The organism is Mesorhizobium sp. 2RAF45, assembly GCF_052115225.1.
GTDB lineage: Bacteria > Pseudomonadota > Alphaproteobacteria > Rhizobiales > Rhizobiaceae > Mesorhizobium > Mesorhizobium jarvisii.
Window position 1 is genome coordinate 57,158 of record NZ_JBFRGG010000006.1, and the last position, 53,623, is coordinate 110,780.

Consider the following 53,623-nt stretch of genomic DNA (forward strand, 5'->3'; position numbering starts at 1 on the left):
CTCGATCATCTTGATCTGCTCTTCCTCGGTTACGCGCGTACGCCAGCCGATCACCCAGGTGCGTCGCGTGACGCCGCTGAAGGCGTTGATGATCAACGAAAACACCGGGTTGTGAGAGGCCCGCGCGATCGCCTCATGGAATGCGATGTCGTGTTCCATGACGATCTCGGGCGCACGGTAATTCTCGCGCATCAGCCGCGCGCATTTCTGTATTTCAGCCGCCTCCGCGTCGGTCCGCCGGAGTGCGGCGAGCGCTACCGTGCGCATTTCGATGGTGCGGCGCACATCATAAACCTGCTGGACGCTGATCTGTTCGGTCGTGACGCCGTGCTCGATCACCATCGACATGGCACCAATGTCGAGCTTGGCAACGCTGGCGCGCCGGCCGGCGCTCATGTCGATGAGGCGCATCGCCGACAGCGACCGAAACGCCTCCCGCACCACCGTCCGCGAGACACTGAGCCTGCGGGTCATGTCAGCTTCACTGGGCAAGAGGTCGCCAGGGCCAAGGCCTTCAACGCGGATGTGCTGGGTGATGGCCTGAATTGCGGCACTCACCAGCCCGGGATTTGTCTCGTCAGGCCCTATGCCGCGATCGCTTACCATTTGCCCAAAACCTGTATGACATGTTTTCTTGAAATGGGTATATCTTTGTGAAATCTTGTCTGTCAATAGCGGTTGACTACGCGACAGTTGGGAAGGGAAAAGGGTAGTGGATAGCGGAGAGAAACAGCCAGGCTTCGTGTTCGATGCCCAGGATATCGTCGGCGAGAGCCTGCTCTGGGACGAGAACAGGAAGACACTGATCTGGGTGGATATCATCGGGCGACGCATTCACCAGCTCGATCCGGGTACTCGCGATCATCGGAGTTGGCCGACGCCGGACCTCGCAACCTCGATTGGCCTGCGTAAGGACGGTGGCGCGATCGTCGGGCTGCGAAAGGATGTGGCTCTGTGGGATTTTGGAAAAGCCTTCAGGACGATCGCGACGATCGAACCGGACAGTCCTGACACACGGTTGAATGAGGGCATTGTCGCCCCGGATGGCTCATTCTGGGTCGGCACCATGGAAAACAACATCGATGCCGACGATCGTCCACGCGATATTTGGCGAGATGCGGGGCGGATCTATCGCGTCGACACGGCCGGCATCGTCGAGGCGCTCAGCGCCGATCGCTTCGGCATCACCAACACGATGGTCTGGACAGCGAATGATACCTTCATCACGGCGGACACGACCAAGAACCAGATCTTTCGCTATCACTGGGACAGGGTGCGGTCGCGAATAACCGACAGGCGCCCTTTCTTCTCGGACTTTCCACGCGGCCTGCCGGATGGGTCGTGCATGGATGCGGAGGGCTATGTCTGGAATTGTCGCGTTGCGGGGGGCGGCTGCCTGGTTCGCATTTCACCTGACGGGGTTCTGGACAAGGTGGTGGACCTGCCCTGCAGCTGGCCCACAAGCTGTACCTTCGGCGGCGAGAATTTCGATATCCTCTTCGTCACTTCGGCACGGTTTACCATGAGCGAGAGGCATTTGCAGGCAAACCCGCAGGAGGGCGGGTTGTTCGCTGTGCGCGCAGGCGTTCGAGGCACACCAGCCAAACGGTTCGGTGAGATTACCTACTGACGCGGCCGAGAACGGCAGGCTTACCAGGTCGGCTACGGCTTTTCGACCAATCCGGGCAAAGCGCAGCGTTCCGGCAGTCGCCGGAGCGTTGATGACGACCAATTCAGGAAAGCCGGATTCTGCTTGACAGTTTCACGAATATGAAAAATTGTTAGCCAATTTCAAATTTGGTGAGCTGGTCGATGTCGGCCTTAGTTGCAGCACAAGCGCCAAAGGCCCGGTCTTCATCGGGCTTCCGGCTCGCCATGCTGTTGCCAGGGGCGCTGGTCACTTTCCTGCTGATCCTGTTCGCGCTTGGCCTGGTGCTGTTCCTTGCCTTTCGCGGCAATGACGGCTCGCTCCTCGGCGTTGGGCTGACCGTCGATAATTTCGTCACCGTGGCCACCGATCCGCTCTACTGGACGGTGACGCTGCGCTCGTTGGTCATCGCCGGCCTGGTGACGCTGGCAACCGTCGCCACCGCCTATCCCGTCGCCTACTATCTTGCCTTCCATGCCGGGCGCCGGCGCGGCCTGCTGTTGTTCCTGGTGACGCTGCCGTTCTGGACCAGCTATCTCCTGCGCGTCTTCGCCTGGAAGATCGTACTCGCCTACAATGGCGTCCTGAACTCGGCGCTGATCGAAAGCGGCATCTGGTCGGAGCCGACACTGGCATTTCTCAACACGCCAGCCGCTGTGGTCGTCACGCTGGCTCACGCCTATGCGCCCTTCGCCATCCTGCCGATCTACGTGGCGCTGGACACCATCCCGAAATCGCTGCTCGAGGCTGCCTCCGACCTCGGCGCGCGGCCGTTCACCGCTTTCCGCCGCGTCGTGCTGCCGAATTCGATGCCGGGCGTGCTGGCGGCCGCGCTCGTCGTCTTCGTGCCGACAGTCGGCGACTATGTCACGCCGGCCATGGTCGGCGGCCCGGCCAGCACCATGATCGGCACGCTGATCCAGTCGCAGTTCGGCAAGGCCAATGACTGGCCGTTCGGCGCCGCCCTTTCGGTCTGCGTCATGCTGGTCATCCTCGTCGTGGTGCTGGTCGCGCGCAACGCCGACCGCAGATTTGGCAGCCGCACATGAGAGTGGACCGGGCCGGGACGAATCGGGATGGCCGCTGGCTCGGCCTCTACGTGCTTGCCTATCTGGTGTTCCTATATCTGCCGGTCCTGCTGATCCCGCTGTTTTCCTTCAACGATTCCATCCAGGCGGCGTTTCCGCTCCAGGGGTTCACGCTGCAATGGTACGAGACGCTCTACGGCAATCCGGCGCTGTCGGGCGCGCTCGTGAACAGCCTCGTCATCGCCACTGTCGCCGCTTCCGGTGCAACACTGTGCGGCATCACCGTTTCCTATATGGACCTTTACGGCCGCTCGCCGCTTGCCGCCACCATAAGCGCCATAGCCCGCCTGCCGATCCTGATCCCCGGCGTCATCGTTGGCATATCGTTGCTGATCCTGATCAACCTCATCGGCCTTGGGCCGTCGCGCATCGCCATCGTGCTCGGCCACATACTGGTGGCTTTGCCCACGACCGTCGTCGTCATGCGCAGCCGTTTCGCCGCCATCCCCAGGACGGTTCGCGAGGCGGCGCTCGACCTCGGCGCCTCCGACTGGACGACGTTCCGGCGGGTCATGCTGCCGCTCAGCCTGCCCGCCGTGCTGTCGGCCTTCATGCTGGCCTTCCTGATCTCCTTCGACGAATTCATCGTCGTCTTCTTCCTTGCCGGCACCGAGCCGACCCTGCCGCTCTATATCTGGAGCCAGCTGCGCTTCCCCCGCTCGTTGCCGACCGTCATGGCGCTGGGGACGGTGATCCTGGCCACATCCTTCATTATCGCCGGCACCGCCGAGATCTTGCGCCATCGCGGGCTCGGTGCCACGCGCCGCAATCCAGCCTGACCATAACAATGAGAGGAGAACGAAAATGACATTCCACCTGACATCGATAACCGGACACAAGGCGCGCGCCGGCCTCGCCGCGCTGGCGCTGGCACTGTCTTCGACCGTGGCGCTGGCCGCCGAAAAGCTGCAATATTTCACCTGGTCGGGTTACGAATTGCCCGATTTCAACAAGAGCTTCCTCGCCGCGCATCCCGATGGCGTCGAGGCCTCGATCTTTGGCGATGACGACGATGCCTTCACCAAGGTCAAGGCCGGCTTCCGGCCCGACATCGCGCACCCCTGCTACGACAAGGTGGCGCGCTGGAACAAGGAAGGCCTGCTGCAGCCGATCGACACCAAGCGCATCAAGAACTGGGATTCGATCTTCCCGGTGTTCAAGAACCTGCCCGACCTGCAGGCCGGCGATGGCAAGGTGTGGATGGTGCCGTGGGACTGGGGCAACACTTCCATCCTCTACCGCACCGATTTGGTGAAGAACCCCGAGGCAAGCTGGAACCTGCTCTGGGACAAACAATATGCCGGCCGCATGGCGACCATCGACGCCGTGCACGACACGCCGATCGTCGCCGCGCTTCTGGCCGGCGTCAATCCGTTCGACATGACGCCCGAGCAGATGGACAAGGTTGCGGCAAAGCTGCGCGAACAGCGGCCGCTGCTGTCGAGTTACACCACCGACATGACGTCGGTCGAGCAGGCGCTTGCCAGCGGCCAACTGGTCGCCGCAATGACCTGGAACGCCTCGGCCACCTCGCTCAAGAAGCAGGGCGTGCCGGTCGAATTCATGAATCCGAAGGAAGGCATGCTGACCTGGGCCTGCGGCTTCGTGATGCTGAAGGACGCCAAGAATGTCGATCTCGCCTATGATTTCATCAACAGCCGGCTGGATGCCGATTCGGGCAAATATCTCATTCAGTCCTATGGCTATGGCAGTTCGCTGAGCACCGCCTTCGCCGGCGTCACGAAGGAGGAACTGGAGAAACTGCAGCTGCCGTCCGATCCCGAGGTGACGCTGAAGAGCACCATCTTCACAGGGCCGATGAAGCAGAACGACGATGTGGCCAAGATGTTCGAGAAGGTGAAGGCTGGCGGGTGATCGGTGGTTAATTTCGGAAGCTGGCGCTGCCCCTCATCGCCCTGCCGGGCACTTCTCCCCGTATAGTGACGGGGAGAAGGAGCCGGGCGCAATGCTGGCGAGTCCCTTGCGACGCTGGTGATTGGCGAAACCGGCGATAAGAGTGTCCCTCTCCCCGTCACTATACGGGCAGGTGAGGGGCGGCGCCAACGCCCGGTAAAGTACGAATTCAATCCCGAGGCCGGCCGTCGTCTGGTGCTGGCCTTAGACGCAACAAGGATCGACGCATGGACATAGTCGACGAGGCCGCCGAGAAACCCAAGGACGATGCCGATGTTCGCGTCGGGCGCCGTGTGCGGGCGCTGCGGCTGGAGCGGCGCCTGTCGCTGGCCGAACTGGCGGCAAAAGCCGGCGTGTCGATCGGCGCGCTGAGCCAGATCGAGCGCGGCATGTCCTCGCTGCGCGTCAAGGTGATCTGGCCGCTCGCCGCCGCCCTCGACATCGAGCCTTCGGCGCTGATCGCCGATGGCGACGAGGCCGTCAACGATCTCTATTGCGTGCGCGCCGACAAGCGGCGCTCCATTCCCGTCAAGTCGGAAGGCATCGCCAAGGCGCTGCTATCGCCGCCGGGTGCGACGCTCACCGGCATGCTGGTGACGGTGGAGGCCGGAGGCGGCACGGCGGAAGCCTATGCCCATGCCGGCCATGAATTCGGCTATGTGCTTTCGGGCGAGGTCGAACTGGTGGTGGACTCGACAAAATACGGGCTGAAGACCGGCGACAGCTTTGCCTTCAAGAGCACGCTGTTGCATGCCTTCCGCAATCCCGGCGCCGAGCAATGCCAGATCCTGTGGGTCAACACCACGAAGCCTTCCGAGGTTCGCGATGGCGCCTGATCCACTCGTCCGGCTGCAGGCGGTCTCCAAGGTTTTCCCGGGCGGCATCGTCGGGCTCGATGCCGTCGATCTCGACATTATCAGCGGCGAGTTCATCACGCTGCTCGGGCCGTCCGGCTGCGGCAAGACCACCAGCCTGCGCGTCATCGCCGGCTTCGAAAGCCCGTCGAGCGGAAAGGTCTTACTCGACGGCCGCGACATCACGGCGCTTCGGCCCTTCGACCGGCCTGTCAACACCGTGTTCCAGGACTACGCGCTGTTTCCGCATATGGATGTCGCCGAGAATGTCGGCTTTGGCCTGTCATTGCGCAAGTTGTCGGGAATCGAGCAGGCAAAGCGGGTCGGCGAAGCGCTGGACATGGTCGGTCTCGCCGACAAGCTTCGCGCCCGTGTCTCCGAATTGTCGGGCGGCCAGCGCCAGCGCGTGGCACTTGCTCGCGCCATCGTCTGCGAGCCGCGCGTGCTCTTGCTCGACGAGCCGCTGTCGGCGCTCGATGCGCATCTGCGCGAACAGATGCAGGTCGAGTTGAAGCGGCTGCAATCGCGGCTCGGCACGACCTTTGTCATGGTCACCCATGACCAGACCGAGGCGCTGTCGATCTCAGATCGCATCGTCGTCATGAACAAGGGCCGCATCGAGCAGATCGCGCCGCCGGCGACGCTCTATGACCGGCCTGCGACGAAGTTCGTAGCGAGCTTCATCGGCACCATGAACCTGCTGCAGTCGCGCTTTGTCGGCCGCGATGGCGAGCGCCTCCGTTTCACCGCCGGCACCTTGCCGCTGGAGGCAATTTCTGAAACCGGCCAGTCACCCGGCGAAGGCGAAATGCGCACCATCGGCGTGCGTCCGGAGGATTTGCTGGCGGCCACCGAGGCCATGCCCGGCACCGCGCCGGCCCGCGTCAACAGCATCGTTTTCCACGGCCGTACCTTGCGGCTGCATGCTGAACTGGGGCAGGGGTTGCCGGTGGTGATCGATGCGCCGCGCCAGGCAGAGGGTTTTCAATTCAGCGTCGGCGACGTGGCGCATGTCAGCCTGCGCCGTGGCGCCAACTGCCCCATGCTGCCGAGTTAGTTGCACCCACATTCGCAAGGTCGCCGCACAGTTACGGGCGGGGCAGGTCTGATCGACATGTGAACAAACGACCATGGAATTAAGTAGGAATTGACTAAGCTAGGAAGACATTCCTAATTATATACTTGAGAAAGTATGGGAAAATGTCCTATGATTCATGCCGACAGGCCGGCACTGAAAAGATTGAGGAAATCGAGATCACCCCTCAGATGATTTCGGCTGGGCTTTCCGCCTTTTTTCCTGACGTGGAATTTCATCCGGCGGCGGTCGAGGAGGAAGTGTTGGCGCGAGCCTTTCGAGCCATGGCGATTCTGTCGCCGGCCTTCCTGTCATCAAAAGGCCTATGTGAGCCACAAGGCAGGAGAGACGCGCAGCCTGATCCCTGACCGCGGGCAGATCCGAGACAGGGCGCGGTTTGTCAGACTTGACCCGGCGCGCGCCTCAAGAACGGCTTTGTCGCCCCAAACACCGTCACGCCAAACACCTTCTTTCCATACGCCATCAGCCCACGCACCAGCGCGTCTGGTGACCTGAAACCAAGCATGAATGAAGTCATTTCTGGCAGCAGAAACGTCGTTGATTTCTGTAAGGGCATGGGTGACGAGCCACAGGATATCTAGATCGGTCGTTTTGGCGCGGATTAGCTCTGACCAGATCCCCGCATTGTCGGAAACCCTGGTCGAGCCCATAATCCGGTTAGCTGCGGTTCGCTTGATATCCAAGAGGGTCGCGACAGTGCGGATCAGAATTTCGTCCACTTGACCGAGTATGGCTGTAAGCTCGCCAAGCTGGGCGTGTTGCTCGTTACTCAGCAGGAGCATAAAGGCCGGTTCCATGGATGCCTCGAAAACTGAAGACGAAAAGAAATTCAATGAGACGCTGAAGCGGATGCTGAAGACGGCGCCCGACCACAAGGTGTCCAAAAAGACCAAAGAAAAAGGCGGCGGCCATAAGCCGCCGCCCAAGGCAACTCCGAAGAATGATGGTTAGTCATTCATAAACCGGAGCGCTGTAAGATCCTTTCACGAGATCGATGGCGTGCTGCGCATCAGCCTTGTTCCAGTAGCTTTCGCCACTATCAGCAAGAGTCTTGCCATTCGCGGCAATGAGGCGCCAGCGCCATTGATTGATGCGATCTTTGTAGAGGCGGTAATGCATGCGGTCAGTTCCTTCTGTTCAAGAGTTTAAGCCGTTCCTGTTCAGCTATCGCTTCGAAGGCGCTGAATGGAACATCGAAATACCGGCGCGGTCGTGGGAGGATGCTAGACGGCGCGCGTCGGCCCTTGCCCTTGGCAAATGCGAGGGCGAGGTAGTCGCCCGAATTCCCGCGAGGTTTGGTCTGGTCGCCCGCCTTGCCGCGTTTATTCGGAACGCAAGCGCGTAGAATTAGCTGATTCGCATATTGCAACCGAGTCAAATTGTCGCATCACTCGCGGTTGCGACGGCGTATCCACAAAAGCTTTCGAGCCTTCTGCTTAGGCGAGACCGGCTTCACCAATCCGCCGGTAGGTCAGGCGCTTGCCTTCGATCATGGCAAGCAACTGGTCATGGCGCTCGGTGTCGGTGACACCAAGAGCGGTGCGGCGATTGTAGCGGAAATCGAATTCCGACAAGTAGCGGTGAAGATGGGCTTCGCCGCAATGCTGGTAGACGCCAACCATGCCGCGCTTGAAAACTGAGAACACGTTCTCAATCGTGTTCGAATGGATCGACGCGCCATCTTCGTAGCGGACGTATTCGCCAGCGGAATGATTGGTCGTCTTGTGTGAGGCGTATTCCTCGCCGGTGACGGTGTAGAGCTTGGACTGGTCGGTGTAGAGCGTCGATTTGCGGTCGGCATTGCGGACCAGGATATCGCGCACAACGGCCTTGGTGGCGTGCTGGACGTGAACCATGCGGGCTTTGCCGCCGCGCTCGACAAGGCCAATAACGGTGCGCTTCGGCTTCATCTTGCGCTTCAAGCGCGGCTGGCCTTTGCGCTGAGGCGAAAGGTAATCGCGGTCGACGCGTCCAATGTAGGTTTCGTCGGCCTCAACGGTTTTGCCCTCGCCACCAAGCGGGCCAGCCGACTTAACGTCTTCTGCCATGGCTTCGCGGATACGGTGCGCCATGAACCAAGCGGTCTTGTAGGTGACGCCAAGCATGCGATGGAGTTGGTGAGCGCTCATGCCTTTCTTGGACGAAGCCATGAGGAACGTAGCCAGAAGCCACTTGTTCAAGGCGATCTTGGAACGCTCGAATACGGTGCCGACAGTGACGGTGAACTGCTCACGGCATTCCATGCAGTTGTACAGGCCGGGACGGTGCGCCTTGCCTACCATCTTGGTAATACGGTCGGGATTGGCATTGCCGCAATGCGGGCAGTTAGGGCCATACGGCCAGCGATGCGCTTCCAAATGGATGCGGGCTGCGTCGGCGTCTTGGAAGATTGGGCTGTCGAGTTTCATGGCTAGGTGCTCCCTGCCATGTTTGTAGCAAATGCCTCGTACTTTGTCACGTATATAATTAGGAAGACATTCCTAAATTAGTTGATGCCGGAATTGAGCACCCGACCGCGCCGAAATGTGCAAACCCTATGCCTCGCGCACGAAGTGGGGCAACTCATTCGTGTCCGATGCCGGCACTGCAACATCACCCGGCACTATCTGCCCGGCGACCTTGCAAAGCTTGTTGGTGACATTCCCTTTTGGGATGTCGAAGGGCATATGCGGTGCGAGCGCTGCAAGCTTCGCGAGCTTGATGCCGACATAATTTTGCCGAGTGCTGCTGAGCGCTTGAAAATTCGTGTGAGACGCCTTGTCGAAATCCGCATGGTTCGCCGTGTGATATGGCGAGACGAGGAATGAGGAGCGCGGCCATCCCTTCAGCCTAGAACAGAGACCCTTGGGCTGGTGCCTGCTGCGGAAACTTGATTTGTGTGGCTGGCTTCTCAACGATGACCAACGCGTTGTCTGGCGCTGTTCGCTGCAAATGCCGTGCTTCTGCCCAGGGTGCTGTCAGCCAGGCCTCGGTCTCTTCCGAAGTGGTCAGTATTACGGGCATAGCCTTCTCATGGATCGGCGCGATGAGGGCGTTAGGCTTGGTTGTCATGAAGGCAAATAACTCGAAGTCGCCGGGTCCGTCCTTGACCTTTCGAACACCCTGCCAACGGGTCCAGAAGCCGGCGAAGAAGAACAGAGGCCGGCTTTCGTCACGGGCAAACCAGTAATTGCGTTGGATGCCTGTTTCCGGGTCCTTGTCGCTCGGTGTCGGGCTGGGTTCGGCAAAACTGGTGACCGGTACGACGCATCTATGCTCGACCCCGACAAACTGTTGCCAGTGCGAATATTGTGGATTGCGAACGTTGGTCGTGCCGTAGTCGGCCTTACCCTTCATACGCTCTTGAGGCGTCGGCAACCCCCAAAGCAGGTTCGCCAGCTCACGCTTCCCGTCTGCCGTGTTGCGGACGACCGGGCCGGGTTGATTGGGATAGATGTCAACGGAAGGTTCAAGGTTGCCGCTGATATCGCGTAATGCGCGCGTCCATTGGCGGATCGCCTCTTGCGTTGTGGTGATGTTGTAGAGGTTGCACACGCACCTAGCATTGCGGAATTGGCTTGTGTCTGCAACCGAGGCCGCTGCCCGCGCTCCTGCAATTCGTGTCACAGAGCCGCGTTATATCGATCGTCCTGACACGCCTTGTCAGCTGTCATGTGGGCACAGGTGGCAGACGGGCTGGCTCTTCCCTAATTGCAGTGCGTCTGAACAGGAGGAATACACATGACCATCGCGGAAATTGCCAAGGATTTCACCGGGCTCCTCAAGCAGGGCGATCACAATGGCGCTGCTGAAAAATACAATGCCGACGATATCGCCAGTTACGAAGCCACGGACGGGCCGATGGCCGTCAGCCACGGCAAGGAGGCCCTCGGGCAGAAAAGCCAATGGTGGCAGGAAAACCACGAAGTCCACGGTGGTTCGGTCGAAGGCCCTTATGTCAACGGCGACCAGTTCGCGGTGCGCTTCACGTTCGACATTACGCCCAAGGCCACCGGCCAGCGCGTCACGATGGATGAGGTTGGCCTCTACACGGTCAAGAACGGCAAGATCACCGAAGAGCGCTTTTACTACTGAGGCCGGAAGTCAGGCTTTCCGACCTTTGCTCTCTTCGTTGCAAGTTTGAAAAATGAGCATGGCGTCCGGGGCAATCCCCTGGCCGCCATGCAAATTCAAATGGTCTTCACATACTTGGCAAACTGGTCGGCCACCGTACCCCAGCCGTTGAAGAAACCCATTTCCTCATGGTTTTTGCGGGTCGCGTCGTCGCGGTGGAAGAAAATCCTTAGTACTGGCAAGTCCAAAAATTCCGACGATGCGGGCCTGGGCGCTGGCAAAGCGGGAAGGGCGGTTTTAGGCTGTGGGACGGATTCGACTGTCAGCTTGAGGGACGCGCCTTGACGACTGCGATTTACGGCATCACCACCTGCGACACGGTCAAGAAGGCGCGCGTCTGGCTGGAGAGCCATGACGTGGCCTATCGCTTTCACGATTTTCGTGCGGAGGGGCTGGACGCGAAGCGGCTGGATGGCTGGGTCGGCAAGGTTGGCTGGGAAAAGCTGCTCAACAAGGCCAGCACCACATTTCGTGAATTGGCGGATAAGGACAAGCAAGGTCTCGACGAAAAGAAGGCGAAGGCGCTGATGCTGGCCAAGCCGACGATGGTCAAGCGGCCGGTGCTCGAGGTCGGCGACCGGGTTCTGGTCGGCTTCAAGCCGGAAGTTTATGAGCAGGCGGTCGGGAAGTAGGCGAAAGCATTGCGACGTCCGATCTCCCCCCTCGTGGGGGAGATGTCAGGCAGGACAGAGGGGGGCGCGCTGTCCCGCCGGCCTCAGAAAGGTCCGGCCGCCTCAGCCCATACCGCGTAGATACTCCGCCAGCGCGACCGCATTGTTGTGCGCCTCATCATGCGCGCCGTAGAGCAGCGTCACCTTGCCCTCGCGAAGCAGGTCGCGCAGCGTCGCCACCGCCTCACCATTCCCGTCCAGCTCAGCCCCGTACCGCTTCCGAAATTCCGCCCAACGCTCCGGCTCGTGCCCGAACCACTTCCGCAACGCTTCGCTCGGCGCGATCTGCTTCAGCCACAGCGCCAGCGCGGCATGCTCCTTGCTGACGCCTCGCGGCCAGATGCGATCGACCAGCACCCGCTGCCCGTCATCGGCAGCGGGCGGCTCGTAAATCCGCTTGACCATCAGGTCGAAAGCCATTCGACCTCCCTACGCCGAACCCTCAGGCCCACTCGCCCTTGCGCATCACCGGCACGCGGCTGCCGTCCTTGTGGACGCCGTCAATGTCGATCTTGTCCGAGCCGATCATCCAGTCGATGTGGATAAAGCTCTTGTTGCCGCCGCGCGCGGTGATCTCGTCTTGGCTGAGCGAGGCGCCGTCGACGAAGCATTTGGAATAACACTGGCCGAGCGCGATGTGGCAGGCGGCATTTTCGTCGAACAGCGTGTTGAAGAACAACAGGCCGCTGGCCGAGATCGGCGAGGAATGCGGCACCAGCGCGACCTCGCCGAGACGGCGGGCGCCCTCGTCGGTGTCGAGCACTTTCTTCAAGACATCTTCGCCTTTCGACGCCTTGGCCTCGACGATCCCGCCTTCTTCGAAACGCACGGAGATATCGTCGATCAGCGTGCCTTGGTAGGACAGCGGCTTGGTCGAGGAGACATGGCCCTCGACGCGCCTGGCATGCGGCGTGGTGAAGACCTCCTCGGTCGGGATGTTGGGATTGCAGGTGATGCCGTTCTTGGCGGTCGAGGCACCGCCCATCCATTCATGGCCGTCCGCCAGCCCGACCGTCAGGTCGGTGCCCGGTCCGGTGAAATGCAGCGCATGGAAATTATGGCCGTTGAGCCACTCGGTGCGGCCGCGCAGCGCGGCATTGTGCGCCTTCCAATCGCCGATCGGGTCTTCCACGTCGACCCGCGACGCCGCGAAGATCGCGTCGGCGAGTTTCGCCACCGCGACATCGTCGGCATCTCCGGGAAACACCTGCTTGGCCCAGGCGAGATCCGGGTATGCGACGATGTTCCAGTTGATGTCGAAGCCGGTGATCTTTTCCAGCGCCGGCTGGTAGGCCATGGAATTGGCCTTGTTGGCGCGCGCCACTTTTGCCGGGTCCTGCGCCGACAGGAGCGACGGATCCTCGCCGCGCACGGCAAGCCTGGCGGCATTGTTGGAAAAAGCCTTCGCCATGCCTTCATACAGCCAGCCGGCCGCGCGGTCGAAGCTGGCATCGGCGCCGAAGCGGTAGCGCGCCAGCGTCATCTCGTCGTCATTGAAGATCGGCGTCACCAAACCGGCACCGGCCTTGTAGGCATGCTCGACGATGCGCCTGGTCAGCGGCAGGGCCGCGATCGACGAGGTCAGTACGAGATCCTGGCCGGGCTGCAATTGCAGGCCGACCTTGATGGCGACTTCCGCCAGCCTGTCGAGCTTCACCGGGTCGATCGTTGCGGAAACGCCGCGCGAATGTGTGGTCATGATGCTGCCTGCCGTGATGTGGGAATCTGACCCATACATAGACCGCTGCCATGATCCTTTCCACCAGGTTTGCGGTGGGCCAAGCTTAAGCAGCGCTTTCGAGTGATCCGAACTGCGCCATCGTCGCCTCGATCTCTTCCTTGATCCAGGCCTTGAAATCCCGGACCTTGCGGCTCTCCGTCTTGGCCGACGCGGTCACCATCCAGTAGCCGAGCCCGCTCTGGGCGCGGATGCCGAACGGCGCCACCAGCCGCCCGTCGGCCAGCGCATCCGCTGTCAGCAATTGCCAGCCCAGCATCACGCCATGGCCGGCAATCGCCGATTCCAGGCACAGCATCGGGTCTGTGAAGCGCGCGCCTTTCTGGAAGGTGACGGGCGCGACACCGGCTGCCGCGAACCAGCTCTCCCAGTTGATCATCGCCCGCTCGTCTGTAATGGCGCAGGTCTGGGCAAGGTCCTCGATCGACTTCAGTTTCCGGGCGATGTCAGGTGCGCAGACCGGGAACACTTCCTGCGCCAGGAGCAGTTCGGCTTGGCCGCCGGACCATTTGCCGTCGCCAAGCCGGATGGCGATGTCGACGTCGGAATGGTCGAGATTGGCCAGCCGCACCGACGCGTCGATGCGCAACAGCACATTGGGATGGCGGTCGAAGTGACGCGACAGCCTGGGCAGCAGCCATTTCGAAGCGAAGGCCGGTGCCGCCGAGACGACCAATGTGCATTGGCTCGCTTCGTCGGCCAGCGCCACGGCCTGAGCAAGCTCGCGAAATCCAGCCCCGAGGCGGGTCGCGAAGACGGCGCCGAACTCGGTCAGCACCAGACCACTTGCCGTGCGCTCGAACAGCGCCTGGCCGAGCTGCTTTTCGGTGCGGCTTATCTGCTGGCTGACGGCGCTGACGGAAACGTTGAGCTCGCCGGCGGCCGCAGCAAGCGAGCCGAGACGGGCTACGGTTTCTACGGCGCGAAGGCCGTTGAGATGAACGCGGTTGAGCATGGCCATTTGAGATTTTCTAAACCGTTCCGGCTGAAATCTCAATTGAATGACGAGAGGGAACGGCAGACTTTATCAATGGGAGCCAGATCCGAGGAGCCGGAAATGTCAAGGCTGTTGTCGTCGCTGAAGGTTCTGTTCGCCATGGGCACGCCGTCCGGGTCGCGCGCGCAGAACGACACGCAGACATGGCTGACCGATCCGCTGTCGCATCCCGTGCTGAACACCATGTCGGAGCGTGAATTGGGCGACGTGCCGTTCAGGCTGACGGCCCGGCGAACGGTGCACGAGACCGCTTCGTTGCATGCCGGTTTGGGTGGGCGCAGCTAAGCCGATGACGCGCCTTCAGCTCAATTAGGAGTCGAACCCGTCGCGCCTCTCTGCGCGCGCACTGGCCCAACGGATGGTGGATTGTTTCAGCGATCCCTGCATTTATTGTGCGCTGCAATGAGATCGGCCACCTCAACAGCGCTGCGTTTCACCGTCGCCGGCATGATCGCGATGGCGGTGGCCATGGGCATCGGCCGCTTCGTCTATACACCGATCCTGCCCGGCATGATGGATGAGCTGCATCTGTCGCCGGCCAATGCCGGGTGGATCGCCTCGGCCAATTATCTCGGCTACCTCATCGGCGCGTTTGTGGCGGCGGGCGGCTGGGCGCATGGCCGCGAGCGTCTGCTGATGCTGGGCAGTCTTGGCGCCAGCACCGTCCTGGCGGCGCTGATGGGGCTGACCGACGCCATGGTCGCCTTTCTCCTCATCCGCTTTCTGGCCGGTCTGGCCAGCGCCTTCGTCATGGTGTTCATGGCCAGCATCGTTTTCAGCCACATCAATGCCGCCGGTCGTGGCGACCTGCAGGCCTGGCATTTCGGCGGTGTCGGCCTCGGCATCGCGATCTCCGCGGTGATGATGGCGGTGCTGGTCACCGAGCATGCCGGCTGGGCTGCGGGCTGGTTGTGGTCGGCGGCAATTTCAGCTTGCGGCTTCGTGGTCGTGACGCTGCTGGCGAACGAAGGCCCGCTGGCCAACGGCCAAGCCGTCCGTGAGCCGGCCCTGCCGAAAGACCGGTCGCTGATGAAGATGATCGTCGCCTACGGCCTGTTTGGGTTTGGCTATGTGGTGACGGCGACGTTCCTGGTGGCTATCGTCCGCCAGGGCGGCGGCAGCCGCGTCTTCGAGGCCATGGTCTGGCTGGTCGCCGGCCTCGCCGGTTTTCCCTCGACCTGGTTGTGGCAGATGATAGCCGGACGGGTCGGGCTCAATGCAGCCTATGCGTTGGCATGTTTCATAGAAGTGATCGGCGTCACCGCCAGCGTGGCGCTTGGCGGATATTCCGGGCCGCTGCTTGGCGGTCTGCTGCTCGGCGGCACCTTCATCGCCATCACCGCGCTTGGCCTGCAGGCCGCCCGCCAGCAGGCGCCACAGGCGCCCCGGCGCATCTTTGCCTTGATGACGGCGTCGTTCGGCCTTGGCCAGATCGTCGGCCCGATCGCCGCCGGCCTTTTGGCGCAGATGTCAGGCAATTTCTTCCTCGCTTCGATTGTCGCTGCGGCCATGCTGGTGGTCTCCGGCGTCATCACGTGGTCGGCCGTGCCAAAATCGCCATGATTTGTGGTCTTGCTCTGCGCCGGGCATCGGGCAGGCATTTTCTTTCCCCCTAATGTGTGACTTTATGCCCGCCGAAGTCAGCTGATTTGCCCATCAAGCAAGGAATTCGCCACAGTGTTCGTATCCTTCTTCCCGCAGCCGAAGCTCTTCTTCTCTTCGGCCGCCATCTGGAGCCTTGCGGCGATCCTGTTCTGGTTTTTCGGCGGTGAGCAATTGGGCGCGATTTTTGGCCTGCCGGCAGCCGCCGCCGACGCGCCGCCCATCATCGGTATCGCCGTTCTCGTGTCGAAGCCGTTCCTCTGGTTCTACATCTACTTCGTGGCCTGCGTCGCCATCTTCTACGCATTCTGGAGTTGGTATTCGCCGCATCCGTGGCAGCGCTGGTCGATCCTGATGACGGCGGTCATCCTGTTCTTCATCTATTTCAATGTGCAGGTCAGCGTCGCCGTCAACGCCTGGTACGGACCTTTCTTCGACTATGTGCAGGGGCTGATGTCAGGGACCGGAAAATCGACCAACGGTGAATTTTATACCGGGCTGGCCGACTTTTCCTGGCTGGCGCTGGTCGGCATGAATGTGCAGGTGGTCAATGCCTTTATCGTCAGCCACTGGATCTTCCGCTGGCGCACGGCGATGAACAACTACTTCATCGAGAACTGGGCTAGGCTGCGCCATATCGAGGGTGCTTCGCAGCGCATCCAGGAAGACACGATGCGGTTTTCGCAGATCATGGAAGATCTCGGCTCCAGCTTCGTCCAGTCGATCATGACCTTGATCGCCTTCCTGCCGGTGATGATCCAGCTGCAGGCCCATATCAGCGAATTGCCGATCATCGGCGCGATCCCGCAGCCCCTGGTGGTCGCGGCGCTTGCCTGGTGTCTGTTCGGAACGATCTCGGTGATGATTGCCGGCCTGAAACTTCCGGGGTTGCAGTTCCGCAACCAGCGCGTCGAAGCCGCCTACCGCAAGGAACTGGTTTACGGCGAGGATCATGTGGATCGTGCACAGCCTGCCACCACCGCCGAGCTGTTCGCCAATGTCCGCCACAATTATTTCAGGCTCTATTTCCACTACATCTATTTCAACGTCGTCCGGTACACCTACCTGCAGGCCGACAACATCTTCTCGCTGCTGATCCTGGGTCCGTCACTGGTCGCGCACAAGATAACGTTCGGTGCGCTGAACCAGATCTCAAACGCCTTCGGCAAGGTGACGGGTTCGCTGCAGTTCCTCCTCACCTCGTGGTCGACCATTGTCGAGCTGCAATCGGTCCATAAGCGCCTGCGCGCCTTCGAGGCGACTCTGCTGGGCGAGCCGCTGCCCGATATCGATCAGCGCTATCTGGCAAGGCAGGGCGCCGAAGATCCGGCATAGTAAGGGTTTGACGTAAACCGGGTTGGCGGCTCAGCCGCCAACCGAGGCTTGCTTCTGGCCGGCAGCCTGCCGCGCGATATAGTCGTGAAAACTGATGCATTCGACGTCGGCCTTGACGCAGACCTCGCCGGCGAAGCGCTCCAGCGCGTTCCAGTAGGCTCCGTCATTCATCAGCGTGAAGTGGAAGCCAAGTTCCAGCGGAATGCGCTTGCCCTGATATTGCGCGTCGAAGGCGGCGCGAAACGCCTGATAGGTCCGCTCGGCGAACTCGTCCGCCTTGCTCGGCTTTTCGAAGCCGCCGGAATGCCTGACATAGAGATTGTAATCCATGGCGATCACCGGCCTTAATTTCGGTCCTTCCGGGATCTGCGGCAGTGAAAAGCGGGTGATGCCGCCGATGGTCGGCGGCTGGACAGGCCCTTGCGAGACGCCGCTGGCGTCAAACTCGTAGCCGGCGGCGGGCAGCGCCTCGTAAAGCGCCTTGCTGGCCGACAGATAGGGCGCGCGGAAACCGACCACGGAATGCCGGGCGAAATCGCGCCAGCCGGCGGGTTCAGGTGCGATGCCGTTGATTGCATAGGCGTTCTCGAGAATGTGTGCGAACGAGGCGAATTCCTTCAGCCAGTCGGCCTTGCTCCAGTCCTTGCCGTCGAAATGGCCGCAGGCGTGGCTGGCGATATCGTGGCCTTCATGCGCGGCGAGGCCGATCTGTTCCAGCCGCTCGGCCACCTCCCGTTTGGAAGCGGCAAAGCCGATATTGGATTTACCTGCTGTTTTGCCCGGTGCGGTGTATTCGTTGCGTGTCTCCGGCGACAGCAGGAAGACGCAGGAGAGAAAATAGGTGAAATGCGCGCCGGTGCGCTCCGCCAGAGCGCGGCTGCGCTTCCACTGCGAGATGTCGCGGGCGCTGTCGAACGAGATGATGACCACCTGCTTCGGCTTTGCCGGCATTGGCGGTGCGGGCGGATCGGCTAGAGCGGCGCCGGCAGAGGCGAGGGAGGCAAGCGCGAACGCGGCAACGCGAGACAAACTGGGCATCGGCAAACTTACTGGCTCCAGGCGATCACAAAGCCGGCTATCCCCGAAATGTGGCGTGGGTGCGATTGGGCTTTTGCCGGTTTGCCCTGGGCAAACATCCGTTTCTCCCGGGCAAACATCCGTTTACCCCCGGGGAATAGGCGATTTTCCGGCCGAACCCCTTCCATGCCGACAAAATTTCGCTAAAACGCGGGCTCATGAACCGCCCCGGCCCGGGGCAAAAGTGGTTTTGATTGATGTCCGACGACAGTTTTATCCGTGAAGTCAACGACGAGATGCGTCGCGAGCAGGCGCAGAAGCTGTGGGACCGTTTCGGCCCGGCTTTGCTCGTCATCGCGATCCTCGTGGTGCTCGGCACCGCTGCCTTCGTCGGCTATCGCTATTGGGACGAGACGCGCGCCAACCGCTCCGGCGATGCCTTCTCGCAAGCGCTGAAGCTCGCCAATGACGGCAAGAACGACGAGGCGCTGGCCGCGCTCGACCAGCTGGAGAAGGATGGCTACGGCGCCTATCCGCTGCTTGCCCGCATGCGTGCCGCCACCGTCAAGGCGAGCAAGGGTGACACTGCTGCCGCCGTCAAGGATTTCGACGATGTCGCCGCCGACACCGCCATTCCCCAGGGCATTCGCGACATGGCGCGGCTCAGGGCAGCGCTGCTGCTCGTCGACCACGGTTCCTTCGCCGACGTCTCCAGCCGCGTCGAGGCGCTGACATCGGACACCAACACGCTGCGCCACACGGCGCGCGAGGCGCTCGGCCTTGCCGCCTGGAAGGAAGGCAAGACCCAGGATGCGCTGAAACTGTTCGACCAGATCGCGGCCGATGACGGAGCCCCGCGCAACACCCGCGAGCGGGCAACGCTGATGTCCGAGCTGATCCGCGGCTCGGGCAATGCCTCGTAAGTGCATGTCGCCCAAAAGTGTGCAGCGGTTTTGGGACAACGACATGCATGATTGTAGGACCGTATGACCTTCAAAGTCGCCATCATCGGCAGACCTAACGTCGGCAAATCGACCCTTTTCAATCGGCTGGTGGGAAGGAAGCTGGCGCTTGTCGACGACACGCCGGGCGTCACCCGCGACCGTCGCGTCCATGCCGCCAAGCTTTACGATCTGCATTTCGATGTCATCGACACAGCTGGTTTCGAGGACGCCGGCGCATCGACCTTGCCCGGCCGCATGCGCGCGCAGACCGAGATCGCTATCCACGAAGCCGACCTGATCTTCTTCACCATCGACGCCAAGTCCGGCCTGCTGCCCGACGACAGGACCTTCGCCGAGATCGTGCGCAAGTCCGGCAAACCGGTGGTTCTGGTCGCCAACAAGGCCGAGGCCAAAGGCGCGCAGGGCGGCATGCTGGAGGCCTGGGAACTCGGGCTGGGCGAGCCGATCCCGGTTTCGGCCGAACATGGCCAGGGCATGCCCGATCTGCGCGATGCTGTGATCGCGGCGATCGGCGAGGCGCGCGCCTTCGGCGAAGAGGAAGAGGGCGAAGACGACGAGATCGCCGCCACCGAGGTGCTGATCGGCGAGGACATTGCCGACCCTGACGCCGAGGATGTGCACACCTACGACGACACCAAGCCGATGCGCATCGCTGTCGTCGGCCGCCCGAATGCCGGCAAGTCGACGCTGATCAATGCGCTGATCGGCGAGGAGCGGCTTTTGACCGGACCGGAAGCCGGCATCACCCGCGATTCGATCTCCGTCGACTGGGATTGGCATGGCCGTCGGCTGAAGCTGTTCGACACGGCCGGCATGCGCCGCAAGGCCAGGATCCACGAAAAGCTGGAAGTGATGTCGGTGCAGGACGGCTTGCGCGCCATTCGTTTCGCCGAGATCGTTATCATCGTGCTCGATGCCACCATTCCCTTCGAGAAGCAGGATCTGCAGATCGCCGATTTGATCATCCGCGAGGGCAGGGCGCCGGTGATCGCCTTCAACAAATGGGACCTGATCGATCATCCGCAGGAGCTTCTGGCGGAACTGCGCGAGAAGACCGAGCGGCTGCTGCCGCAGGTGCGCGGCATCCAGGCGGTGCCGGTCTCGGCCGAGACCGGGCGCGGCCTCGACAAGCTGATGGATGCGGTATTGCGGACCCACAAGGTCTGGAACAGCCGCGTCTCAACCGGCAAGCTCAACCGCTGGCTGGAAGCCATACTGGCGCATCACCCGCCGCCCGCCGTTGCCGGGCGCCGGCTGAAGGTCAAGTACGTCACCCAGGCCAAGACGCGGCCGCCGGGCTTTGTGGTCCAGTGCTCGCGGCCGGATGCGATGCCGCAATCCTATGTGCGCTATCTCTCCAACAGCCTGCGCGAAGCCTTCGACATGCCGGGCGTGCCGATCCGCATCGCGCTGCGCACCTCGGACAATCCGTTCGCCGGCCGGGCCAAGAAACGCGGCTGAGCGTCAGTACTCGTCCGATCAGGCGACCGCACGCAAGCCCACAATCCGCGCATTGCCCGGCAATGCCTGCCGCGCTGCCTCCAGCAATATGTCTCCGAGGCGGGCCGCCACCGGCTCGGGTTCGGCATCCCGGCGGTGCAGGAACAACGCCATCTTGGGCAGCGCCGGCAGACCGGCAATCTCTGGCGTCATCGCACTGACGCTGGCCGGCAGGCCGATATCGGTACGGATCGTCAGCCCCAGCCCCGCCGCGACAGCCGCCCATATGCCGCCAAGGCTCGGGCTGGAGAAGGCCATGCGCCAGGGCAGCCCGGCGCGGTCGAGCGTTTCCGTCGCCACCGTGCGCAACAGGCATGGCGCCTCGAGCGCCACCAGCGGCAGCGGTTCTCCGTCGCGCAAACTGGTCTCGATGCGCTTTGCTGGGCCGATCCAGCGCATTGGAACATCGGCGACATGCTCGCTGTAGGGCAGCGTCTGGCCGCTGTGCCAGGCGAGAGCGATGTCGAGGTTGCCTGACATCACCCTTTCGGCAAGCTCGTGGCTGCGCGCGATCCTTGCCTCGATCTTGACCTTGGGGTGGGCGCGGGCGAAGCGGCCGAGCACGTCCGGCAGCACCGCCTCGCCGAAATCCTCCTGCAGGCCGAGCCGCACCCAGCCCTCCAGTTCGACATCGTGGATGGCCGCCGCCGCCTCGTCATTTAGTTCGAGCAGCCGCCGCGCATAGCCGAGCATAGTCTCACCGGCCTCGGTCAAGGCCAGCCCACGCCCCGATTTGCGGAAGATCGGCGTCGCTGCCTGCTCTTCCAGTTTCTTCAATTGCGCGCTGACCGCCGAGGTCGACCGGCCAAGCCGGTCGGCGGCCTTGGCAAAGCTGCCCAGCTCCATGCCGGTGACAAAACTGCGGAGAACGTCGAGGTCGAAGGTCACGCGTTGCATGGAAACGTCCTGCTTTTCAGGATTGATAGTCAAAAACTTCCTGATTTTAAGGATAAACCTATGGCGTTAGAGAAATGCCGTCAAGGTCCAGGCGACTGGGCCGTCACGGGAATGAAACCATGTCCGCCATCCTCGACTGCACCGACAAAGACACGCAGAAATTGCTGGGAGGCAGTGCTGCCGGCCCTGCCGGAAGGGTGTTCAGCCCCGGCCACCGCTGGAAGGTCCTGGGCATCGGTGTCGCCGCCAACGCCAGTTTCTCGGCCACCTTCTCCGGCATACCGGCAACGGCGGTCGTGCTGCGTCAGGGCTACCACCTAAGCAATGCCGAACTTGGCCTCGCACTCGGCCTTCTCGGCTTGGGCGTTGCGCTCAGCGAATTGCCCTGGGGCTTGCTCACGGATCGCTGGGGCGATCGCCGCGTGCTCCTGATCGGGCTTGGCGCGACGGCGGCCTGGCTCCTTGCCATGGCCATGCTCGTCGTGCCGAAGAGGTCGGGCGTTCCCGATGTCATGCTCCTGGCGGCAAGCCTGCTCCTCACCGGACTGCTCGGCGGCAGCGTCAACGGCTCGAGCGGCCGCGCCATCATGGGCTGGTTCCGGGAAAACGAGCGCGGTTTCGCCATGAGCATAAGGCAGACGGCGGTGCCACTCGGCGGCGGTCTCGGCGCGCTTGTCCTGCCGTCCCTTGCGCTCGCTTTTGGCTTTTCCGCGGTGTTCGCGCTGCTGGCGGGCGCATCCGCTCTCTCCGCGCTGTTTGCCTGGCGTTGGCTGCACGAGCCGCCGACGGCGGCTCACGTCGCTGCGTCCGCCGTGGCCGGACCGGCGCCGCTGCGCAACATCGAGGTCTGGCGCATCGCCACCGCCATCGGCCTGCTCTGCTTCCCGCAGGTCGCGGTGCTCACCTTCGCATCGGTGTTCCTGCACGACTTCGTCGGGTTGGGGACGGCGGCGATCAGCGCGAGCCTCGCAACCGTGCAGATCGGCGCCATGGTCATCCGCGTCTGGAGCGGCCGCTTCACCGACCACAATGGCAACCGTCGCCAGTTTCTGCGCTCGTGCGGTGCGCTCAGCGGGTTGGCCTTCTCTGTGCTTTGGCTGATGGTCCTGGCCAGCCCCGCATTGCCGGGCGGCCAGTCCTTTCTGATCGCCGTCCTTCCCTTGGTGTTGATTGTCGCGGGCATCTCGGTCTCCGCCTGGCATGGTGTCGCCTATACCGAGCTTGCCACGCTTGCCGGCGCCGGCCATGTCGGAACCGCGCTCAGCCTGGCTAACACCTTTGTCTTCGTTGGCTTCTTCCTTGTGCCGGTGGCCATTCCGGGGTTGCTGCACCTCTGGTCCTGGTCCGGTGTCTGGCTGTCGGCTGCCGTCTGCGCGCTGATCGCCTGGCCGGTCTTCCTGCGACCCGCCTGAACGCTCCGGCCGTAAAACCGCCCGACTTCGAAACCACGACCTTGAGCCGACTGAGAAAACCCGATCGATCCCGTTAACGTCCCATCAAGGTTAATGCATCATTTTGCTCTCCAGTGGGGTCAGTAGCGTTCCTGGAGAGAGTTCCGTGCATCGACGCGTCTTGAAGCGGCTTGTCGCCGCCGCCGGTGAGAAGAAACGCAATTTTGTGTCTCCTTTCATCATCGGCCTCGGCATCTGGATCGGCTTCCCGACCGTTGCCGCCTATCAGGACATGACCAGTCTCGTCTCCGGCCTCGAATCGCCGACCGCGCGCTGGAATTCCTATGTCGAGAGATCCGTCGCCGGTTCGACCCATGCCGCCGAGATGCCCTTTGTCGATTCCGACGTCACCGGCTCGATCTCCGGATCGGGCATTCATCTGGCTGGCGTCGGCAACGTGTCGTTTCGCGGCAAGGGCGGCAAGGTCAGTGGCTCGCCCGACGAGGACCGCGTGGTGCGCGCCGACAAGAAAGGCCGCATCGTCCAGGTGTCTCCCGTTGCGCCGCCGAAAAACTTCAACGCCGGTTCGATCTTCCAGCGGACCTCTTCCTTGATGCGGCCGAGCATGGACGGCGGCCTGAAGATGGCTTTCGCCAAGCCGCAGATCAAAGGCAAGGAAATCCAGATCGCCGCGGAATTCCACGCGCGTGAGGACAAGAAGCCGGATCCCGGCGTGCCGGCCATGCTTGCCGCCCTGGTCAACAACGATCATCCGGATGTTCTGGCGACGGCCTACGCGCAATCCGAGCCGGACTATGCCAAGGCCTCGCCCTTCGAAGCTCTGCTGCAGGATGAGCAGCCCAATAGCGGCCGCTTTATTCCGCCGATGGCCAAGGGCGACCATTCATGGATCCAGAACCCGCTTCCGGCCAGCGTCTTCTCCAAGCCTGAGCAAAAGTGCCTGGCCAATGGCATCTATTTCGAGGCGCGGAGCGAATCCGTGCGCGGCCAGGCCGCCGTTGCCCAGGTCATCCTCAACCGCGTGCGCAATCCGGCCTATCCCAATTCGATCTGCGGCGTGGTCTACCAGAATGACAGCTGGTTCAACCGCTGCCAGTTCTCCTTCGCCTGCGACGGCAGGAGGAAGCGCATCGACAGCCCTGCCGCTTACAAGACCGCGCAGGATATCGCCATGGCCGTCACCGCCGGCAAGATATTCATTCCCGAGGTCGGATCGTCGACCCACTACTATGCCCAATATGTCCATCCGGGCTGGGCGCGCACCATGCAGAAGATGACGAAGATCGGCCTGCATATCTTCTACCGCACCTATGGCGGGGGCTGGAGCTGAGGGCTCGCCGGCCGATGGTCTTTTTCGCCGGCCACAGGCTCGATCAGGGAGCCGTTGCCGGGGGGATTCGTGCGGCGCATCCACATCATCGCGACGGGCACGATGTCGCACCTCTCTAATTTGTTGATTTTATTGCCTAAAATACATGGCAATGATCTTCCGCCCGTGGCTTGACGGGCGCAAACCCTCTAACTATGTTGCCGGCGACTTTAGAAGCGGACGGACGGTGACGGTCTGACCGGGCAGGGGGGTTGCGATGGCCGACAAGAATGGGCCAGACGGAACCGGAGAAACCGGCCGCGGCAAGCAGCATGAAACCGGCATCCGCGACGACGATCTTGAGCGACGTCGGCGTGAACTTGAAGCATCGCTTGCGACAAGGCTGCCGAACCGGCTCGAGGGGAAAGACGACGCGAAAGCGGGCAGTGCGGCCGGTTATGGCCAGGCGGTCAAACTCTCCAGTGAATTTATCGCTGGTGTGGTGGTGGGCGCCGGCATCGGCTGGATCATCGACCGTATGGCGGGGACATCGCCGTGGGGTCTGATCGTTTTCCTGCTGCTTGGTTTTGGCGCCGGCGTGCTCAATGTCATGCGTTCGGCAGGCGTTGTGGCAGAATTCGGACAGGGCGATAAATCGCGCTCTGGCCGGGACGACAGCAAATGACCGCCCTTCAGGCGGCATTCGGAAATAGCCGCCCTCGTGCGGCAATGGTAATTTGGCCGTACGCGGCATTGACGGGGTTAGAACGTGGCAGCTGACAAGGTCGATCCGATCCACCAGTTCCATATCATCAAGCTGGTTCCGATTAACATCGGCGGCTACGACCTGTCCTTCACGAATTCGGCATTGTTCATGGTCGCGACCGTGGTCGTCGCCGCCGCGTTCCTGTTCCTCACGACATCGAGCCGCAGCCTGGTTCCCGGCCGCCTGCAGTCGATCTCCGAGATGGCCTATGAATTCGTCGGCAACATGCTGCGCGATGCCGCCGGCACGCAGGGCATGAAGTTCTTCCCCTTCGTGTTTTCGCTGTTCATGTTCGTGCTGGTCGCCAATCTGCTCGGCCTGTTCCCCTATTTCTTCACCGTCACCAGCCACATCATCGTCACCTTCGGCCTCGCCGCCTTGGTGATCGGAACCGTGGTGGTTTATGGCTTCATGAAGCACGGTCTCGGCTTCCTGAAACTCTTCGTGCCGCATGGCGTGCCGGTGTTCTTGCTGCCGCTCGTGGTGCTGATCGAAGTCATCTCCTTCGTCTCGCGGCCGGTCAGCCTCTCGGTTCGTCTGTTCGCCAACATGCTTGCCGGTCACATCACGCTGAAGGTGTTTTCGGGCTTCGTCGTCAGCCTCTCCGCTCTCGGCGCGGTCGGCGTCGCGGGCTCGGTCCTGCCGCTGGCCATGGCGGTGGCGCTGACGGCGCTTGAATTGCTGGTCGCCTTCCTGCAGGCCTACGTCTTCGCGGTGTTGACCTGCATGTATCTCAACGACGCCCTGCATCCCGGGCATTGAGGAAAAGTTTCCGGCCCAACGACGTCGGCGCCGGATGGAAACGCAACGGAATTTCAGATCCAAAGGAGTTGAACAAATGGACGCAGAAGCAGCAAAGTACATCGGCGCCGGCATCGCTTGCCTGGGCATGGGTGGCGCGGGCATTGGCCTGGGCAACATCTTCGGCAGCTACCTGTCGGGCGCGCTGCGCAACCCGTCGGCTGCTGATGGCCAGTTCGGCCGCCTGATCTTCGGCTTCGCCGTGACCGAAGCTCTGGGCATCTTCTCGCTTCTCATCGCGCTGCTGGCCCTGTTCGGCTGAGCCAGGCTTTGGGAAGATTGGACAGGCCGGCCGCGCAAGCGGCGGGCCTGATATCTGGGGATAGTCCATGTTCGTGACATCTGCCTTCGCGCAAGAGTCCGCGCCATCAGCCGATACCAGCCATGCTGCGACCGGAGCCGATACGCACTCCGGTACCGGCGTGCCTGCCGAAGCGCATGGCGCATTTCCGCCCTTCGATCCTGCGACCTTCCCGTCGCAGCTTCTGTGGCTGGCGATCACTTTCGGGCTGTTCTACCTCTTCCTGAAGCGGGTCGTGGTGCCGCGCGTCGGCGGCATCATCGATGTCCGCAACGATCGCATCAGCCAGGATCTCGATCAGGCGAGCAAGTTGAAGGGCGAGGCCGACGCCGCCGTTGCTGCCTACGAGCAGGAACTGGCGGAAGCCAAGAAGAACGCCAGCTCGATCGGCCAGCAGGCCGCCGATGCTGCCAAGGCGGAAGCCGAGACCGCGCGCAAGAAGATCGAGGCCGCGCTCGACGAGAAGCTTGGCGAAGCCGAGGCGCGCATTTCTTCCATCAAGGCCAACGCCATGAAGGAAGTCGGCAGCATCGCCGAGGACACTGCTTCGGCGATCGTCGAGGCCCTGGTCGGCGGCAAGGCCAGCAAGGCCGAGATCGCGGCCGCGGTCAAATCCGTGGCCCGGTGAGGAGCGCATCATGGACGCTACATCTCTCGCAACGCTTTGGGCCACGATTGCCCTGATCATCTTCCTGGGCGTCGCCATCTACATCAAGGTGCCCGGTCTTATCGCCAAGGCGCTCGACGCCCGCGCTGCCAGGATCAGCAGCGAACTCGATGAGGCCCGCAAACTGCGCGACGAGGCCCAGCAACTGCTCGGCCAGTACAAGAAGAAGCGCAAGGAAGCCGAGCAGGAGGCTGCCGACATCGTCGCGGCCGCCAAGCGCGAGGCCGAAATGCTCGCCACCGAAGCGCACAAGAAGACCGAAGACTATGTTGCCCGGCGCACGGCACTTGCCGAGCAGAAGATCGGTCAGGCCGAGCGTGACGCGGTCGCCGAGGTGCGCGCCAGTGCCGTCGACATCGCCGTCGAAGCCGCCCGCGCGCTGCTCGCCGCCAAGGTCGACGTCAAGGCCGGAGCCGACCTGTTCAAGGCTTCGCTCGCGGATGTGAAGGCCAAGCTGAACTAGGCTGACAACATTTGGAAATCAGAAAGCCGCCGGGGCAACCTGGCGGCTTTTTTGTTTCAGCGCTGAGGTCAACGCTGTCGATCTCCGAACGAGAGCGGAGATCGCCCACTCGGCCAGTTTGCTCAATCGAGCTCTGCGAAGCTCTCTTCTTCGGTCACTTCCGCCCCGCCCAGCCTGAACGGCGCGAACGACACGCGGTGCAGCCGTGCAACCGGGCCATGCGCCTCGATCGCCGTGCGGTGGCGGGCCGTGGCGTAGCCCATATGGACCTCGAAGCCGTAGCGGTCGTGGTGGCTGCCGCAGCCGCACATCATGCGGTCGCGCATCACCTTGGCGACGATCGAGGCGGCGGCGATCGATTGCGAGCGCTGGTCGCCCTTGATCAAGGCGCGTCCGTCGCACGGCAGTCCAGGCGGCACGTCGCGGCCGTCGGCAAGCGCTAGCTTCGGGCGAACCGACAGCCCGACCAAAGCGCGGCGCATCGCCTCGAGGCTCGCCTTGAGGATGTTGCTGCCGTCGATGCCCTCAGCGCTGATCGAGGCCATCGAGACCGCTTGCGCGGAGCCGAGGATGCGCAGGAACAGCGCCTCACGCTGCAAATGGCTGAGCCGTTTGGAATCGTCGAGGCCTTCGGGGATGTTGGCTGGGTCGAGCACCACCGCTGCCGCGACCACCGGTCCAGCCAGCGGCCCTCGGCCAGCCTCGTCCATCCCGGCGACCGGCCAAAGCCCATCCGCCATCGCCTTCGTTTCGAAGGAGAAATCGGGTTTCTCGACGATTTCGAAGAGAAGCGGAGAATCGGAACGCGCGCGAGCCATGTTGCGGCGAGGTTCGCATCGGCTCCGATTCTCCGCAAGTCCCTCCGGGTCGGGTGGGGCGCCGGACCGGGAGGGCACCGTCTGCAGGCCGGGGCAGGCCGGACGGGATTTTGTGCGCCGTGGCAGCTCAAACCGCCGCGGCGAATTGCAGTCTCACAGCAGCATCAGCTGCTCCTGGTCCTTTCCGGCGGCGACGAACTGGTCGGTGCGCAGCGTGCGCCGTTCGGTGTTGAGGCCAAGCCGCTTGGCGGTGATTTCGAAGCGGCGGCCGATCTGCCAGGCGTAGGGTCCGGCGCCCTTCATGCGCTTGCCCCATTCCGAATCGTAATCCTTGCCGTCGCGCATCGAGCGGATCAGCGACATCACGTGGCGGTAACGGTCGGGATAGTGGCGCAGCAGCCAGTCCTTGAAGATCGGGCTGACCTCCAGCGGCAGACGCAGCACGACGTAACCTGCCTCGCGCGCACCGGCGGCGTACGCCGAATCGAGGATCCGCTCCATCTCCTGGTCGGTGAGGCCGGGGATGATCGGCGCCACCATGACCGAAGCCGGAATGCCGGCGTCAGAAAGCTGCCGGATCGCTTCGAGCCGCTTGGTCGGCGTCGACGCGCGGGGCTCCATCGTCCTGGCCAGTATGCGGTCCATTGTCGTCACCGACAGCGCCACCTTGGCCAGCCCGCGTTCGGCCATGCGCGACAATATGTCGATGTCGCGCGTCACCAGAGCGGATTTGGTGACGATGCCGACCGGATGGCCGCGCGCTTCCAGCACTTCCAGGATCTCGCGCATGATCCGGTACTGTTTCTCGATCGGCTGGTAGGGATCGGTGTTGGTGCCGATGGCGATGGTGCGCGGCTGGTAGCCGTCCTTCGACAGTTCCTTGTCAAGCAGCCGCGCCGCATCCGGCTTGGCGAACAGCTTGGATTCGAAATCCAGCCCCGGCGACAGGCCCATGAACGCATGCGTCGGCCGCGCGAAACAATAGACGCAGCCATGTTCACAGCCGCGATAGGGGTTGATCGACCGGTCGAAGGAGATGTCGGGCGATTCGTTGCGGGTGATGATGGTGCGCGGCTTCTCCACCTGCACCTCGGTCTTGAACGGCGGCAGTTCCTCCAGCGAACTCCAGCCATCGTCGAACACATGCCGGCTGACCGGTTCGAAGCGGCCGGACGGATTGATGCCCGCCGACCGTCCGCGGTTGCGGTCCGGACGGATGCGCATGCCACTCTGCTCGATCATCGCATTGGCCATTTCGGCTCGCCCTGCCCCGAAGGCTGCAATGTCGGCGCGCACGATCGGTTCCATCTTGGCCCGCTCCCAGGGACTGTCCATGTTGTTTCGAATCGCTCTGTTCATGAAATTATTCCTATTTTGCCGATGAGAACAAAGCAAGAACTTTCTATGCTGCGCCGCAAAAACTGGCGCTATGCGCGGCTTTCCGCTATTCGGCTAAATATGCTCAGTGTTCTCATCGAAACCCGCAATGACGAGGAGGCTCTCGCCCGTACGCTCGGCTCGCTGATCGGCGGCGCGGTGGAGGGCGTGGTGCGCGACGTCATCGTCTGCGACACCGGCTCCACCGACCAGACGCATCATGTCGCCGAGCATGCTGGCTGCCACTACGTAGCAAGCGGCGGCATCGCCGCCGGGATAAGGCAGGCCAAGGGCGATTGGCTGCTGTTGCTGGAGCCGGGCGCGCGGCTGGTGGAGGGCTGGATCGACGCGGTCGTCGCCCACACGGCGAGGCAAACCATGGCGGCACGGTTTTCTCGCGCGCGCGGCAGCCGCGCGCCGTTCCTCGCCCGGGTCTTTTCGGGAAACCGCGCGCTCGCCGACGGGCTGGTGATCAGCAAGCGCCAGGCGGCGTCCCTGTCGAAAAACGCCGGCAGCGCCGAGGCGCTGGCGCGTGGCCTGGCGACGAAGAAGCTCGAAGCCGAGATCTGGGTGGCGCCGCCCAAGCAGCAGCCCCGGGCGCCGAAGTGATTTTTTGCATCTGCTCTGTTCATTGTGCGTTGCACAAAATGCGACGTAAGATTAGCTTTCTCGCGCCGGGTGAATTGGGTTTGGGTCATGCGAGTGGTGGGCACCGATGCGGCATCGGATGTCACCCTCATGGAAGAGGACCCGATGACCCTTTCAACGCCCGATAAATCCGGAGCCGCCAGTCTCGAGGCCATTGCGCGCAACGGCAGCCTACTGCGGCGCATTGCCGTGCGCATTCCGACCTATCTCACGGACCTGCGCGAAAACCCTGCCTGGCTGCCGATGTTCATGCTGGCGCGCACCATGCCTGGGCGCCGGATGCATTGGCTGGGCGCAAAGCGCGCGCGTCCTGCGGACAATATCGGGGATACGATGTTTTCCGGTGTCGCGCGGGCGGCCGTGGTCGATGCGCTGCGTTCCGACGGCCTGTTTTCAGGCCTCGCCCTGCCTTCGGAGATCCATGAAGAGATCGCGGATTTCGCGGGGCGCACGCCTTGCTTCGGCAATTTCGACCGCCGTCTCGAATTCATGCCGGGCGAGCATGCCCAGGCCGAGAAACGCCTGGGCCGCTCTCTGCTCAGCGGGCACTATTTCGAGCGCATCCTCGACTGCCCGGCCGCACTCGCCGTACAGCGCGATCCGCTGCTTCTCGACATTGCCGCGCACTATCTCGGCGCTCAGGCGAAACTGATCACGACGCGCGTCTGGTGGAGCTTTCCGACCGGCGAAGCCTCGGACGCCGACAAGAACCTTGCCTCGCTAGGCAAGTATCACTTCGACCTCGACGACTGGCGCATGCTGAAGTTCTTCTTCTACCTCAAGCCGGTCGACGCCGACACCGGGCCGCATGTCTATGTCAGGGGCAGCCACAGGCGCCGCGCCATCAAGCACCAGCTCACCCTGTTGGTCGGCCATGCCGCCCAGGAGGTGCTGGACGTCTATGGCGAGCAAAGTCCGGTAACGCTGACCGGCGAAGCCGGCCTCGGCTTCGTCGAGGATCCGTTCGGCTTCCACATGGGCACCGTGCCGGCGCGCACGCCGAGGCTGATGCTGGAAGTCGGCTTCGGCGTCTCGCGCCCCTCGCGCCGGCGCTTTCATGGTGAACCAGTCATCCGCTGAGGGCGGACTGTTGGAAGCGCAATTCCGCGTATTACTTCCCGCGCCGCAGATGCTCGTCCAGGCGCGGCATGATCTCGACGAAGTTGCAGGGCATGTGGCGGTAGTCGAGCTGCGCCTTGAGGATGCCGTCCCAGGCATCCTTGCAGGCGCCGGGCGAGCCCGGCAGCACGAAGACGAAAGTGGCGTTGACGACGCCGCCGGTTGCCCGGCTCTGGATCGTCGATGTGCCGATCTTGTCGTAGGAAATGCGGTGGAACACTTCGGAAAAGCCATCCATGCGCTTTTCGAAGATCGGCTCCAGCGCCTCCGGCGTCACGTCGCGCCCGGTAAAGCCGGTGCCGCCGGTGGTGATGACGACATCGATGGCCTTGTCGCGCGACCACGCCAGCACCGTATGGCGGATTTTGTCGCGGTCGTCGGTGACGATATCGCGGGCGGCCAGTATGTGGCCGGCCTCGGTGATGCGGTTGGCCAGCGTCTGGCCGGATTTGTCGTCGGCAAGGCTGCGCGTGTCCGAAACCGTCAGCACCGCGATACGCACCGGAACGAACGAACGGCTCTCGTTGATCCCAGCCATTTCACTCAGCCTCCGATGACATGCTGCGCGTCGCCGCGACGAACCAGTCGGGCTGGCGGCTGCGGATTTCGGCCGCCGCGCGCTTGGCGACATTGCCGGTCTCGAACAGGCCGAAACAGGTCGCGCCTGATCCCGACATGCGTGAAAAGCCTGATCCGGCCTTATCAAGCCATGACAGCGCGCGGCCTATGGCGGGCTGCTGCGCAAGCGCAGCTGGCTCCAGATCATTGCGGGTAATCTCCAGCCAGTTGCGCAGGCTATGGAAATCGATGCTGCGCGGCAGCGGCGGCAGGGGCTCGTTGTCGCGGCGGGACAGGGCCGCGAAGACATCCGCCGTCGAGACCGGCGTGCCCGGATTGACCAGCACCAGTCCCAGCGCCGAAAAGTCCGGCACCATCGACAGCTCGTCACCAATGCCGCGCGCCACCAGCGGCTTTGCCGCCAGACACATCGGCACGTCGGCGCCAAGCGAAAGGCCGATCCGCGCCAGGCCGGCGTCGTCCATGTCCGGGGCCCATGCCTGCGCCAGTCCGCGCAACACGGCCGCCGCATCGCTCGACCCGCCGCCGACGCCGGAGGCAACCGGCAGGTTCTTTTCCAGCTTTATCGAGACGGGCGGAGTTCGCCCGGAGCCAACCTCTCGCCGCAAGGCATCGCGCGCCTTGAGCACAAGATTGCTGGCGTCGAGGGGAACCGCTGGCGCGTAGCGGCCGGACACGGCGAAATCGTCGCTATCGGCGAGCGCGATCTCGACCCTGTCGCCGAAGCGCGTGAACACTGCCAGGCTTTCGATCAGGTGATAGCCGTCAGCACGCCTGCCGGTGACATGCAGCGCCAGATTGATCTTGGCGTGCGCGTGCCAGGTGCGCGAACCGATCTCGGTGTCCACGGCGTCAGTCGTATGGGGGATGATGCTCAGTCCTTGGCCAGCCGGTATTCGCCGGTCTTCGGGTCCTTGACCAGCGTTCCCATCGCGCCATTGGCCGCCTGCTTTTCGGTGCGCCGTACCTTGGCCGTCACACGCTCCGCTTCCCGGATGAAGGTGCGGTAGCCGAAATAGGCGGCGGCGCCAACGACGGCGAAGAAGATGATCTGCGGCATGTCACAACTCCTACCACGCTGGGCCGGCGAAGGCGGCCGGTCGGGTCGGTTGATGCATGTCGCCCAAAACTGTGTCCGGTGTTGGGAAAACGGCATGCATAGGACTTCAAACCTTCATGCTAGACGCTTTTGCGCGGTTTTCAAAGCCCGAAGCGAGCCCACAATGCGCGCTCTTCCGCCGCATCGATGACGCCGCTGGCGGCAGCGGCGGCGATATCGGGCGCTGAAAAGCCCTTGCTCGAGCCGAACAGGCCGAAACGGCCGAGGAAACCGCGCGGCGCGGTGATCAGCCTGAGCTGGGTCTTCGCGCCGAACCGGGTCTTCAGCACCGTGCGCATGTCGCCGAGCGCATCGACGAGGCCGAGCTCCAGACCCTTCTTGCCGGTCCAGAACAGGCCGGTGAACAGATCTGGATCGTCCTTCAGCTTCGTGCCGCGCCGCTCCTTGACCAGATCGATGAAGGTTTCATGCACCTCCAGCTGCAGCGCCTTCAGCCGCTCGACGTCCTCCTTCTTCTCGGGCTTGAACGGATCGAGCACCGCCTTGTTCTGGCCGGCGGTGTGGACACGGCGTTCGACGCCGATCTTCTTCATCAGTTCGGGAAAGCCGAACGAGGCCGAGACCACGCCGATGGAGCCGACGATGGAGGAAGGATCGGCAAAAATCTCGTCGCCGGCGACCGCGATCATGTAGCCGCCCGAGGCCGCGACATCCTCGACGAAGATCAGCACCTTTTTGTTCTTTTCAACCGCCAGGTCGCGGATGCGCTTGAAGATCAGCCGCGACTGCACCGGCGAGCCGCCGGGCGAATTGATCGAGATGGCGACCGCCGGCGCATCGAAGGAAAACGCCTTTTCGATGAGGCCGGCCGTCGAGGCCAGCGACAGATTCTGCCGGAACTGACCGCCGGCCATGATCGTGCCATGCAGCCGGATGACCGGAATGGTGACGACGGTGGAGCGCCAGGATTTCGGCAGCAGGCGGTTGAAAAGGCGTTTCACGAGGGCGTGGTCTCCGGTCGATGGGTTGCAGGCATGTAGGGATTTCCCGGCCAACGGCAATGCGGCGGCCAAGAATAGCTCAATCTCCAAACAGCGAGGCGAGACCGTTGGCAATCATTTCGCTTCGCTCGTCGGGGCCGTTGCCCGATTGCGCGTGCAGCATCAAAGACGGACGGATGGCGAGCTTTCCCCGCGCACCGAGCGCTGCCCGCACGATGATACGGATCGCCGCTGCGTCGGGGCGAGGGTGCACGGCCAGCATCTCGGCATCGCCGAAACGGCCCGACATCGCGTCGAGAATGGCGCCGAGCTGTTCGGGACGCGCGATGACGGCAAGCCCGCCGCGCGGCCTGACCACCGCCGCCGCACTGCGGATCCAGCTTTCGAACAGCCCGTCCTCCATGACATGGGCTTCCTTTCGCAGCCGGTCCGGCGTGGCGCGGTCCCGGGCGGCGTTGAAGGGCGGGTTCATGATGACGAAGTCGAAATCATTGTCGGCCAGACCGACCGCCACCCGGGCCCGGCCTGAAACCGTGACGTCGGCGACGAGCACGGATGCGCGATCGCTGAGATGCGCATTGCCGGGGTGAGCAAGGGTGGCCGATGCGAAGGCGGCCATTTCCGGCGCGCGTTCGACCAGAACGGCCTGGGCAGCCGGGCAGCGCGACAGCACCGCCAGGCCGGCAGCGCCGGCGCCGGCGCCGAAATCGGCGAGACGTCCGCCAAAGACGGACGGCACCGACGCCGCAAGCATCATCGCATCCATGCCGGCGCGATGGCCGCCATGCTTGGGCTGCACCAGCCAGAACCGGCCGCGATGGAAGGCATCGACCGTATGGGCCGGCGTGTCCGGGCCAAGGGTGTCAAGGGCAGGGGCGGCTGGCGCGGCCGACATTATTTTGTGCGGATCTCGTTGGCAATGCCGGCATCCCTGAGGATGCGACGTGCGGCATCGGCCTGGTCGGCGTCGACCATGACGCGCTTCTGCAAGAGACCGATCGACCCTTCGAGAATGCTCATATTCTGATCGGCGACAAAGCAGGCGATACCGGCGTCGCGCATCAGCGATTCGACGAAGGAGATGATCACGGCATCGTTGGTACGGACAAGTTCTATCATCATATGAAACTCGCAGTTTGCGTCATTGATGTAAACGGGCAGGGGATTCCGTGGCGGAGCCTCGCTCCCTCCCGTGCCGGTTGCAGGCTGTCGCCGGCGCCGCGCCAATTCGCCACTTGCCGTGGCCGTGTCCGCCGCCCTAGAGTCTGGATAGGGATTAAGGGTGCCGTCGCACGCGTTACAACAAGACGGGAGTGATTGTCGTGGGTGTCGTTCTCAACATCGAAAACGGGAAGCGGGAGCCCGCCTCCATCAAGGATCTGATCGATCTGACGGCGGCCGATATGGGACGCGTCAACGAATTGATCCTGTCCAAGGCCGGCTCCGACGTCGAGATGATTCCGGAGGTCGCCAACCATCTGATCTCGTCCGGTGGCAAGCGGCTCAGGCCGATGCTGACGCTCGCCGCCGCGCAGATGTTCGGCTATGCCGGCGAAGGCCATGTCAAACTCGCCACCTCGGTCGAGTTCATGCACACCGCGACTTTGCTGCACGACGACGTCGTCGACGAGAGCGGCATGCGCCGTGGCAAGAAGACCGCCCGCATGATCTGGGGCAACCAGGCAAGCGTGCTGGTCGGCGATTTCCTGCTTGGCCAGGCCTTCCGCATGATGGTCGATGTCGGCTCGCTCGAAGCGCTCGACATCCTGTCGAGCGCCGCCTCGATCATCGCCGAGGGCGAGGTCATGCAGCTCGCCGCCGCCAAGAACCTTGAAACCACCGAGGACGAGCACTTCGCCGTCATCAAGGCCAAGACAGCCGCGCTGTTTTCGGCCGCCGCCGAAGTTGGACCGGTCATCGCCCAGGCAACGCGTAATGATCGCGCTGCACTGCGCTCTTACGGCATGAATCTCGGGCTCGCCTTCCAGCTCATCGACGATGCGCTGGATTATGGCGGCACCAGCAAGGATTTGGGCAAGAATGTCGGCGACGATTTCCGGGAGGGCAAGGTGACCCTGCCGGTCATCCTCGCCTACCGGCGCGGCACCAAGGCCGAGCGCACCTTCTGGAAGCGCGCCATCGAGGACAATGTCGTCGACGACGCGGGTCTGGAAAAGGCGATCGGCCTGATGACTCGTCACGGCGCCATCGCCGACACGATCGGCCGCGCCCGTCATTTCGGCGAGATCGCCCGCGACGCTCTGGCGCCGCTCGAAGAAACGCCGCAGAAATCGGCGCTGATCGACGTCATCGATTTCTGCATCAGCCGGGTGAACTGAGAAGGCCGACCTTTCGCCGAATTTCCCCTCGCTTTGTACTGGGGAGAATCTTGGCGAACACGGCTTCGCCGTCTCGACAAGGTGCCTTGCCGCAAATTATCTATAAAACATGGCAAAGGGCACGGACGACACCATCGCGGTGCGCATCAGCAAGGCGCTGGCGGACCGCATCATCTCGGGCGCGATCGAGCCTGGAGCGCGGCTGCGCCAGGATCATGTCGCCGAGGAATTCAACACCAGCCATGTTCCGGTGCGCGAGGCCTTCCGCCGTCTGGAGGCGCAAGGCCTCGCCGTCAGCGAACCGCGCCGCGGCGTGCGCGTCGCGGCTTTTGATCTCGGCGAGGTCAAGGAGGTCGCCGAAATGCGGGCCGCCCTCGAAGTGCTGGCACTGCGCCACGCCGCGCCGCATCTGACGTCAGCCATTCTCGATCTCGCCGAGGAGGCGACCAAGGCAGGCGACAAGTCCCGCGACGTCCGATCCTGGGAGGAAGCCAACCGCGACTTTCACCGGCTGATCCTGGCGCCGTGCGGCATGCCGCGCCTGCTCGCCACCATCGACGATCTGCATGCGGCCAGCGCCCGCTTCCTTTTCGCGGCATGGCGATCGGAGTGGGAAACGCGTACCGACCAGGACCATCGGGCGATCCTGACCGCCTTGCGGCAGGGAAATACCGAATCGGCCGCGGCGACATTGGGTCGGCATGTCCAGTGGATTGGCCGCAAGCCGGTCAAGACGGCGTCCGGCGCGACGCGTGAAGCCTTCGCGATCGTTGGTTGATGCCTGTCACCCAGAAGTGGCCCTCAATTTGGGGCGACATCCACAAAGCAATGGCCTGAAGCACATCGCGACGCAGTTCAGACGCTCTTTGTCGTGGGAAGGCTTGCTATGTCGCGAGAAATGTGGATTCGATAATAGATCGAAAATAGAAATTATCTATAATTTCAAATCGACCGAAGGGACCCTCATGACAGACATCGCATTCACGCCCCGCAAGCCGTCCTTCAGCCCGCTTCGGCTTCAGGACCGCTCGCTCGCCTGGCAGGTCGGAGCCGTCGTGCTTGGCACGCTGTTCCTGGCGCTGTCTTCCTACATCGAAGTGCCGATGGTGCCGGTTCCCGTAACCATGCAGACCTTCGCGGTGACGCTGATCGGTGCGCTCTATGGCTGGCGGCTTGGCGCGGTCACTATCGCGGCATGGCTTGTCGAGGGCGCTGCCGGCTTTCCGGTGCTGGCTGGAGGTGCCGCCGGCGTCGCGCATTTCGTCGGGCCGACCGGCGGCTATCTCTTCGCCTTCCCGATCACCGGCGCCCTGGTCGGCTGGCTGGCCGAACGCGGCTGGAACGGCAACAGGGTGGTGCTTGCCTTTGCCGCCATGCTGCTCGGCAATCTTGCCTGCCTGGTGCTCGGTACCGCATGGCTTGCCGTCATGATCGGCACTGAGAAGGCCATCACCTTCGGCTTCCTGCCCTTTATTGTCGGCGGCTTGCTGAAGTCGGCGCTTGGTGCGGCGACTCTGATGGCACTTCGCGGCGGCAAGGCGAAGCCGGCCAATCCGTGACGATCAGGCTGCGCGCCCATCATCTCCTTTGCCTGCTCACCTATGTGGGCAAGGGATACAGCCCCGCCTTCACCGTTAATTATGACGTGATCGCGGAGCGCCTAAGCGGGGGCGAGGACATCCTCCTCGTTTCCGGTCCTGACGACATCTGCGCGCCTTTGCTCGACGGGCCGGAGCCGCATTGCCGCAACGAGAGCGTCGTCGAACGGGACCGGCTTGCCGCACGCGATGTCGGGGATGTTCTGGCCCTGCCAATCCAGCCCGGCGTCCGCCTCGATCTCGACGCGGCAATCCTGGCGCGGCTGCGACAGGCGTTCTCCGTTGGTGGCGTGCGCAAGGCTTGCGGCGGCTGCGAGTGGAGCGAGCTGTGCGGCGCGATTGCGGCCGGCGGCTTTGCCGAGACGAAGGTGCGGCGGCCCATCGTGCAGGACTGACCTTGACGCCGGCTTTTCCCCAGTCGAAAATCACCTCCAGCTATGGTTTGTTAATCGGCTGCCTCGATTGTGAATTTCAGGCGGATTGAAGCGCGACCCCAAAAAGGCCATGCTTTGCCCGGAAAGATCGAGTCTACGTCGATCCCGCTGACGCGGAGATGGCGCCTGGCTGAAAGGGATACGATGCAGCAAGGACGTGCGCGCTGGCTGACAAGGCTGGCAATTGTGACGGGCATGGCGATTTCGGCTTTGCCGGCCTATGCCAAGCAATCCACCGAACCGGTCAAGATCTCGTCGTTCTCGGGCGCCTATCTGGCAGCCCGGATCGCCGAAGGCGACAACGACCTCGACAGCGCCATCGCTTACTACAAGCAGGCCCTGGCCTTCGATCCGAGCGACACCGGCCTGCAGCAGAGCCTGATGCTGTCGCTGATCGCGCAAGGCCGCTTCGACGAATCCCTGGTCTATGCCGACAAGCTCAAGGAAGTGCCCGATGTCGAGCGCTTCTCGCGCCTGGCGCTGGCCGTCGATTCTTTCCACAAGAAGGATTTCACCAAGGCACAGTACTGGCTGAAGCTGTCACTGGAATCCGACCTTGACCGGCTGATCTCCGGCGTGATGTCCGGCTGGGCCGAACAGGGTGCTGGCCAAGCCGGCGACGCGATGGCTTCGATCGACAAGCTTCAGGGCCCGGACTGGTTCGGCCTGTTCAAATCCTTCCACCGCGCCCTGATCGCCGATGCCTCCAACATGCCCGAAAAGGCCGAGGCGATCTACGCCGCGACGATGCAGGATACCGCCGCCGGCGGTGCCGCGCCCGAAACCTGGATGCGCAACGCGCAGGCTTATGCTTCGTTCCTGGCCCGCAAGGGCGACAAGGCCAAGGCGATCTCGGTGCTCGACCAGGCCGAGGCGTTTTCGCCGGGTAAGCTCGAAATCGTCGCCTTGCGCGACAGGATCAGCAAGGGCGACAAGATCGCGCCCTTCGTTTCCGGTCCGTCCGACGGTGCTTCCGAAATCCTGCTCGACCTCGCCACCGCGCTCAACCGGGGCGGCGGCGAGCCGTTCGTTCGCCTTTACCTGCAATATGCGCTCGCCCTGCGGCCCGACAGCGACGCGGCTCTCGTGCAACTCGCCGCCGTCGCCGAGCAACTGAAGGACGGCGAGGGTGCCATAGCGCTCTATCGGCGGATTCCCGATTCTTCGCCGCTGAAGGAGCTTTCGGACCTGCAGCTTGGCCTCAACCTTGCCGATCTCGACCGCCATGACGAGGCGATCACTCATCTGAAGGCCTTCGTCGAGGCTCATCCCAACGACATGCGCGCCTATCTGGCGCTTGGCGGGGTCTATTCCTCGAAGGAGGATTTCCGCTCGGCCGCCAACCTCTACGACAAGGCCGTCGAGGCGCTGAAGACGCCGACCGCTGCCAACTGGAACATCTTCTACCAGCGCGGTATCGCCTATGAGCGGCTGAAGGAATGGCCGAAGGCCGAACCGAATTTCCGCAAGGCGCTGGAATTGCAGCCGGACCAGCCGCAGGTGCTGAACTATCTCGGCTATTCCTGGGTCGACATGAACACCAACCTGAAGGAAGGCCTGGCGATGATCCAGAAGGCCGTCGACCTCAGACCGAGCGACGGTTACATCGTGGATTCCCTGGGCTGGGCCTATTTCCGCCTCGGCCGCTTCGATGACGCGGTGCGCGAGATGGAACGCGCCGTATCGCTGAAGCCGGAAGATCCGGTTCTCAACGACCATCTCGGCGACGCCTACTGGCGCGTCGGCCGCAAGCTGGAAGCCACCTTCCAGTGGAATCAGGCCCGCGACCTCAAGCCCGATCCCGACGTGCTGGCCACCTTGCAGCAGAAGCTGATGAAGGGCCTGCCGCCGATCGAATCCAACACGGCGCAGGAGACACCCAAGGTCAAGCCCGAGCCGGTGCCTGTCCCGAAGGGCTGAGATCGGATGTTTGAATGCGAACGGGGCTGCTTTAGGAGCCCCGCTTTCGTTTCCAGTCTAGGGCTGTTGAGATTCAGGTCAGGCCGGCATCACCTGAATATCAGCAGACCCTAGAATAGCCTCCGGTAGACGACGAAGCCGGAGCGCTCGCCGACCTTGTCGTAGAGCTTCATCGCGGTCTGGTTGGTTTCGTGCGTCAGCCAATACACCCGTCCGGAGCCGGCGGCCTGCGCCCGCCCATAGACGCCTTCGATCAGCGCCCGGCCTATGCCTTTGCCACGCGAAGCCTCCGTGGTGAAAAGATCCTGCAGATAACAGTTCGGGGCGATCGCCGTCGTGCTGCGGTGAAAGAGATAGTGCACAAGGCCGAGGAGCTTTCCCTCGCTTTCGGCCACCAGCGCATGGACCGGTTCATAGGCATCGAAGAAGCGCGACCATGTCATCGCCGTGATTTCGCTCGCCAGCGCCGTCTCGCCGTAGCGGCCATAAAATGCGTTGTAGCCGTCCCACAGCGGCAGCCACCGATCGAAATCCTGTCGCGTGACCAGGCGGACGATGATGGAACTCGGCATGGCTGGACCTATCGTCGTTGATGTGGACTGTAGGAACGAACAGACCTCAGGCCCCCGAGGTCGGCAATGGGCCAGCCCTCGGCAAACCTTCAACACCGCGCGGCATACCCATGGAGGCTCGCATCCGGCGTGCCCTTGCTTGACGCTTCGCCGCCGTGTCTCTAGGACGTGCCGGCAAGAGCGTGATCCCGAAAAGTGGATACCGGAAAAGATCATGCTCGAGGATAGGCTCTAGCCTTTGCTGTCGAGGCCACCCGTGACGATTGAAATCCCTGCCCATATGCACCCCAGCCGCTCGTTCCAGGGGCTGATCCTGACCTTGCACAATTACTGGGCGGCCTATGGGTGCGTCATCCTCCAGCCCTACGACATGGAGGTCGGCGCCGGCACGTTTCATCCGGCAACGACGCTGCGCGCGCTCGGTCCAAAGCGCTGGAACGCCGCCTATGTCCAGCCCTCGCGCCGCCCCAAGGATGGCCGCTATGGCGAGAATCCGAACCGGCTGCAGCATTATTACCAGTACCAGGTGATCCTGAAGCCGAACCCGCCGAACCTGCAGGAACTCTATCTCGGCTCGCTGGCGGCGATCGGCGTCGATCCGCTGCTGCATGACATCCGCTTTGTCGAGGACGACTGGGAAAGCCCGACGCTCGGCGCCTGGGGACTTGGCTGGGAATGCTGGTGCGATGGCATGGAAGTCTCGCAGTTCACCTATTTCCAGCAGGTCTGCGGCATCGAATGCGCGCCGGTGGCGGGCGAACTGACCTACGGGCTGGAGCGGCTGGCCATGTATGTTCAGGGCGTCGACAATGTCTACGACCTCAACTTCAACGGCCGTGAGGGTGCCGACAAGGTGACCTATGGCGACGTCTTCCTGCAGGCCGAGCAGGAATATTCGCGCCACAATTTCGAATACGCCAACACGGCGATGCTGCTCAGGCATTTCGAAGACGCCGAGGCCGAGTGCAAGGCACTGCTCGAGGCCGGAGCGCCGGCGTCGAACGACAATCTGCCGATGCACAAGATGGTCTTTCCGGCCTACGACCAGTGCATCAAGGCCAGCCATGTCTTCAACCTGCTCGACGCGCGCGGCGTGATCTCGGTCACCGAGCGGCAGAGCTACATCCTGCGGGTGCGCAATCTGGCGAAGGCCTGCGGCGAGGCGTTTTTGAAGACGCAGGCGGGTGGATTGGCTGCCTGAGCTTCAGGCAGACCTCATCGTTTCGAGGGAAGCGTTGATCGGTGACAGGATCTGGCCGCTCGGGCCAGCCATTGTCCGCAATGCCTGCCGAACACCCGGCATCGAGAAGGCGCCATGGACCTGCGCGGTGAAGCAGGCGCTGAGCGCGAGAATCTGCAGAAGTCTGGATGCCGTTTTCATGGTCGTTCAGCCAATAGTTCCCTGCCTGAGCGTGGGTCGCTTCAGCGCTGCGTTCGGTTCATGGAAATCTTTGATCCAAGGACGGACTGGGGTGCCGCGTCCCGACAGGGCAGCCAAAATTTCCGGAAAGGGTGACAGCGGCCAGCCGAGTTGCTATGCCCCGCCCGGACCACTCTCCCGCATGAGCTGACCCTATGCCCGACCTGCTTCTAGAACTTCGCTCCGAGGAAATCCCCGCCCGCATGCAGCGCAAGGCGGCGGGTGATCTCAAGAAGATGCTGACCGACGGTCTGGTCGAGGCGGGGCTGACCTATGAGGCGGCGCGCGAATACTGGACGCCGCGGCGCCTGACGCTCGACATCAGGGGCCTGACGGCGCGCTCGAAGGACATCCGCGAAGAGATCAAGGGACCATCGACGACGGCGCCCGAGCAGGCGGTCCAGGGGTTCCTGCGCAAGGCGGGGCTGTCCTCGGTCGCCGAGGCGCATGTCCATTCCGACCCGAAGAAGGGCGACTTCTATGTCGCCCACATTTCGAAGCCGGGCAGGGCGGCCGAAGAGATCATCGCGGAACTGGTCCCGGGCATTATTCGCAATTTCCCCTGGCCGAAATCGATGCGCTGGGGGCCCGCCTCGGCCAAGCCAGGCTCGCTGCGCTGGGTGCGGCCGCTGCAATCGATCCTGTGCACCTTCGGCCCGGAAACCGAGGAGCCGGTCGTGGTCGATTTCGAGATCGACGGCATCCGCTCCGGCAACATCACCTACGGCCACCGCTTTCTGGCGCCGGGCGAAATCACCGTACGCCGGTTCGACGATTATGTGAGCAAGCTGGAAGCGGCAAAGGTAGTGCTCGACGCCGACCGGCGCAAGGAGATCATCCTTGCCGACGCCCGCAACCTCGCTTTCGCCAATGGGCTCGATTTGGTCGAGGATGAAGGGCTGTTGGAGGAAGTGTCCGGTCTCGTCGAATGGCCTGTCGTGCTGATGGGCGAGTTCGAAGAGGATTTCCTCGCCATTCCGGCCGAGGTGATCCGGCTGACCATCCGCGCCAACCAGAAGTGCTTTGTCACGCGCCCGCAAGGTGAAGGCGAAGCGCTGTCCAACCGCTTCATCCTCACCGCCAACATCGAGGCCAGGGACGGTGGCAAGGAGATCGCGCACGGCAACGGCAAGGTGGTGCGCGCCCGCCTCTCCGACGCGCTCTATTTCTGGACGACCGACCAGGGCGATCTGCCTGATCTGGGCCGGCTCGAAGCCTCGGCGAAAAAGTTTGACCTCGACCTGAAAAAGCCGCTCGACCAGCGCATGGCCCGGCTCGACCATCTCAATGTGACGTTCCACGCCAAGCTCGGCACACAAGGCGAGCGGGTGGAGCGGATCAGGCGGCTCGCCGAAGAACTGGCGCCGACCGTCGGTGCTGACCCGGCTCTCGCCGCTCGCGCGGCGGTTCTCGCCAAGGCCGATCTCACCACTGAAGTCGTCGGCGAATTCCCCGAATTGCAGGGCGCCATGGGCCGCAAATATGCGCTGCTCCAAGGCGAGCACCCGTCCGTGGCCGCGGCCATCGAGGAACATTACAAGCCGCAAGGCCCGTCCGACTACGTGCCGAGCGATCCGGTGTCGGTCGCCGTCGCGCTTGCCGACAAGCTCGATACGCTGGTCGGCTTCTGGGCCATCGACGAAAAGCCAACGGGGTCGAAGGACCCGTATGCTCTGCGTCGTGCGGCGCTGGGCGTGGTGAGGACCATTCTGGAAAACAAGCTCAAGCTTTCGCTGGGCGTTGCCATTGCGGCCGCGGTCTCGTCGGCCCTCGCTGTATACAAACAAAAAGGCGAGGGCGCAGACAGCCGTGGCGTGGTCGCGATGCTCGATTCCCGCATTCGCGATTACAAGGGGACAAGCCAGCTGTTGTCGGAAGCAGGCCTGATTTCCAACTTGTTGAAAGGCGGGCTGGCCAACGCAAGTGCAGAAACTTTTGGCTCCGCCGATCAGGAGCGAGAGTTCTTCGATGGCCAGCGTCTGATGGAGCTGAATACATCGCCGTCGCCATTCATCGCCGACCTCGTTGCCTTCTTCCACGACCGCCTGAAAGTCTACCTCCGCGACCAGGGCGCCCGACACGACCTCATTGACGCCGTCATCACCCCACAGTCCGACGATCTCTTGCAGATCGTCCGCCGCGTCGAAGCGCTCGGCTCCTTCCTCGACACCGAGGACGGCAAGAACCTGCTTGCCGGCACCAAGCGCGCGGCCAACATCCTGGCCGCCGAGGAGAAGAAGAAAACGGCTGTCGCCGAAACCGTTGAGCCGGCTCTGTTCAAGGAGAATGCCGAGAAATTGCTGTTTTCGGCGGTGAATCAGGCCGAGAAGCAAGCCGGCGAAGCGATTCAAAACGAAGACTTTTCCGCCGCCATGCTGGCGCTTAGCGCGTTGCGCGAACCCGTTGATTCATTCTTTGAGCATGTTCTCGTGAATGATGAGGACTTGTCCGTACGTGCCAATCGTCTGGCGCTGCTCGCTCGCATCCGTGCGGCCACCGGTCAGGTCGCGGACTTCGCGAAAATCGCCGGCTGAGTAGCATGATCCAAAAAAGTTGGTGCCGGTTTTCTCGGACAAACGGTTTTCGTTTGTCCGGCGATCATGCTCAGATAAAAAGGCCGCAGGCCTGAGAAAAATAATATCTGCGAGCCGGCCGTTCGAGCCGGCTTACAGTCATATGACGATGATCTCTCCGTGGCAAAAGGGACATGTTCCCCAACCCAACGGAGGCTTCCATGAATTCCGATCACGACATCGAAGTGACTGAAGAAACCTCGGCCGCCGCCGAGGCGCTTGAATCCGCTTCCGAAACCGTCCTCGACCATGCCGGTGCGACGGCGGTCGATGCCGCCGATCACTCTGACGACGAGGAGGATGGCGACGAAGAAGAAGGCGACGACGAAGACGAAGACGGCGAAGAGTCTGACGAAGACGGCGCTGAAGCCGCCAAGCTCTCGGGCGATGACGACGAAGACGAGGACGACGCCGACGACGCCGTGAAGGCCGAAGGCGACGAAGAATCCGAAGACAGCGCGTCAGAGGAAGACGAGGACGACAAGGAAGAAGCGGCCTGAGATTTCAATCCGGCTCTGTCGAGAAGAAGGGCGGCGCATCGGCGCCGCCCCTTTTTATCCGTCTTCCCGGGCGCTTGTCAGTTCTCCAGGATGCTGACGCGCACGCTGTCCTCGTAGACGTCGACCTGGATCAGCGGTTCGCCATTGACGATGGCGCGCTTGGTCGACGAACTCATCGCGCCGGGACGTTCCAGCATGCGCTGCAGATCGGCGCGCTGGTCGTTGGTCCTGAACCAGGCATCACCCTCATCGTCGCTGTCGCGGCGATGGAATTTGTGCCAGTTGGCGCGGTCCTGCCGCACCATCTGCGCGGCGCTGTCCAGCGCATAGCCGTCGCTCGCCTGATGATCCCGATCGGAAATGCGCGCGACATAGGACCCCAGCATGTCATCGGCTTGCGCTGTACCGGCGCCCAGCAGCGATGCCAGCAGAAGCCCGGCCACGGTAACGGTCTTGGATAGTCTCATGATCAACCCCCTTTGAAACGACGAAGCTCGTCTGCCAGAGCCACCCCTTTTCCTGAATCGCTTGACCAAATTCAGGCGGCGGCTTCGAGCAGCCAGATATGCCGGCACGAACTCGCGCGACAATGGTGCGCAGGGCACCATCAAGCTGTCAACGAGCTGACTAGTCCAGCAATTCGTGGCCGCTACTTGACCTTGCCGACCCCGGGAACGGGCTTCGGTGCGGCTGCCGGTGCGGCCGGCTTCCTCTGCGTGCCCGACGCCGGAGCCGCCGAGGCGGTCGCCTGGGCCGGGGCAGGAGCCGCGGCGGTGGTCGCGGCTGGTGCCTTGGCTTGCGTCGGCGTCGAGAAATCGCCGCCGACGATGCCGCCGCGGATGATCATCGGGCTTGGCATGAAGCCGTGCCCTGCCTCGGGCGCGTTGGGGATCGCCGCCACCTTCTCATAAGTGACGTCGGGCTCGCCGAGCGCGACGACGGACACCACATCGCTTGCCTTGATATCAGCCGCCTTCAGCACCAGGATGGAGGGCGTCGCGGCCGGGGCGGCGGGAAAGACCAGGGACGAGGCCTGAGCTCCGCTGGCCATCGTGGCCAGAGTTATTCCCAGCAATACGCGCACAGACACTGATATAGCTCCCCTTGCCCAGAAGCTGCTCAATAGCAGGCCGGAATTGATGCCGGCTTTCGCACAAACATAGCATTTTAGGGATTGATAAATCGCCAAGACCCTCTCTTGCCGAACAGCCGGCTTGCCCAACAGCCGCCATCGTACTACGCAGCCGGCATCTGCGAGGTGACGAGAGTGGCTGAGATACTTGCCGTCGGCGAGGCGTTGGAGCGGGCGCTGGCTTTGCTTGAGGGCGGCGATGTCGTCGCCATCCCGACGGAAACCGTCTACGGGCTTGCCGGCGATGCCACCAACGGCATCGGCGTGGCGCGCATCTTCGAGGCCAAGGGGCGGCCGCGCTTCAATCCGCTGATTGCCCATGTCGCCGACATGGCCATGGCCGAGCGCATCGCCCTGTTCGATCCGCTGTCGAAGAAACTCGCGCAGGCGTTCTGGCCGGGTCCACTGACGCTGGTGCTGCCGCAGCGGCCTGGCAACGGCATCCATCCGCTGGTCACGGCCGGGCTCGACACGATCGCCTTGCGCATGCCGAGGGGCTTTGGCGGCAACCTGATCGCAAAGCTCGGCCGGCCGCTTGCCGCGCCCAGCGCCAATTCTTCCGGCAGGATCAGCGCGACGACGGCACAAGCGGTGGCGGCCGATCTCGGCGCCCGCATCAAGCTGGTCGTCGATGGCGGCGCGACGCCGGTCGGGCTGGAATCGACCATCGTCAAGGCCGAAGGGGCAGGAGTGCGCCTACTCCGGCCCGGCGGCATTGCCGCCGAGGAGATCGAGGCGGCCATCGGCATGGAGCTGTTGCGCGGTGGAGGGGCGGGCATCGAGGCGCCAGGCATGCTCGCCTCGCACTATGCGCCAGGTGCTGCCATGCGGCTCAATGCCGGAATGGTCGGCGAGGGCGAAGCGTTGCTCGGCTTCGGCGGCAACCGGGCCGAAGGCTGGCGCAATGCTACAGCCTTCCTCAACCTGTCCGTATCAGGGGACCTGCGCGAGGCGGCGAGCAATCTTTTCGCCTATATGCAGGCACTCGATCGCAGCGGCGCGCGTACCATCGCTGTGGAGACGATTCCCTTCGGTGGGCTCGGCGAGGCCATCAACGACCGGCTCTCGCGTGCAGCCGCCCCCCGGTGACAACGCACACCCCACAACATAGTTTTGCCGCATGACCGAAATTTTGCAAAAACTCGATCCCGCTCTCATCGACCGCTTTGCGGCGATCGTCGGTGACAAATACGCGCTGCGCGATGAGCAGGACATCGCGCCCTATCTTATCGAGCGGCGCGGGCTCTGGCATGGCGCGACGTCGCTGGTGCTGCGGCCGGGCAGTGTCGACGAGGTCAGCCGCATCATGAGGCTAGCGACCGAGACCGGAACGCCGGTCGTGCCGCAAAGCGGCAACACCGGGCTGGTCGGCGCCCAGGTGCCCGACAGATCCGGTCGCGAGATCATCCTGTCGCTGTCGCGGCTGAACCGCATCCGCGAGATCGACGTCCTGTCCAACACAGTGACGGCGGAGGCCGGCGTCATTCTGCAGACGCTGCAGGAAGCGGCCGACGCCGCCGACCGGCTGTTTCCGCTGTCGCTCGCCGCGCAAGGCTCCTGCCAGATCGGCGGCAACCTTTCCTCCAACGCCGGCGGCACCGGCGTGCTTGCCTACGGCAATGCGCGCGAACTCTGCCTCGGTGTCGAAGTGGTGCTGCCGACAGGCGAGGTCTTCGACGATCTGCGCAAGCTGAAGAAGGACAACACCGGCTACGATTTGAAGGACCTGTTCGTCGGTGCCGAAGGCACGCTCGGCGTCATCACCGCCGCCGTGCTGAAGCTGTTCCCGAAGCCGAAGGGGCGTGAGGTCGCGTTCGCCGGCCTGTCGTCTGCCGAAGCGGCACTGTCGCTGTTCAGCCTGGCGATGGACCGCGCCGGCGCTTCGCTCACCGCCTTCGAATTGATCGGTAAGAGACCTTACGATTTCACACTCAGGCATGGTCAAGGTGTCGTGCGGCCGCTGGCCGACGACTGGCCCTGGTATGTCTTGATGCAGGTTTCCTCCGGCCGCTCGGAAGCCGATGGCCGGGAACTGATCGAGGAGGTGCTGGCGGATGGTCTCGAGCAAGGCATCGTTGGCGATGCGGTGGTCGCGGCCAGCCTTGCCCAGGGCGACGCTTTCTGGAATTTCCGCGAGACGCTGCCCGAGTGCCAGAAGCCGGAGGGTGCCTCGATCAAGCACGATATTTCGGTGCCGATCGCATCGATCCCGCGCTTCATCGAAGAGGCGGCCGGCGCGGTGGCGTCGGTCAGCGCCGGCGCCCGCGTGGTCTGCTTCGGCCACATGGGCGACGGCAATCTTCACTATAACATCTCGCGGCCCGTCGATGGCGACGACGAGGCGTTTCTCGCCCTCTACCATCCTATGAACAAGGCGGTGCACGATGTCGTGCGCTCCTTCCACGGTTCGATCTCGGCCGAGCACGGCATCGGCCAGTTGAAGCGCGACGAACTGATCGCCACGGCGCCGCCGATGGCCATCGATCTGATGCGCCGGGTAAAGGCTGCCTTTGATCCCGCCGGCATCATGAATCCCGGTAAGGTTATCTGATCCTTTCAACATCTTGTGGCCGGTGGCATTCCGATAACCATCCCTGAGATCAGCAAAATTTAACCGACTTTCTTAAGCGCGGCGGTAAGGAGCCCGCGCTACTGTTTCCCCATAACGAGGCCGGGAAAACTGGCCCGGAGAGAACCGGACACCGGCTCTCAGGAGACAGACAGGAAGGCACTCTATGAACACCGGACTGAAGCCAGTCTGGGCGGGACGCAACATGCGCCTCGACCCATTCCGACTGCCCCAGATGGTCAGCTACGCCACGCGCGACGATTATGGCGACGTGACGTTCACCATCGACCACCGTGGCGCCGTGATCCGCCGCATGCTCGAGATGAGCGGCTTACCGGCGATCATCGCCCTGCCGGCCAATGCGTTCCGCGGCGTCGCCGCCCGCGCGATGGAGGATCCGGAAGGCAATGTCACGGTGACCCTGGAACTCCTGCACAATGATCCGATGCTGTCGGTGCCGCTGCTGGTGGCCGACGATCTCGACGATGTCGCCGCCGACTGGCGCGCCTGGGCCGATGCCTACCGCCTGCCGATGCTGTTGATCGAATCGGACGGCGTCGCCCGCACCCTGGAAGAATCGCTCGGCGCCGCCATCAAGACGCTGCCGCCGCAGGATCGCCGCAAGGGCCGCGTTTCCAACACGCGCCGCCCGCGCTTCCTTGCCCGCCGCAGGGCCGGCAACCTCGGTCTCAGGCTGGTCATCGACGGCCAGGAGATCATTTCACGCGACTAGCCTTCTTCTCCCCGTCACTATACGGGGCGAAGTGCCCGGCAGGGCGATGAGGGGCAGCGCCGACCTGAGTGTTTGGTCACTACCTTAAGACTTAGTTGAGTTGTGTCGCCGCTGAACCTCTCACCTTGAAGGTTGGCGCTGCCCCTCATCCGGCTGCCGCCACCTTCTCCCCGTATAGTGACGGCGAGAAGGAAGACTACACCAGCGGCTTCAGCGCCACCCACAATGCGCCGCCGATCAGGCCGAGGAAGATCAGCCAGCCGACCTGGTTGTTCGACCGGAACAGCCGCAGGCATTGGTCCGGATCGTTGATATCCAGAACCGCGATCTGCCGCGCCATGTGGGCGCCGGCGGCGATCAGTCCGGCGAGCGCTACAACGGGCGCCTGCGCCGAGGCGAAGGCGATGGCGAAGCAGATCAGGGTGCCGCCATAAAGCCCGGCCAGCCATGCCTTGGTGTTGTCGCCGAACAGCCGCGCCGTCGAGCGCACGCCGACAATGGCATCGTCTTCCTTGTCCTGGTGCGCATAGATCGTGTCGTAGCCGATCACCCACAGGATCGAGCCGATATAGAGCATGATGGCGGGGCCATCGAGATCGCCGAACTCGACCGCCCATCCCATCAGCGCGCCCCAGGAAAAGGCAAGGCCGAGAAACAATTGCGGCCAGTTGGTTATCCGCTTCATGAATGGATAGATAGCGACGATCACCAGCGAGCAGATGCCGAGCAGGATGGCGAAGCTGTTGAACTGCAGAAGCACGGCAAGGCCGACCAGGGCCTGCAGGACAAGAAACAGCCAGGCCCGACGGCGTGTGGTCTGCCCCGATGGCAGCGGACGCGAGCGGGTGCGTTCGACCTGGTTGTCGATGCCTTCGTCGACGATGTCGTTATAGGTGCAGCCGGCGCCGCGCATGGCGATGGCGCCGACCAGGAACAGCACGAGATACAATGGCGCCGGCAGCAGCGAGAGCAGCGGGTCGCCGGGGCGGGGATAGGCGCTTGCCGCGAGCGCCGCCGACCACCAGCACGGCCACAAAAGCAATTGCCAGCCGATCGGCCTGTCCCATCGCGCGAGCTGCGCATAGGGCCAAACCGCGCGCGGCAGCACGCGATAGACCCAATGTCCGTTCGGTGCATCGGCAACACGGCCTTGGGCCGCTTTCGACTGGATAGGTTCCATGTCCATGGAGTGGCAGCAGCCGCGGAAACCGTCAAGCGGCAAGCGGGCGAGGGACGGCCGCCAACCCGTCACGACGCGAAGATGTCGCGCGTGGAAAACCAGGCCTTCGCCGTCTCGACAAATGCCAGTGCCGCGTTCGACACGCGCTGATGCGTGTCATAGGTGAGGATGATGCGTTGCATCGGCAGAGGATCCGACAGCGGCTTGCAGATCAGGGGCAGTCCATCATAGCTGCGGTCGCCGTGCGGGCGGGTGTAGCTGACGGCGACGCCAAATCCGTTCGCTACCATGCTGCGCTGGAGTTCGAACGAGCTTGTCGCCCTGTCGGCCACCGGCGAGAGGCCACGGCCACGGAACAGGTCGAGCATGTGCTGCCAGCTGTGCGGCTGGTCCGTCGTGATCAGCGGATAGGCCGTCAGATCCGCCAGGCTGACCTCGGGATAGTCCACCAGCGCATGACCTGCCGGCAGCAATGCATGCGGCCGCAGCTCGTGCAGCAGGATGCGGGCGAAATGCGCGGGCAGGCCAAGATCATAGCTGAGGCCGAGATCGATGGCGGCATCCGTCAGACGCCGCCCGAGCGTCTCGAACGTTTCGTCGCGAACGATCACCGTGACGTCTGGATGGCGTTCGGAAAAAGCGCGGATCAGACCCGGCGCGAAATAGGGCGCCAGATCCTCGAAACATCCAAGCACCAACTCGCCGCCGACGGCCGAATTGCCCGCCCCCAGGCTCATCAGTTCGTCGGTCTCGGCAAGAACCTGTTTTGCCTTGGCCACGACGACGCGGCCGAAGGAGGTCAGCGAGACGCCGCTGCCGCGCTGGCGCACGAACAGTTTTTGCCCGAAATCCTTTTCGATCGCGTCGATCGCCACCGAAATCGAGGGCTGCGAAATGTTCAACGCCCTGGCCGCGCCGGTGACGCTGCCGTGGCGGGCGACAGCGACCAGATAACGCAATTGGGTGAGGCTGATTCTCATAGTCTGATTCTATGTATCAGATGAGAAGTTATTATTTTACTGAATGAATGCGGGTTGCGATAGTCGTCCCGATCCTGAAAGGAGGACACCATGGCTCCCCAGACTGCTGCCCGCGCCATCGACACCAGCCTGATCGATGCGGAGACGATTGCCGACTACCAGCGTGACGGCGCGGTTTGTATCCGCGGCGCGTTCAAGGGCTGGGTCGACACGATTGCCGCCGGCATCGAGCGCAACATGCAAAACCGCAGCGCCACCGCGTCCGACATCGCCAATGGCCGCGGCAGTTTCTTCGACGATTACTGCAACTGGGAGCGCATTCCCGAATTCGTCGAGTTGGTGCGGAAGTCGCCGGCCGCCGAACTGGCGGCGGCGGTGATGCAGTCGCGCACCGCGCAGTTCTTCCACGATCACGTTCTGGTCAAGGAGCCCGGCACGCAGAAGCCGACGCCCTGGCATCAGGATATCCCCTATTACTTCGTCGATGGCCAGCAGACGGTCAGCTTCTGGATCCCCATCGATCCGGTGAAGGAGGCAACGCTGCGCCTGATCGCCGGCTCGCACAAATGGGACAAGATGATCCTGCCCGTGCGCTGGCTCGACGACAGCAATTTTTATGCCGGCGAAGGCGACTATTTGCCGGTGCCGGATCCCGACAACGACCCGTCGATGAAAGTGCTCGAATGGGAGATGGAGCCGGGCGACGCCATCCTGTTCCACTTCCGCACCGCGCATGGCGCGCGCGGCAATCTAACCGCGGCGCGGCGCCGGGCGCTGTCGCTGCGCTGGGTCGGCGACGATGCCCACTATGTCGAGCGGCCGGGTCGTACCTCGCCGCCCTATCACGGCCATGGCATGCGGCCGGGGCAGAAATTGCGCGAAGACTGGTTCCCGGTGGTCTTTCCCGGCTGAAGCGGGCCAGAATATGGGCGCCGGAATTCGGCGCCCATATTCGGCCGGGGATAACGTTCCCGTGCGCAATTCGGATCAAAACACCCTGATGCCTTGACCCGTCGCCCGGAGAGCAATAGCGGGTGCTCTCCAGGGTTAGCATCAAGAGGTGGCCATGAACGTTCTTCTTCTGGGCTCCGGCGGCCGCGAACATGCGCTTGCCTGGAAGATCGCCGCCTCGCCGCTGCTGACCAAGCTTTACGCGGCCCCCGGTAATCCCGGCATCGGCGCTGAGGCCGAACTGGTGAAGATGGATATCACCGACCACGCCGCTGTCGCCTCCTTCTGCCGGGAGAAGAAGATCGACCTCGTCGTCGTCGGTCCGGAAGGGCCGCTTGTCGCCGGTATCGCGGACGATTTGCGCGCCGAAAACATCCGCGTCTTCGGGCCTTCGAAGGCCGCCGCGCGGCTGGAAGGCTCCAAGGGTTTCACCAAGGACCTCTGCGCCCGATACGACATCCCCACCGCCGCCTATGGCCGTTTCAACGATCTGGCCTCGGCCAAGGCCTATGTCGAAAAGACGGGTGCGCCGATCGTCATCAAGGCCGATGGGCTCGCCGCCGGCAAGGGTGTCACGGTCGCCATGACGCTGGACGAGGCGCGGGCGGCCCTCGATGCCTGCTTCGAGGGCTCCTTCGGCGCAGCCGGTGCGGAGGTGGTGGTCGAGGAATTCATGACCGGCGAGGAGGCGAGCTTCTTCTGCCTCTGCGACGGCACGACCGCGCTGCCTTTCGGCACGGCACAGGACCACAAGCGTGTCGGCGACGGCGATGTCGGCCCCAACACCGGCGGTATGGGCGCCTATTCCCCGGCGCCGGTGATGACGCCGGAAATGATTGAGCGCACCATGCGCGAGATCATCGAGCCGACGATGCGCGGCATGGCCGAGCTTGGCGCGCCCTTCGCCGGCATTCTCTTTGCCGGGCTGATGATATCAGACAAGGGGCCGAAGCTGATCGAATACAA

62 protein-coding genes (2 of these 62 cut by a window edge) are annotated in these 53,623 nt (G+C 63.1%); 37 read left to right on the top strand and 25 right to left on the bottom strand.

Annotated features, from left to right (window positions below; genetic code table 11):
* Positions 1 to 606, bottom strand: the 5' portion of a protein-coding gene (locus AB4Z43_RS17865; protein ID WP_051726751.1) for a FadR/GntR family transcriptional regulator. The gene continues 117 nt to the left of window position 1, outside the view; 606 of the gene's 723 nt are visible here — the first part of the coding sequence; its start codon is at positions 604 to 606; its stop codon lies beyond the left edge, outside the window.
* Between the two features lie 106 nt (positions 607 to 712).
* On the opposite strand from AB4Z43_RS17865, the gene AB4Z43_RS17870 reads away from it, so the two are divergent.
* The 7 genes from AB4Z43_RS17870 (at position 713) to AB4Z43_RS17900 (ending at position 6,947) form a co-directional block, all read left to right on the top strand.
* Entirely contained in the window at positions 713 to 1,630 is a 918-nt protein-coding gene (locus AB4Z43_RS17870; protein WP_038645315.1) for an SMP-30/gluconolactonase/LRE family protein, read from the top strand.
* Between the two features lie 182 nt (positions 1,631 to 1,812).
* Positions 1,813 to 2,697 carry an ABC transporter permease gene (locus AB4Z43_RS17875; protein ID WP_027046602.1) on the top strand — a complete coding sequence of 295 codons (885 nt, stop codon included), beginning with the start codon at positions 1,813 to 1,815 and terminating at the stop codon, positions 2,695 to 2,697.
* Positions 2,694 to 3,515, top strand: coding sequence for an ABC transporter permease (locus AB4Z43_RS17880; RefSeq protein WP_038645317.1), 822 nt, complete (start codon positions 2,694 to 2,696; stop codon positions 3,513 to 3,515). Before AB4Z43_RS17875 ends, AB4Z43_RS17880 begins: the two co-directional genes overlap by 4 nt.
* A 25-nt stretch (positions 3,516 to 3,540) precedes the next feature.
* Entirely contained in the window at positions 3,541 to 4,611 is a 1,071-nt protein-coding gene (locus tag AB4Z43_RS17885) for an ABC transporter substrate-binding protein (protein ID WP_441938633.1), read from the top strand.
* A 266-nt stretch (positions 4,612 to 4,877) separates the two neighbouring features.
* The gene (locus AB4Z43_RS17890; protein ID WP_019856907.1) at positions 4,878 to 5,486 is read left to right on the top strand and encodes a cupin domain-containing protein; all 609 of its coding nucleotides are present in this window, start codon (positions 4,878 to 4,880) and stop codon (positions 5,484 to 5,486) included.
* Positions 5,476 to 6,561 (top strand): ABC transporter ATP-binding protein, encoded by a 1,086-nt coding sequence (locus tag AB4Z43_RS17895; RefSeq protein ID WP_069091646.1) that lies wholly within the window; start codon positions 5,476 to 5,478, stop codon positions 6,559 to 6,561. The genes AB4Z43_RS17890 and AB4Z43_RS17895 overlap by 11 nt, the downstream gene beginning before the upstream one ends.
* Positions 6,562 to 6,704: 143 nt before the next feature.
* On the top strand, positions 6,705 to 6,947 hold the full coding sequence (locus AB4Z43_RS17900; RefSeq protein ID WP_441938634.1) for a hypothetical protein: 243 nt from the start codon (positions 6,705 to 6,707) through the stop codon (positions 6,945 to 6,947).
* On the opposite strand, the gene AB4Z43_RS17905 is transcribed toward AB4Z43_RS17900, so the two are convergent.
* Positions 6,903 to 7,397 carry a hypothetical protein gene (locus AB4Z43_RS17905; RefSeq protein WP_441938635.1) on the bottom strand — a complete coding sequence of 165 codons (495 nt, stop codon included), beginning with the start codon at positions 7,395 to 7,397 and terminating at the stop codon, positions 6,903 to 6,905. The two genes, AB4Z43_RS17900 and AB4Z43_RS17905, sit on opposite strands and share 45 nt — an antisense overlap.
* Here AB4Z43_RS17905 and AB4Z43_RS17910 point away from each other — a divergent pair.
* Positions 7,396 to 7,551, top strand: coding sequence for a hypothetical protein (locus AB4Z43_RS17910; RefSeq protein ID WP_441938636.1), 156 nt, complete (start codon positions 7,396 to 7,398; stop codon positions 7,549 to 7,551). The genes AB4Z43_RS17905 and AB4Z43_RS17910 overlap by 2 nt on opposite strands.
* Here AB4Z43_RS17910 and AB4Z43_RS17915 read toward each other — a convergent pair whose 3' ends face one another.
* The 3 genes from AB4Z43_RS17915 to AB4Z43_RS17925 form a co-directional block, all read right to left on the bottom strand.
* Positions 7,552 to 7,719, bottom strand: coding sequence for a YegP family protein (locus AB4Z43_RS17915; protein WP_441938637.1), 168 nt, complete (start codon positions 7,717 to 7,719; stop codon positions 7,552 to 7,554). It lies immediately after the preceding gene.
* Positions 7,720 to 8,036: 317 nt separating this feature from the next.
* Positions 8,037 to 9,008 carry an IS1595 family transposase gene (locus AB4Z43_RS17920; RefSeq protein ID WP_441938638.1) on the bottom strand — a complete coding sequence of 324 codons (972 nt, stop codon included), beginning with the start codon at positions 9,006 to 9,008 and terminating at the stop codon, positions 8,037 to 8,039.
* A 421-nt stretch (positions 9,009 to 9,429) separates the two neighbouring features.
* Positions 9,430 to 10,134, bottom strand: coding sequence for an SOS response-associated peptidase (locus tag AB4Z43_RS17925; protein WP_019856910.1), 705 nt, complete (start codon positions 10,132 to 10,134; stop codon positions 9,430 to 9,432).
* A gap of 186 nt (positions 10,135 to 10,320) precedes the next feature.
* On the opposite strand from AB4Z43_RS17925, the gene AB4Z43_RS17930 reads away from it, so the two are divergent.
* Entirely contained in the window at positions 10,321 to 10,674 is a 354-nt protein-coding gene (locus AB4Z43_RS17930; RefSeq protein WP_202360429.1) for a SnoaL-like domain-containing protein, read from the top strand.
* A gap of 95 nt (positions 10,675 to 10,769) precedes the next feature.
* Here AB4Z43_RS17930 and AB4Z43_RS17935 read toward each other — a convergent pair whose 3' ends face one another.
* On the bottom strand, positions 10,770 to 10,895 hold the full coding sequence (locus tag AB4Z43_RS17935) for a hypothetical protein (protein WP_274609655.1): 126 nt from the start codon (positions 10,893 to 10,895) through the stop codon (positions 10,770 to 10,772).
* A gap of 99 nt (positions 10,896 to 10,994) precedes the next feature.
* Between AB4Z43_RS17935 and AB4Z43_RS17940 the strand changes: the two genes are divergently transcribed.
* Positions 10,995 to 11,345, top strand: a complete 351-nt coding sequence (locus tag AB4Z43_RS17940) for an ArsC family reductase (RefSeq protein WP_038645325.1) — start codon at positions 10,995 to 10,997, stop codon at positions 11,343 to 11,345.
* 102 nt (positions 11,346 to 11,447) lie between these two features.
* On the opposite strand, the gene AB4Z43_RS17945 is transcribed toward AB4Z43_RS17940, so the two are convergent.
* The 3 genes from AB4Z43_RS17945 to AB4Z43_RS17955 form a co-directional block, all read right to left on the bottom strand.
* Positions 11,448 to 11,804 carry a DUF488 domain-containing protein gene (locus tag AB4Z43_RS17945; protein WP_019856913.1) on the bottom strand — a complete coding sequence of 119 codons (357 nt, stop codon included), beginning with the start codon at positions 11,802 to 11,804 and terminating at the stop codon, positions 11,448 to 11,450.
* A gap of 22 nt (positions 11,805 to 11,826) precedes the next feature.
* On the bottom strand, positions 11,827 to 13,083 hold the full coding sequence (locus AB4Z43_RS17950; protein ID WP_441938639.1) for an aminopeptidase: 1,257 nt from the start codon (positions 13,081 to 13,083) through the stop codon (positions 11,827 to 11,829).
* A gap of 85 nt (positions 13,084 to 13,168) precedes the next feature.
* Positions 13,169 to 14,083: a LysR substrate-binding domain-containing protein gene (locus AB4Z43_RS17955; protein WP_240564781.1), complete on the bottom strand. Its 915-nt coding sequence runs from the start codon at positions 14,081 to 14,083 to the stop codon at positions 13,169 to 13,171.
* 96 nt (positions 14,084 to 14,179) lie between these two features.
* On the opposite strand from AB4Z43_RS17955, the gene AB4Z43_RS17960 reads away from it, so the two are divergent.
* The 3 genes from AB4Z43_RS17960 to sbmA all read left to right on the top strand — a co-directional run bounded on the left by AB4Z43_RS17960 (position 14,180) and on the right by sbmA (position 17,056).
* The gene (locus AB4Z43_RS17960; RefSeq protein WP_019856916.1) at positions 14,180 to 14,404 is read left to right on the top strand and encodes a hypothetical protein; all 225 of its coding nucleotides are present in this window, start codon (positions 14,180 to 14,182) and stop codon (positions 14,402 to 14,404) included.
* Between the two features lie 117 nt (positions 14,405 to 14,521).
* Positions 14,522 to 15,682 carry a YbfB/YjiJ family MFS transporter gene (locus AB4Z43_RS17965; RefSeq protein ID WP_441938640.1) on the top strand — a complete coding sequence of 387 codons (1,161 nt, stop codon included), beginning with the start codon at positions 14,522 to 14,524 and terminating at the stop codon, positions 15,680 to 15,682.
* A gap of 114 nt (positions 15,683 to 15,796) precedes the next feature.
* Entirely contained in the window at positions 15,797 to 17,056 is a 1,260-nt protein-coding gene (gene sbmA / locus AB4Z43_RS17970) for a peptide antibiotic transporter SbmA (protein WP_019856917.1), read from the top strand.
* 30 nt (positions 17,057 to 17,086) lie between these two features.
* On the opposite strand, the gene AB4Z43_RS17975 is transcribed toward sbmA, so the two are convergent.
* Positions 17,087 to 18,094, bottom strand: coding sequence for a polysaccharide deacetylase family protein (locus tag AB4Z43_RS17975; RefSeq protein WP_441938641.1), 1,008 nt, complete (start codon positions 18,092 to 18,094; stop codon positions 17,087 to 17,089).
* 236 nt (positions 18,095 to 18,330) lie between these two features.
* On the opposite strand from AB4Z43_RS17975, the gene AB4Z43_RS17980 reads away from it, so the two are divergent.
* Together AB4Z43_RS17980 and der are read left to right on the top strand one after the other, a co-directional pair.
* Positions 18,331 to 18,996, top strand: a complete 666-nt coding sequence (locus AB4Z43_RS17980; protein WP_019856919.1) for a tetratricopeptide repeat protein — start codon at positions 18,331 to 18,333, stop codon at positions 18,994 to 18,996.
* Positions 18,997 to 19,059: 63 nt separating this feature from the next.
* On the top strand, positions 19,060 to 20,499 hold the full coding sequence (der, locus tag AB4Z43_RS17985) for a ribosome biogenesis GTPase Der (RefSeq protein ID WP_441938642.1): 1,440 nt from the start codon (positions 19,060 to 19,062) through the stop codon (positions 20,497 to 20,499).
* Positions 20,500 to 20,517: 18 nt separating this feature from the next.
* On the opposite strand, the gene AB4Z43_RS17990 is transcribed toward der, so the two are convergent.
* Positions 20,518 to 21,435 carry a LysR substrate-binding domain-containing protein gene (locus tag AB4Z43_RS17990; RefSeq protein ID WP_202360423.1) on the bottom strand — a complete coding sequence of 306 codons (918 nt, stop codon included), beginning with the start codon at positions 21,433 to 21,435 and terminating at the stop codon, positions 20,518 to 20,520.
* A 119-nt stretch (positions 21,436 to 21,554) separates the two neighbouring features.
* Here AB4Z43_RS17990 and AB4Z43_RS17995 point away from each other — a divergent pair, with 119 nt between their 5' ends.
* The 7 genes from AB4Z43_RS17995 (at position 21,555) to AB4Z43_RS18025 (ending at position 27,154) form a co-directional block, all read left to right on the top strand.
* Positions 21,555 to 22,847, top strand: a complete 1,293-nt coding sequence (locus AB4Z43_RS17995; protein WP_441938643.1) for an MFS transporter — start codon at positions 21,555 to 21,557, stop codon at positions 22,845 to 22,847.
* 145 nt (positions 22,848 to 22,992) lie between these two features.
* A complete protein-coding gene (locus AB4Z43_RS18000; protein ID WP_064983065.1) occupies positions 22,993 to 24,177 on the top strand; it encodes a cell wall hydrolase in 1,185 nt (394 codons plus the stop codon).
* 256 nt (positions 24,178 to 24,433) lie between these two features.
* Complete coding sequence (locus AB4Z43_RS18005) at positions 24,434 to 24,841, top strand: AtpZ/AtpI family protein (protein WP_441938644.1); 408 nt, start codon at positions 24,434 to 24,436, stop codon at positions 24,839 to 24,841.
* An 84-nt stretch (positions 24,842 to 24,925) separates the two neighbouring features.
* Positions 24,926 to 25,684: a F0F1 ATP synthase subunit A gene (locus AB4Z43_RS18010; RefSeq protein ID WP_019856924.1), complete on the top strand. Its 759-nt coding sequence runs from the start codon at positions 24,926 to 24,928 to the stop codon at positions 25,682 to 25,684.
* A gap of 76 nt (positions 25,685 to 25,760) precedes the next feature.
* On the top strand, positions 25,761 to 25,985 hold the full coding sequence (locus AB4Z43_RS18015; RefSeq protein WP_013896722.1) for a F0F1 ATP synthase subunit C: 225 nt from the start codon (positions 25,761 to 25,763) through the stop codon (positions 25,983 to 25,985).
* A gap of 67 nt (positions 25,986 to 26,052) precedes the next feature.
* Entirely contained in the window at positions 26,053 to 26,652 is a 600-nt protein-coding gene (locus tag AB4Z43_RS18020; protein ID WP_441938645.1) for a F0F1 ATP synthase subunit B, read from the top strand.
* 10 nt (positions 26,653 to 26,662) lie between these two features.
* Complete coding sequence (locus AB4Z43_RS18025; RefSeq protein ID WP_019856926.1) at positions 26,663 to 27,154, top strand: F0F1 ATP synthase subunit B; 492 nt, start codon at positions 26,663 to 26,665, stop codon at positions 27,152 to 27,154.
* A 122-nt stretch (positions 27,155 to 27,276) separates the two neighbouring features.
* Here AB4Z43_RS18025 and AB4Z43_RS18030 read toward each other — a convergent pair whose 3' ends face one another.
* Both AB4Z43_RS18030 and AB4Z43_RS18035 read right to left on the bottom strand, forming a co-directional pair.
* Positions 27,277 to 27,972, bottom strand: coding sequence for a ribonuclease HII (locus tag AB4Z43_RS18030; protein WP_019856927.1), 696 nt, complete (start codon positions 27,970 to 27,972; stop codon positions 27,277 to 27,279).
* 153 nt (positions 27,973 to 28,125) lie between these two features.
* A complete protein-coding gene (locus tag AB4Z43_RS18035; protein ID WP_027046604.1) occupies positions 28,126 to 29,280 on the bottom strand; it encodes a PA0069 family radical SAM protein in 1,155 nt (384 codons plus the stop codon).
* A gap of 150 nt (positions 29,281 to 29,430) precedes the next feature.
* Between AB4Z43_RS18035 and AB4Z43_RS18040 the strand changes: the two genes are divergently transcribed.
* Together AB4Z43_RS18040 and AB4Z43_RS18045 are read left to right on the top strand one after the other, a co-directional pair.
* Positions 29,431 to 29,958 (top strand): glycosyltransferase, encoded by a 528-nt coding sequence (locus AB4Z43_RS18040; protein ID WP_019856929.1) that lies wholly within the window; start codon positions 29,431 to 29,433, stop codon positions 29,956 to 29,958.
* Between the two features lie 144 nt (positions 29,959 to 30,102).
* Positions 30,103 to 31,077, top strand: a complete 975-nt coding sequence (locus AB4Z43_RS18045) for a hypothetical protein (protein WP_441938646.1) — start codon at positions 30,103 to 30,105, stop codon at positions 31,075 to 31,077.
* Between the two features lie 31 nt (positions 31,078 to 31,108).
* Here AB4Z43_RS18045 and moaB read toward each other — a convergent pair whose 3' ends face one another.
* From moaB to AB4Z43_RS18075, 6 genes are all read right to left on the bottom strand, one after another.
* Positions 31,109 to 31,654, bottom strand: a complete 546-nt coding sequence (moaB, locus tag AB4Z43_RS18050) for a molybdenum cofactor biosynthesis protein B (RefSeq protein ID WP_064983060.1) — start codon at positions 31,652 to 31,654, stop codon at positions 31,109 to 31,111.
* Between the two features lies 1 nt (position 31,655).
* The gene (locus AB4Z43_RS18055; protein WP_441938647.1) at positions 31,656 to 32,543 is read right to left on the bottom strand and encodes a 4-(cytidine 5'-diphospho)-2-C-methyl-D-erythritol kinase; all 888 of its coding nucleotides are present in this window, start codon (positions 32,541 to 32,543) and stop codon (positions 31,656 to 31,658) included.
* Between the two features lie 26 nt (positions 32,544 to 32,569).
* On the bottom strand, positions 32,570 to 32,755 hold the full coding sequence (locus AB4Z43_RS18060) for a membrane protein (protein ID WP_019856933.1): 186 nt from the start codon (positions 32,753 to 32,755) through the stop codon (positions 32,570 to 32,572).
* 140 nt (positions 32,756 to 32,895) lie between these two features.
* Positions 32,896 to 33,756 carry a S49 family peptidase gene (locus tag AB4Z43_RS18065; RefSeq protein ID WP_019856934.1) on the bottom strand — a complete coding sequence of 287 codons (861 nt, stop codon included), beginning with the start codon at positions 33,754 to 33,756 and terminating at the stop codon, positions 32,896 to 32,898.
* 79 nt (positions 33,757 to 33,835) lie between these two features.
* Positions 33,836 to 34,651 (bottom strand): tRNA1(Val) (adenine(37)-N6)-methyltransferase, encoded by an 816-nt coding sequence (locus tag AB4Z43_RS18070; protein WP_441938648.1) that lies wholly within the window; start codon positions 34,649 to 34,651, stop codon positions 33,836 to 33,838.
* A complete protein-coding gene (locus AB4Z43_RS18075) occupies positions 34,651 to 34,875 on the bottom strand; it encodes a putative signal transducing protein (protein WP_027041409.1) in 225 nt (74 codons plus the stop codon). Before AB4Z43_RS18075 ends, AB4Z43_RS18070 begins: the two co-directional genes overlap by 1 nt.
* Before the next feature lie 203 nt (positions 34,876 to 35,078).
* Here AB4Z43_RS18075 and AB4Z43_RS18080 point away from each other — a divergent pair, with 203 nt between their 5' ends.
* From AB4Z43_RS18080 to AB4Z43_RS18100, 5 genes are all read left to right on the top strand, one after another.
* Entirely contained in the window at positions 35,079 to 36,095 is a 1,017-nt protein-coding gene (locus AB4Z43_RS18080) for a polyprenyl synthetase family protein (RefSeq protein WP_019856937.1), read from the top strand.
* 109 nt (positions 36,096 to 36,204) lie between these two features.
* Entirely contained in the window at positions 36,205 to 36,873 is a 669-nt protein-coding gene (locus tag AB4Z43_RS18085; RefSeq protein ID WP_019856938.1) for a GntR family transcriptional regulator, read from the top strand.
* A 187-nt stretch (positions 36,874 to 37,060) separates the two neighbouring features.
* Positions 37,061 to 37,654: a biotin transporter BioY gene (locus AB4Z43_RS18090; protein ID WP_027046607.1), complete on the top strand. Its 594-nt coding sequence runs from the start codon at positions 37,061 to 37,063 to the stop codon at positions 37,652 to 37,654.
* Positions 37,651 to 38,088, top strand: a complete 438-nt coding sequence (locus AB4Z43_RS18095; protein ID WP_064983053.1) for a DUF1284 domain-containing protein — start codon at positions 37,651 to 37,653, stop codon at positions 38,086 to 38,088. Before AB4Z43_RS18090 ends, AB4Z43_RS18095 begins: the two co-directional genes overlap by 4 nt.
* Positions 38,089 to 38,271: 183 nt before the next feature.
* Complete coding sequence (locus AB4Z43_RS18100) at positions 38,272 to 40,047, top strand: tetratricopeptide repeat protein (RefSeq protein ID WP_027046608.1); 1,776 nt, start codon at positions 38,272 to 38,274, stop codon at positions 40,045 to 40,047.
* 110 nt (positions 40,048 to 40,157) lie between these two features.
* Here AB4Z43_RS18100 and AB4Z43_RS18105 read toward each other — a convergent pair whose 3' ends face one another.
* Positions 40,158 to 40,619: a GNAT family N-acetyltransferase gene (locus AB4Z43_RS18105; protein WP_038645357.1), complete on the bottom strand. Its 462-nt coding sequence runs from the start codon at positions 40,617 to 40,619 to the stop codon at positions 40,158 to 40,160.
* 256 nt (positions 40,620 to 40,875) lie between these two features.
* Here AB4Z43_RS18105 and AB4Z43_RS18110 point away from each other — a divergent pair, with 256 nt between their 5' ends.
* Positions 40,876 to 41,820: a glycine--tRNA ligase subunit alpha gene (locus AB4Z43_RS18110; RefSeq protein ID WP_038645360.1), complete on the top strand. Its 945-nt coding sequence runs from the start codon at positions 40,876 to 40,878 to the stop codon at positions 41,818 to 41,820.
* A 3-nt stretch (positions 41,821 to 41,823) separates the two neighbouring features.
* Here the strand turns inward: AB4Z43_RS18110 and AB4Z43_RS18115 are convergent, their stop codons facing one another.
* Positions 41,824 to 42,000, bottom strand: a complete 177-nt coding sequence (locus AB4Z43_RS18115; protein WP_019856943.1) for a hypothetical protein — start codon at positions 41,998 to 42,000, stop codon at positions 41,824 to 41,826.
* Between the two features lie 194 nt (positions 42,001 to 42,194).
* Here AB4Z43_RS18115 and glyS point away from each other — a divergent pair, with 194 nt between their 5' ends.
* The gene (gene glyS / locus AB4Z43_RS18120) at positions 42,195 to 44,573 is read left to right on the top strand and encodes a glycine--tRNA ligase subunit beta (protein ID WP_441938649.1); all 2,379 of its coding nucleotides are present in this window, start codon (positions 42,195 to 42,197) and stop codon (positions 44,571 to 44,573) included.
* Between the two features lie 200 nt (positions 44,574 to 44,773).
* Positions 44,774 to 45,112: a hypothetical protein gene (locus AB4Z43_RS18125; RefSeq protein WP_038645364.1), complete on the top strand. Its 339-nt coding sequence runs from the start codon at positions 44,774 to 44,776 to the stop codon at positions 45,110 to 45,112.
* 77 nt (positions 45,113 to 45,189) lie between these two features.
* Here AB4Z43_RS18125 and AB4Z43_RS18130 read toward each other — a convergent pair whose 3' ends face one another.
* Together AB4Z43_RS18130 and AB4Z43_RS18135 are read right to left on the bottom strand one after the other, a co-directional pair.
* Positions 45,190 to 45,579: a hypothetical protein gene (locus AB4Z43_RS18130; protein ID WP_027046609.1), complete on the bottom strand. Its 390-nt coding sequence runs from the start codon at positions 45,577 to 45,579 to the stop codon at positions 45,190 to 45,192.
* Positions 45,580 to 45,761: 182 nt separating this feature from the next.
* Positions 45,762 to 46,163: a hypothetical protein gene (locus tag AB4Z43_RS18135; RefSeq protein ID WP_441938650.1), complete on the bottom strand. Its 402-nt coding sequence runs from the start codon at positions 46,161 to 46,163 to the stop codon at positions 45,762 to 45,764.
* 216 nt (positions 46,164 to 46,379) lie between these two features.
* Here AB4Z43_RS18135 and AB4Z43_RS18140 point away from each other — a divergent pair, with 216 nt between their 5' ends.
* The 3 genes from AB4Z43_RS18140 to AB4Z43_RS18150 all read left to right on the top strand — a co-directional run bounded on the left by AB4Z43_RS18140 (position 46,380) and on the right by AB4Z43_RS18150 (position 49,546).
* Positions 46,380 to 47,333 carry an L-threonylcarbamoyladenylate synthase gene (locus tag AB4Z43_RS18140; protein WP_038645368.1) on the top strand — a complete coding sequence of 318 codons (954 nt, stop codon included), beginning with the start codon at positions 46,380 to 46,382 and terminating at the stop codon, positions 47,331 to 47,333.
* A gap of 31 nt (positions 47,334 to 47,364) precedes the next feature.
* Positions 47,365 to 48,795 carry an FAD-binding oxidoreductase gene (locus AB4Z43_RS18145; protein ID WP_069091662.1) on the top strand — a complete coding sequence of 477 codons (1,431 nt, stop codon included), beginning with the start codon at positions 47,365 to 47,367 and terminating at the stop codon, positions 48,793 to 48,795.
* A gap of 184 nt (positions 48,796 to 48,979) precedes the next feature.
* Positions 48,980 to 49,546 carry a DUF6101 family protein gene (locus AB4Z43_RS18150; protein WP_019856949.1) on the top strand — a complete coding sequence of 189 codons (567 nt, stop codon included), beginning with the start codon at positions 48,980 to 48,982 and terminating at the stop codon, positions 49,544 to 49,546.
* Positions 49,547 to 49,742: 196 nt separating this feature from the next.
* Here the strand turns inward: AB4Z43_RS18150 and ubiA are convergent, their stop codons facing one another.
* Positions 49,743 to 50,726 carry a 4-hydroxybenzoate octaprenyltransferase gene (gene ubiA / locus AB4Z43_RS18155; RefSeq protein ID WP_027046612.1) on the bottom strand — a complete coding sequence of 328 codons (984 nt, stop codon included), beginning with the start codon at positions 50,724 to 50,726 and terminating at the stop codon, positions 49,743 to 49,745.
* 68 nt (positions 50,727 to 50,794) lie between these two features.
* A complete protein-coding gene (locus AB4Z43_RS18160; RefSeq protein ID WP_441938651.1) occupies positions 50,795 to 51,706 on the bottom strand; it encodes a LysR family transcriptional regulator in 912 nt (303 codons plus the stop codon).
* A 90-nt stretch (positions 51,707 to 51,796) separates the two neighbouring features.
* On the opposite strand from AB4Z43_RS18160, the gene AB4Z43_RS18165 reads away from it, so the two are divergent.
* Together AB4Z43_RS18165 and purD are read left to right on the top strand one after the other, a co-directional pair.
* Positions 51,797 to 52,618 (top strand): phytanoyl-CoA dioxygenase family protein, encoded by an 822-nt coding sequence (locus AB4Z43_RS18165; protein ID WP_441938652.1) that lies wholly within the window; start codon positions 51,797 to 51,799, stop codon positions 52,616 to 52,618.
* 154 nt (positions 52,619 to 52,772) lie between these two features.
* Positions 52,773 to 53,623, top strand: partial view of a phosphoribosylamine--glycine ligase gene (purD, locus tag AB4Z43_RS18170; protein ID WP_019856953.1) — the 5' portion only. Its footprint extends 427 nt past the window's final position; 851 of the gene's 1,278 nt are visible here — the first part of the coding sequence; its start codon is at positions 52,773 to 52,775; its stop codon lies beyond the right edge, outside the window.

Bases quoted from the DNA above. Each gene is read 5' to 3' on its own strand.
- AB4Z43_RS17875 (WP_027046602.1), top strand. From the start codon at position 1,813: ATGTCGGCCTTAGTTGCAGCACAAGCGCCAAAGGCCCGGTCTTCATCG.
- AB4Z43_RS17880 (WP_038645317.1), top strand. From the start codon at position 2,694: ATGAGAGTGGACCGGGCCGGGACGAATCGGGATGGCCGCTGGCTCGGC.
- AB4Z43_RS17885 (WP_441938633.1), top strand. From the start codon at position 3,541: ATGACATTCCACCTGACATCGATAACCGGACACAAGGCGCGCGCCGGC.
- AB4Z43_RS17890 (WP_019856907.1), top strand. From the start codon at position 4,878: ATGGACATAGTCGACGAGGCCGCCGAGAAACCCAAGGACGATGCCGAT.
- AB4Z43_RS17895 (WP_069091646.1), top strand. From the start codon at position 5,476: ATGGCGCCTGATCCACTCGTCCGGCTGCAGGCGGTCTCCAAGGTTTTC.
- AB4Z43_RS17900 (WP_441938634.1), top strand. From the start codon at position 6,705: ATGTCCTATGATTCATGCCGACAGGCCGGCACTGAAAAGATTGAGGAA.
- AB4Z43_RS17910 (WP_441938636.1), top strand. From the start codon at position 7,396: ATGGATGCCTCGAAAACTGAAGACGAAAAGAAATTCAATGAGACGCTG.
- AB4Z43_RS17905 (WP_441938635.1), bottom strand. From the start codon at position 7,397: ATGGAACCGGCCTTTATGCTCCTGCTGAGTAACGAGCAACACGCCCAG.
- AB4Z43_RS17915 (WP_441938637.1), bottom strand. From the start codon at position 7,719: ATGCATTACCGCCTCTACAAAGATCGCATCAATCAATGGCGCTGGCGC.
- AB4Z43_RS17920 (WP_441938638.1), bottom strand. From the start codon at position 9,008: ATGAAACTCGACAGCCCAATCTTCCAAGACGCCGACGCAGCCCGCATC.
- AB4Z43_RS17930 (WP_202360429.1), top strand. From the start codon at position 10,321: ATGACCATCGCGGAAATTGCCAAGGATTTCACCGGGCTCCTCAAGCAG.
- AB4Z43_RS17945 (WP_019856913.1), bottom strand. From the start codon at position 11,804: ATGGCTTTCGACCTGATGGTCAAGCGGATTTACGAGCCGCCCGCTGCC.
- AB4Z43_RS17950 (WP_441938639.1), bottom strand. From the start codon at position 13,083: ATGACCACACATTCGCGCGGCGTTTCCGCAACGATCGACCCGGTGAAG.
- AB4Z43_RS17955 (WP_240564781.1), bottom strand. From the start codon at position 14,083: ATGGCCATGCTCAACCGCGTTCATCTCAACGGCCTTCGCGCCGTAGAA.
- AB4Z43_RS17960 (WP_019856916.1), top strand. From the start codon at position 14,180: ATGTCAAGGCTGTTGTCGTCGCTGAAGGTTCTGTTCGCCATGGGCACG.
- AB4Z43_RS17965 (WP_441938640.1), top strand. From the start codon at position 14,522: ATGAGATCGGCCACCTCAACAGCGCTGCGTTTCACCGTCGCCGGCATG.
- AB4Z43_RS17975 (WP_441938641.1), bottom strand. From the start codon at position 18,094: ATGCCCAGTTTGTCTCGCGTTGCCGCGTTCGCGCTTGCCTCCCTCGCC.
- AB4Z43_RS17980 (WP_019856919.1), top strand. From the start codon at position 18,331: ATGTCCGACGACAGTTTTATCCGTGAAGTCAACGACGAGATGCGTCGC.
- der (WP_441938642.1), top strand. From the start codon at position 19,060: ATGACCTTCAAAGTCGCCATCATCGGCAGACCTAACGTCGGCAAATCG.
- AB4Z43_RS17990 (WP_202360423.1), bottom strand. From the start codon at position 21,435: ATGCAACGCGTGACCTTCGACCTCGACGTTCTCCGCAGTTTTGTCACC.
- AB4Z43_RS17995 (WP_441938643.1), top strand. From the start codon at position 21,555: ATGTCCGCCATCCTCGACTGCACCGACAAAGACACGCAGAAATTGCTG.
- AB4Z43_RS18005 (WP_441938644.1), top strand. From the start codon at position 24,434: ATGGCCGACAAGAATGGGCCAGACGGAACCGGAGAAACCGGCCGCGGC.
- AB4Z43_RS18015 (WP_013896722.1), top strand. From the start codon at position 25,761: ATGGACGCAGAAGCAGCAAAGTACATCGGCGCCGGCATCGCTTGCCTG.
- AB4Z43_RS18020 (WP_441938645.1), top strand. From the start codon at position 26,053: ATGTTCGTGACATCTGCCTTCGCGCAAGAGTCCGCGCCATCAGCCGAT.
- AB4Z43_RS18025 (WP_019856926.1), top strand. From the start codon at position 26,663: ATGGACGCTACATCTCTCGCAACGCTTTGGGCCACGATTGCCCTGATC.
- AB4Z43_RS18030 (WP_019856927.1), bottom strand. From the start codon at position 27,972: ATGGCTCGCGCGCGTTCCGATTCTCCGCTTCTCTTCGAAATCGTCGAG.
- AB4Z43_RS18035 (WP_027046604.1), bottom strand. From the start codon at position 29,280: ATGGAACCGATCGTGCGCGCCGACATTGCAGCCTTCGGGGCAGGGCGA.
- AB4Z43_RS18040 (WP_019856929.1), top strand. From the start codon at position 29,431: ATGCTCAGTGTTCTCATCGAAACCCGCAATGACGAGGAGGCTCTCGCC.
- AB4Z43_RS18045 (WP_441938646.1), top strand. From the start codon at position 30,103: ATGACCCTTTCAACGCCCGATAAATCCGGAGCCGCCAGTCTCGAGGCC.
- moaB (WP_064983060.1), bottom strand. From the start codon at position 31,654: ATGGCTGGGATCAACGAGAGCCGTTCGTTCGTTCCGGTGCGTATCGCG.
- AB4Z43_RS18060 (WP_019856933.1), bottom strand. From the start codon at position 32,755: ATGCCGCAGATCATCTTCTTCGCCGTCGTTGGCGCCGCCGCCTATTTC.
- AB4Z43_RS18070 (WP_441938648.1), bottom strand. From the start codon at position 34,651: ATGTCGGCCGCGCCAGCCGCCCCTGCCCTTGACACCCTTGGCCCGGAC.
- AB4Z43_RS18075 (WP_027041409.1), bottom strand. From the start codon at position 34,875: ATGATAGAACTTGTCCGTACCAACGATGCCGTGATCATCTCCTTCGTC.
- AB4Z43_RS18085 (WP_019856938.1), top strand. From the start codon at position 36,205: ATGGCAAAGGGCACGGACGACACCATCGCGGTGCGCATCAGCAAGGCG.
- AB4Z43_RS18090 (WP_027046607.1), top strand. From the start codon at position 37,061: ATGACAGACATCGCATTCACGCCCCGCAAGCCGTCCTTCAGCCCGCTT.
- AB4Z43_RS18100 (WP_027046608.1), top strand. From the start codon at position 38,272: ATGCAGCAAGGACGTGCGCGCTGGCTGACAAGGCTGGCAATTGTGACG.
- AB4Z43_RS18105 (WP_038645357.1), bottom strand. From the start codon at position 40,619: ATGCCGAGTTCCATCATCGTCCGCCTGGTCACGCGACAGGATTTCGAT.
- AB4Z43_RS18115 (WP_019856943.1), bottom strand. From the start codon at position 42,000: ATGAAAACGGCATCCAGACTTCTGCAGATTCTCGCGCTCAGCGCCTGC.
- glyS (WP_441938649.1), top strand. From the start codon at position 42,195: ATGCCCGACCTGCTTCTAGAACTTCGCTCCGAGGAAATCCCCGCCCGC.
- AB4Z43_RS18125 (WP_038645364.1), top strand. From the start codon at position 44,774: ATGAATTCCGATCACGACATCGAAGTGACTGAAGAAACCTCGGCCGCC.
- AB4Z43_RS18130 (WP_027046609.1), bottom strand. From the start codon at position 45,579: ATGAGACTATCCAAGACCGTTACCGTGGCCGGGCTTCTGCTGGCATCG.
- AB4Z43_RS18135 (WP_441938650.1), bottom strand. From the start codon at position 46,163: ATGGCCAGCGGAGCTCAGGCCTCGTCCCTGGTCTTTCCCGCCGCCCCG.
- AB4Z43_RS18145 (WP_069091662.1), top strand. From the start codon at position 47,365: ATGACCGAAATTTTGCAAAAACTCGATCCCGCTCTCATCGACCGCTTT.
- AB4Z43_RS18150 (WP_019856949.1), top strand. From the start codon at position 48,980: ATGAACACCGGACTGAAGCCAGTCTGGGCGGGACGCAACATGCGCCTC.
- ubiA (WP_027046612.1), bottom strand. From the start codon at position 50,726: ATGGAACCTATCCAGTCGAAAGCGGCCCAAGGCCGTGTTGCCGATGCA.
- AB4Z43_RS18160 (WP_441938651.1), bottom strand. From the start codon at position 51,706: ATGAGAATCAGCCTCACCCAATTGCGTTATCTGGTCGCTGTCGCCCGC.
- AB4Z43_RS18165 (WP_441938652.1), top strand. From the start codon at position 51,797: ATGGCTCCCCAGACTGCTGCCCGCGCCATCGACACCAGCCTGATCGAT.